Genomic DNA, 57,671 nt, shown 5'->3' with positions numbered 1-57,671 from the left:
CGCCGCTCCCACTCACCGGTGTAGTCCGGGGCCGCCGACTCGATCGAGTACGCCTCGGGCTCGTAGACGACCCGCAGCCCGCCCTCGAGGATGTCGAGGGCCAGCCAGGCGTCGTCGACCGCCGTGTCGGCGGGCAGCGGCCGGAACGCCTGTCGGCGGAAGGCCAGCATCTCGCCGACGACGCCGATCGTCGCGCCGGTCGCCGACTCGCAGCGCTTCAGCCACGACTCGAACTTCCAGTAGAAGCCCTGGGCGCCGTCGGGGTCGTCGACCTGCTTCTCCCCCGCGACCGCGCCGACGGTCTCGTCGGTGAAGTGACGGGCGGCAGCGCGCAGCGCGCCGGGGGCGAGCACCGCGTTCGCGTCGGTGAGCACGACGATCTCGTGGGAGGCGGCGGCGACGCCGCGGTTGACCGCGCGGGCCTTGCCCAGCCGCTCCCCCGAGGACAGCACTCGCACACCCGGCCGGCGCGAGGCCTCCGCCGTCTCCGGATCGTCCGCGACGACGATGACCTCCATCGGCCCGGGATAGTCCGCGCCGGCCAGCTCATCCAGTTTCGTGCCAATAACCGCGGATTCCCGGTACGCGGAGACGACAACACTCAGGCCCGGCCAGATCTCAGGGTCCGGCGGTGTCGTCGGTTCCAGGCCACGGCTGCGNAGTCCGATATAAACCGGATACAGAACGTGACCGTAAACAGTTGCGGCTCCGAGCGCCGCGACGGCGGCTCCTCGACCGATGGTCCGGACACCTGTCATGACAGTAACCGTAGCGTTCCATCGGAACGCCACGGCGAACGGCTCCTGGCCCGTCGAATCACGCGATTGACCTCATGACGCTGCGCGGCCGTGATGCCCGGACCCGACCTGCGCGGCAGTCCGGCGCGGCCGCGATCCGCCGATGAGGGCCACAGGAAACCGCCCGGTTTATTCACCGCTACTCGACACCATCGTGACCACCCGGCCACGCGTCGCATTCCTCGCCCGAGCGACCGGGCGGACCCTCCCCCATGCGGGTGAACCCGAGTCGTTACAGTGGGACCGGTGAGCGACTCCACGCGCTGGATCGTCGTTGTCGAGGAACCGTTTCTCCCGGCGGACGCCGGCGGCCGGGTGGAGACATTCAGCTTCCTCACCGCGGCCTCCGCGGCCGGTATTCGGATGCAGATCCTGGTTCCCTCGCGGGAGGATCTGGACATCGCCGCCTACGAGGAGGCGGTTCCCGGTTCGGCGGTCATCCGACTGCCCCGGGACGACAGCCCGCGCGCCCACCTGACGCCGAAGCCGTTCATGCACGCCTCTCGACCGGTCGGGCCGCTGCGCCGCGCGTTGGAGTCCACGCCCCCGCGCGCCGACGCCGTGATCAGTTACAGCTGCCGATCGTCGCATCTCGGCGAGGAGATCGCCCGGATCTGGAAGCTGCCGCACCTGGTGCGCGCGCACAACGTCGACTCGGAGTTCTTCCGGGTGCTCGCCCGCAGCAGCTCCGGCCCCCGGGCCGTGGCCTACGAGCTGGAGTACCACAAGCTACGCCTGGCCGAACTCGCGATGCACCATTCCCCCCTGGTCACCTGCATCGCCGACATCTCGTTGGAAGACCACGAGTGGCGGCGCACCCGGGCAAGCGTGCCCACGTTCCACCTGCCACCGTTCCTGCCCGTGGGGGCGCTGCGGGCGACCGCNTCCACCGAGCCGGCCGCGGCGGCCGCCGCGGCCGTGGCCGGCGACCAGCGGCTGATCTTCGTCGGTTCGCTGGACACCCCGACGAACATCGAGGCGCTGCGCTGGTTCCTCGGGGGATGCTGGCCGATGATCCGGGTCCGCCATCCGAAGGCCACCTTCCAGGTGGTGGGGCGGCGCCCGGAGGACGGCCTGGCCGCGTGGCTCGCCGGTTTCGAGGGCGTCGAGCTGCACACCGACGTACCGAGCGTCGCCGGCTACCTCACCGCGGCGACGCTGTCGGTGAACCCGATGCGCTCCGGCTCGGGCGTGAACATCAAGGCCATCGAGGCGATGGCGACCGCCACCCCGGTGGTGAGCACCCCGACCGGCAGCCGCGGGTTGGACTGGGCCCCCGGCACCGACCTGCTGGTCGCCGAGGAGCCGGGCGCCTTCGCCGCTGCCGCGTGCGAGCTGCTGGACAACCCGGTGCGGGCGGCCGAGATCGGCCTCGCCGGCCGGGCCTTCGTCCGCCGGGAGCTCGACCACGCGGCGCTGATCGGCCGCATCCAGGAGCACCTGACGCCGTCCTGACCACGCCGGGCGGGGTCGGAACCGGGCGGGGTCGGGACAGAGTGCGGGGCCCCGTTCAGAGCAGGGCGTGATAGCGGTTCTGCGTGGGCTCCAGGCCATCCGTGATGAGCATTTCGACCGAGTCGGCGGCGTGCTCCAGCAGCAGCGGCAGCTCGCGCCGCTCCGCCGCGCCGAAGTCCCGCAGGACGAAGTCGGCCGGGTCCATCCGGCCGGGCGGGCGACCGATGCCGACCCGGACCCGCAGGTAGTCGCGGGTGCCGAGGNCAGAGGAGATCGATCGCAGCCCGTTGTGGCCGTTGTCCCCGCCGCCGCGCTTGAGCCGGACGCTCCCGAACGGGATGTCCAGCTCGTCGTGCACGACGATGACCCGGGCCGGATCGATCTTGTAGAAGGTGCGCACCGCCGAGACGGGCCCACCCGAGAGGTTCATGAAGGACAGCGGGCGGGCCAGGACCGCCCGCGCGCCGGCGAGGCGAACCTCGGCGACATCCGCCCGGGACCGGTGCGACTTCAGCCGCGACCCGGCCCGCTCGGCGAGCAGCTCGACGACCATGAAACCGGCGTTGTGGCGGTTGCCGGCATAGCCCGGACCCGGATTGCCCAGTCCGACGACGAGCCACGGCCCGTCGTCGGTCGGCACGTTCGTCATCGACAGCTCATCCGCAGGTCATCGGCAGGTGACGAGATGACGAGGGGGTCGACGGGGAGAGCCGTTCGCCTAGGCGGACGCGCTCGCCACGCCGGCCTCCTCGGTCGCCTCGGTGGTCTCGCCGAGCTCGGCGTCCTGCTGGGCGACGGTCCGCTTGGCCAGGCACTGCACGACGGCCAGATCGGGATCGGCGTCGAGTTCGGCGCCGTCAGGCAGCGGCAGCTGGCGGGCCAGCACGGCGGTGCCCGGCTCCAGGCCGGTGATGTCCACTTCGATCGCGTTCGGCAGACGCGAGGCGTCGGCCTTCACCGCGATCGAAGTGACCTGCTGGTCGACCAGCGTGTCGGGGTGGGGCTCGCCGACGACCTGCACCGGGATGTCTGCGACGACCTTCTCGCCCCGGTTCACGAGAACCAGGTCGATGTGCTCGAAGCTGCCCTTGATCGGGTGCCGCTGGACGTCCTTCGCGAGCGCGAGCTCGGTGCCGTCGGCAAGCTCGAGCGTCAGCAGGACGTTCGTGCCGGCGTCGGTCTTGAAGGCGTGCAGCAGGTCGTGCGCGGGCAGGGCGATGTGGCGCGGCGGCTTGCCGTGACCGTAGAGAACAGCGGGTACCTTGCCGGCGCGGCGGGTGCGACGAGCACCGCCCTTACCGAACTCGGTGCGCGGCTCCGCGGCGATGCGGACCTCGGACATGGCGGCGCTCATCCTTTCCAAAACAGGGGATTCCATCGCCGGAGGGCGGGAGAACCACCGCGGCGCGGTCCTTCACAGTACCGGACGCTTCGCGAGTGGTGGACGACCACCCCGATCTGTCAAGACCCTGCGGGGATGCGTGCCGTCGTGGGGCACCGGTCACGGCCGGACCGGCGGCATCAGCGGACGCCGGATGGGCGTCGGGCCGCACCGACGGGCCGGATGTTCACCTGAGCTGGCAGATCGGGGCGGCCGAGCGCCCGCCGGGCCCGTCCCAGCACCGGGCCGCAGACCTCCCCGACCACGCCGGACACGTCGGTGCCGCGGGTCACTCGGACCGCGATGTCCAGCGACGGTTCGCGCCTGCCCCGCAGCTCGGCCCACGCGCCCTCGACGCCCGCGATCCCGGCCACGTCGTCCGCGACAGCGTCGGTCAGCGCGGCCGCCGGCAGGTGCACGTCGCCCAGCGCATCGTGGGTCACGTCCAGCCCGGGGGACCTGTCTGTGCGCATCTGCTGGGCCAGCCAGACCAGTGCCAGCAGGGCGACCAGCCCACTGCCGACCCCGATGACCAGCCAGAACCAGCCGTGGTCCGCGGCGAAGTCACGGACGTCCGGATCGAGTACCGACTGGTCCGCCCGGCCGTCCCCGAAGACGCCGACCCCGGTGAGCAGCGCGACCACGCCGGCCGCGGTGAGCAGCACGCCCAGGACGGCGAGGATGACCTGGTTGCGCCGGTCGGTCGACGGCGTGTGCGGCCCGGGGCCGGTCACGGCGCCTCGCCTCCCTGCCGAGTCGCGGCACCCACACGGGCGCCGTCCGGTTCGGGCCCGACCCGCCGGCCGGGCCCGTCCGGACCCTCTGACCCGTCCGGACCCTCTGACCCGACCCGGCCGTCACGCCCGGAGGGGCCGGTATGCCCGCCCGGACCGCCCCGCTCGGCCGGGCCGTCATGCCTAGCCGGCCCATCCCCCCCGGCCAGTTCGTGCCGAGCAGCGGTCGACCGCGCGGTTACCCGGACGACGGGGACGGACGGCTCGGCCAACGCGAAGGCGTCGAGCTCCTCATGCAGCGCGGCCTCCACCTGCTGCGCGACCTCCACCCGATGCGGGGCGCCGCCCGCGATGGGGGGACGCAGGCGCAGCCGGGCATCCGTGCCCCGCCGGTCCACCCGGACCCGGGCCCGCTCCACCCCGTCGACGGCGAGTGCCGTGGCCCGCAGGTCCCGGGCCAGCCCGCGCCGGTCCACGAACACCCCGGTCCGCGGGCTGTCCCAGCGGATACGCAGCCGGGCGGGTGTGCCGCGCCGAAGCGCGGTCCCGATCAGCAGCAACCCGACCAGCGCGACGAATCCGGCGGCCAGCAACGCCGGCCCCTCCGACCAGGCGGTGTCGCTGAGACTGTTCGCCCAGCTCTGCCAGTCGATCACGATATGACCACCGCCCGCGGCGGCAGCGATGATCTCGATGACGGCGATGACACCGGCAGCCGCGATCANCGCGGCCAGCAGCCCGGCGACGATCCGACGTCCCATCCGCACGATGTCCACCCCCCACCGAGTCCACCCGTACTCCACGACTCGTGCCCAGCCGAGCACGAACAGACACCACCCATCCGCCTCCCCACCTTTCCCCCGGGGATGAAACGGGCACCGAACCCATGACGGCAAAACGGACACCGAAGCCCGTGGAACGGCAGCCGGTGGAGGACAGGGGCGGGGTGACCGCGGGCAGCCACCCGGGGATCAGCCGTCCGGTTCGCCGCCGCCGGGGCTCAGGGAGGGCACCTCGATGTCGAGATGGGCGACCCGCACACCGGCGAGCGCCGCGAGCCGTTCCCGCACCTCGCCCCGCACCCGCTCGGCGGTCTCGCCGACGGGGTTCGGGTACCGCACCGAGAACGTCATGGTCAGCCGCGCNGTGCTGCCCTCGAGCCGGGCGTCCACCCGGGGTCGGCGGGCATGCCCGCGCCACCGGGCCCCGCGGCGCCATCGCGCCCCGTCCCGGCGGGCACCTCCCCGGCGCGAGAGCCGTCGCGGCGGCCCGGTCACCCCGGGCACCTCCGCGGCGGCCACTGCGGCGATCTTCTCCACGACCCGGTCGGCGACACGCAGCGAACCTGCCGCCGCACCTCCGCGCCGGGTGCCGGCCGGCTCGGCGGACGCATCGGGCCGAGACGGCGTCGTCACCGCCGGCTCCGGCGCCGGTCCCCGCCCACGTAGCGGGTGATGTCGAGATCACCGTCGACGACCTTGCCGACGACCAGCCCGACCGCCCCGAAGACGAGGACGATCAGGAACTCGCTGAACCCGCCGAAGGCGAGANCGAGCCCGGCGATGAGGCCGGTGATCAGACCGAGTGCTGCAGCTCGCATGGTGACGCCCCTTCCGGTCCACGACCCGTCCAGTCGGGTAGTACGTCCGGCGTGCCCCTCGGACGGGTCAGGCAGGAGCCATGGGCACGATCGTCACATATGGCGAGGGGACAGCTACGTTTCATGCGGGAGTGTCGCGTCAGCGGACCCGAGAGCCACGCTGTGCTCTCGAACCCTCCTTTCGGTGTACCCATCGGACGCCGAGCCGATGGGCCCACCGTTCACCGAGACCCGGCCATCGGCGCCGCGCGGTGCCGCCCCAGTCCCGGCCGCGCTCCGCTATCCAGCCGGCCAGCTGCTCGGCTCCGGTACGTCGGTAGTAGGCCGTAGGCCGCGAGGCGGCACCGGTCGCCGAGCCAGGGGTCGCCGAGCCAGGGGTCGATGCGGCGCGCAGCGCCCGCAGTCCCTCGGCGAAAGCGTGCGGATCTCCGCCGCGGTCCGGGTGATGCGTCCGAACGAACGCCCGGATCTCCGCCCGGCGCCGGGCCGCGTCGGGGTCCGGCCGGGTCTGCGGACGGGCGACGTCATCCCCCGCATGTCGGGAGGTCACGGCGGCCACACCCACGGCTGATCGTCATCCCCCGATCGCGCCAGCCGCGGATCCCCTGCACCCCGACCGAGTGGCCACCCACCGGGCGCGGACCCCTCGGTCGGGCTCCGTCCGCCGATCGGCGTTCGCGGGTCGACCGATGCCGGCCCGTCCGCGGGGTCGAGATCGCGGATGACCACGTCCACCCGGGGACAGTCGGGGGCGNCGCAGCGCACCNCCGCCCGGATCCGGCCGGCGAGATCGGGCAGCGGCTCGCCGTAGCGGCAGTCGACCTGCACGAGGATCCGGTCAGCCCGCACCCGCACCCCCGCGACCCGGCGACCCGGCAGGTACGTCGCCACCTCAGCCCCCCCGAACCGGTCCCGCGCCGCGTCCACCCGCGTGACTTCGGCCGTGGCGTCGTCGGTGCGGGCTGCCGGGTCGGCATTACCGCAGGGCGACGCGCTGGGGCGCGCTGGAATGCTCAGGGCCGCGGGCGTGGGGGCGGCGACGAGCCGCGTCACCCCAGGGCAGGCGGCCACGGCCGCCGCGACCCTGTCGGGATCCCAGCGAAACCAGGCGGCGGCATCCCCCGTCCTGACCGGGCTCACTCGACCCGCCGGGTCTCTTCCTGGCTGTCTTCAGCGATGTAGACGTCGTCGACCGCAACGTTGACCTCGGTGACCTCCAGCCCGGTCATCCCCTCCACGGAGCTGACGACGTTGCGCCGGATCGACTGCGACAGGTCGACGATGGAGACGCCGTAGTCGCAGACCACGTCCAGGTCGACGGCCGCCTGCCGCTGGCCGACCTCGACCACGACGCCCTGCGCGACGCTGGCCGACGCGCCGGGGATGCGGGCCTTCACCGAGGCGACCGCCCGGGCGCCGCCGGTGCCCAGCTTGTGTACGCCCGCGACCTCGCGGGCCGCCACCCCGGCGATCTTGCGGACCACGACGTCCGCGATCGACGTGCGGCCCAGTTCGCTGATGAGCTCCGTTGAGTGCTTGCGGTCCGNCACAGCGGCCCGGCCAGCGACGCCGGTCGCCGGCGAATCCGCATGGCCGGCGCTGGTCGAGGTCCCGGCGCCGGTCGTCGTGGTTCCGGAGCTGGTGGTCGTGGTCATGGTGCTCCCTTTCATGGTTTCGGCGCCCCGGGGTGGGTCGTGATCGCGGGGCACCACCCGGGGTCAGGCCGCCGCCCGCCCTTCGGGGGCGGGTCCGACCGGGCCGCCGCGGGTCAGCTAGGACACGACGGCGACGCATGTGCAGGCCGGACGTCATGGGGAGCTGGGAAAAGGTGTGAAGGGCCAGGTCCAACCGGGCGGGGTGGCGTTCCGAAGCACGTGTGGGCCCTCCCCGACGGGGTCACCCACGCCACGAGCCGCCCGATTTCACCAGCCAGGCATCCCGTTCTCCCATGTACCCCGTGGGCGGACAGTCATACGCTCCGGGCCCGCGGATAGGTTGGATCCGGCCGGTCGCACTGCCCGTATGGGCGGGGCGCCCGCACGAGTAGAGCCGTCCCCTCGAGTGAGCCTGAGTGAGTCCGAGCGAAGGAGCATCCGCTGCCTCGATCCCACCCGGGCCCGCGCCAAGGCGCGGGAGCCGGCACCGCCGCCGTGACCGTCCGGGCCCCGGCCAAGGTCAACCTGCATCTCGGCGTCGGCCCGCTGCGGCCGGACGGCTACCACGATGTGATCACCGTGCTTCAGGCCGTCTCGCTGTTCGACGACCTGACCGCCACCGCGCTTGACCCCACGGAGCTTGACCCCACGACGCTCGACCCCACGGCGCTCGACGGGGTGCCCCCCGGCGACCAGGACGGGGTCGTGGTCACCGTCGAGGTCTCCGGCGAGGGCGCCGACCCGACCGCGCGGGGCCCGGCCACGACCACCCCCGACGTGTCCATCGTTCCCACCGGCCGTGACAACATCGCCGTCCGCGCGGCGCACCTGGTCGCCGAGGCCGCGGGCATCACCTCGGAGCGGGTGCACCTGACCCTGGCCAAGGGCATCCCGGTCGCCGCGGGCATGGCCGGCGGCAGCGCGGACGCGGCGGCGGCGCTCGTCGCCTTCGACGCGCTGTGGCAGGCCGGCCTCGACCGGGTCGCCCTCGCCGGCCTCGCCGCCCGGCTCGGCAGCGACGTCCCGTTCCCGCTGACCGGCGGGACCGCGCTGGGCACCGGCCGGGGCGAGCAGCTCACCGACGTCCTGGCCACCGGCGAGTACCACTGGGTGTTCGCCCTCGCCGACGGCGGACTGTCCACCCCGGCCGTCTACGCCGAGTTCGACAAGCTGTCCGAGGGCCGGCTGCGCACCGGGCCCACCCCCGCCGACGACGTGCTGGCGGCGCTGCGCACCGGCGACCCCGCCCAGCTCGGGGCGGCCCTCGTCAACGACCTGCAGCCAGCGGCGCTGCGGCTGCGGCCGGCGCTGCGCCGGGTCCTGGAGACCGGCCGCGAGCTCGGCGCCGTCGGGGCCATCGTGAGCGGTTCGGGGCCGACCTGCGCCTTCCTCGCCGCCGGGGCGACCGAGAGCGTCGAACTGGCCGCGAGCCTGGCCGGAATGGGCGTCGCCCGGGCCGTGCGCCGAGCCTCCGGGCCGGCGGCCGGCGCCCGGGTGCTGGAGGGACCGGACGACGCGGACGGGTCGGGCGGAGGGCCGTGAGCCCCGTCCTGGTCAGTTTGGAGAACGTCGACGCCGCCTTCGGTACCCGCACCCTGCTTGACCAGGTGAGTCTGGGCATCGGCACGGGCGAGCGGATCGGGGTGGTCGGGCGCAACGGCGCCGGCAAGTCCACCCTGCTGCGGATCATCGCGGGCGAGGCGGAGCCACACGCGGGCCGGGCCGNGCTCGCGGGATCGACCCGGGTGGGCTCGCTGGCCCAGGCGGACGTGCTGCCCGCCGACCGGACGGTCCGCGAGGTCGTGGTCGGCACCGGCGCGGAGCACGAGTGGGCTGCGGACCCGCGCCGCCGCGGCGTGCTCGCCGGCCTCGGCCTGCTGGACCGCCTCGACGACGTGCTCGGCCCGATGTCGGGCGGCGAGCGTCGGCGGGTGGCGCTGGCCCGGCTGCTGGTCCAGGACCTCGACCTGCTGATCCTCGACGAGCCGACGAACCACCTCGACGTCGAGGGGGTCGCCTGGCTCGCCGCCCACCTCGCCGGCTGGCGCGGCGGCCTGCTCGTCGCCACCCACGATCGCTGGTTCCTCGACGAGGTGTGCGGCCGGGTGTGGGAGGTCGTCGACGGGCGCGTCGACGCCTACGAGGGCGGCTACTCCGCCTACGTCCTCGCCCGGGCCGAACGGACCAGGCGGGCGGACGCGTCGGAGGCCCGCCGGCAGAACCTGCTGCGCAAGGAACTCGCCTGGCTACGCCGCGGGCCCCCCGCCCGGACCAGCAAGCCGCGGTTCCGCATCGACGCCGCCAACGCCCTGATCGCCGACGAGCCGCCGCCCCGCGACACGATGGCGCTGCGCAGCTTCGCGGCCTCCCGGCTCGGCAAGGACGTCTACGACGCGGAGAACATCACCGTCCGGATCGGGGAGCGCACCCTGTTCGACGGCATCACCTGGCTGCTGGGTCCGGGGGACCGGATCGGGCTGGTCGGTGTCAACGGCGCCGGCAAGACGACGCTGCTGCGCACCCTGCTCGGNGACGTCGTCCCGGACGGTGGGCGGGTGAAGGTCGGGGCCAGCGTCCGCCCCGCCCTGCTGTCCCAGGAGGTCATCGAACTCCCGGCGTCGCTGCGGGCGCTGGAGGCCGTCGAGCAGGTCGGCCGGTCGCTGGAGGTCGAGCGGGGCCGGGAACGCAGCGCCGGGCAGTTGCTGGAGCAGTTCGGCCTGCCGTCGTCGCGGCAGTGGACCCGGGTCGGTGACCTCTCCGGTGGCGAGCGGCGCCGGCTGNAGCTCCTGCGCCTGCTCATGGCCCGNCCGAACGTGCTGTTCCTGGACGAGCCGACCAACGATCTCGACACGGACACCCTCACCGCGTTGGAGGACCTGCTCGATTCCTGGCCCGGCACCCTGGTCGTGGTCAGCCACGACCGGTACTTCCTCGAGCGCACCTGCGACGTGACGATGGCGCTGCTCGGCGACGGCCACCTGCGGATGCTGCCGGGCGGCATCGAGGAGTACCTGGCCCGCCGCGCCGCCGCCGGGTCGGAGACCGCCACCTCGGCCCCGCCGGCCCCGGGGGCCGCCGTGGGCGGGACAGGTGGCGCGGGTGGCCGGGGTGGCGCGGGTGGCGCCCGGATCGGCGAAACCGCGCCGGGCGTTCCCGCCTCCGCGACGGCGGCCTCCGGCACGGCAGCATCCGCCACCGGCACGGCGACCGGGCCGTCCCGGTCCGGCAGCGAGCTGCGGGCCGCCCGCAAGGAACTGACCCGCCTCGAACGCGCCCTCGATCGGCTGACCCGCCGGGAGCAGGAGCTCCACCATGCCCTCGCCGAGGCGGCGACCGACCACGAACGCCTGTTGGCGCTGGACGCCGAGCTGCGCGCCGTCGTCGCCGACAAGGACGGCACCGAGGAGGCCTGGCTGACGCTCGCCGCCGAGCTGGAGGGCTGAACGGGCCGCCCCGACGCCGCCGGCCGGGCGCAGGCCGATGGCGTCGAGGCTGGACGCGGTGAGGTCGGGGGCTCAGGCGGTCGCGTCGGCGGTGACGCGCTTGGCGGCGAGGCGGGCCGGGTCGGGCCAGCGCACATCCCAGACCAGGTGCAGCGTCTCCATCAGCTTGATGATGTAGAAGCTGGTGTCGATCTGCCAGGGGCGCACGCCGTGGCGGGCCGAGGTCGGCTCGGCGTGGTGCAGGTTGTGCCAGGACTCGCCCATCGACAGCAGCGCCAGCGGCCAGACGTTGGTCGAACGGTCCCGCGACCGGTACGGCCGGGAGCCGAGCACGTGGCAGATGCTGTTCACCGACCAGGTGACGTGGTGGAGCGTGGCGACCCGGACGAGGCCCGCCCAGAAGAACGCCTGCGCGGCCGCCTCGAACGAGCCGCCCCAGAGGCCGCCGATGATCGCCGGCGCGGCGAGGCTGACGAAGGCGCACCCGGCGAACGAACGGCTGACCTTCACGATGTCCGGGTCGTCCAGCAGGTCGGGGGCGAAGCGGCGCTGGTCGGTCTGCTCGACGTCGAACAGCCAGCCGACGTGGGCGTGGTAGAGGCCCTTCATCATCGACCACGTGCCGGGGCCGTAGCGCCACGGCGAGTGCGGGTCGCCCTCGGCGTCGCTGAAGGCGTGGTGGCGCCGGTGGTCGGCCACCCAGCGGATCACCGGACCCTCGATCGCCATGTTGCCGGCGACGGCGAGCGCGATGCGCATCGGCCGGGACGTCTTGAAACCACGGTGGGTGAAGTAACGGTGGAATCCGACCGTCACCCCGTGCCCGCTGATGGCATAGAAGATCAGGGCAAGGACGACGTCATGCCAGGAGATCCACCGGCCCCACAGCGCGGGTATCGCAGCGACCACCGCGGCAAGCGGAACGATGATCGTCGTCACCATGATGATCTGTTCGGCCCGAGCCTTCGCCATCGACCTGGGCCTGGTGGCGTTGCCCCGGCTGTTGGCGGGATCGGCGCGGCCGACAGCCTGCCCCGCAGTCGTTTCCCGGTCGTCATCCGGCGCCCGATTGTCGCTCNGTGTCACCGTGTCGGTAGCGGTCATCGCCTCGTCCCGTCCATCGCGGCAGGTCCACTGCGCCGGCACTCCACCGGTCACGGTAGCCCGCCGATGTGACAACAGTCCCCATTGCCGGCGTCCACCACGCAAACGGGCCACCCAATACGGCGGCCCGACCGCCCGGCCTGCCGGCACCGCCGTCGACCCACCGGCCGGCACCCGCCCGAAAGGTCTACGTCTCGTGGGGGTACCCGCCCCACCGGGGGCCCCACCCGGACCACCCCGGAGGGCGACCGGCCAACCGTGCCTGGAACCTCGCGGGGCGACCGCGGCGACGCCCGACGCCACCTACCCCGGGCGGCATGCCCCGCAGCGGTGCGGCGGTGGTGCGGTGCGCCCCGATCGCCACGGGAGCCCGATGCATCGGGCTGTGCCGGGTCGGCGGGGACCGCGGCGCGGCCCGACCCGCGGGACAGTGGTCCGCGACCCTGCTTTTACCTTCCGAGCCACCCCACGATGGTAGAGTTGGCATGTTTTCCCCGCGGTCCGCCGTAGTGTAATCGGCAGCACAGGAGATTTTGGTTCTCTTAGTCCACGTTCGAGTCGTGGCGGCGGAGCACTACCGGAGCACTACCAGTAATACCATCACAAAGAATCGCCGGGAAGTATCGCCGCGCCGGCCGGACCGCCGTCGCCCCCTTTCTCCGCGATCGACCGAGTGCTTCGGCGGGGTATCGATCGGGTCGTTCCCCGCCGGGCGGCCGCCGTGTTCCCCCGGTGACGGCGCCCGGCGTGTTACCGGCGGCCGTCACCTCCCCAGGCCCGGCCAGCAGGTCGCGGTAGTGTGGTGCCCGTCGCCCCATCGTCGTGCAGGCCGAAGATTCGGGAGATCGCGTGACATCACCACGTCCGGCCGCCGTCATCATCCTGGCAGCGGNCGAGGGTCGACGGATGCGCTCGACGACACCGAAGGTGCTGCACAGCATCGCCGGGCGAACCCTGCTCGGGCACGTGCTGCACGCCGCCGGCACCATGGCCGCGCCCCGCACCGCCGTCGTCGTCGGCCACGGCCGGGAACAGGTCGCGGCGATGCTGGCCGAGCAGGCCCCGGCGGTCATCACCGTCGTGCAGGACCGCCAGCACGGCACCGGCCACGCCGTTCGGGTCGCCCTGGCGGCGCTCGACGGGCTCGCCGCCGACGACACGGTCGTCGTGCTCCCCGGCGACACCCCGCTGCTCACCGGGGAGACGCTGGCCGCCCTCACCGCCCATCACCATGCCCAGCGCGCCGCCGCGACCGTGCTGACCGCCGTCCTCGACGACGCCACCGGCTACGGCCGGGTCGTGCGCGACACCGCGGGCGGGGTCCGGGCGATCATCGAGCACCGCGACGCCGACGCGGCCACGGCCGCCATCCGGGAGATCAACACCGGCGTCTACGCCTTCCGCGCTGGCCCGCTCCAGGCGGCGCTGGCCCGGTTGACCAGGCAGAACGCCCAGGGCGAGGAGTACCTGACCGACGTCGTCGGGCTACTGGTCGGCGACGGCAGTCCGGTGGCGGCGAGGGTCGTCGCCGACCCGGTCGAGGCCGCCGGGGTCAACGACCGGGTCCAGCTCGCCGCCGCCGGTCGGGCGCTGCGCGACCGGATCGTCATCGCGGCGATGAAGGCCGGCACCACCGTCGTGGATCCGCCCACCACCTGGATCGACGCGGACGTCACCCTGGAGCCGGACACGACGATCGCCCCCCACACCTTCCTGCACGGGCGCACCCACCTCGCGCGTGGCGCCACCGTCGGCCCCGAGTGCACCCTCACGGACACGATCGTCGGCGCGGAGGCGAGCGTCGTGCGGACCACGGCCGACCGGGCCGAGATCGGCGCCGGCGCCGCCGTCGGCCCCTACAGCCACCTGCGCCCCGGCACGCGGCTCGGCCGGGAGGGCAAGATCGGATCCTTCGTCGAGACGAAGTCCGCCGAGTTCGGCGACCATACGAAGGTCCCCCACCTCGCCTACGTCGGCGATGCGGTCGTCGGCGAGCGAAGCAACATCGGCTGCACGACCGTCTTCGTGAACTACGACGGCGTCGCGAAGCACCGCACCGTCATCGGCTCCGACGTCCGCATCGGCAGCGACACGATGCTCGTCGCCCCGGTCACCGTCGGGGACGGCGCCTACACGGGCGCCGGTTCCGTCATCCGGGAGGACGTGCCGCCGGGCGCGCTGGCCATCCGCGAGGGGCGGCAGCGGATCATCGAGGGCTGGACGGAGCGGCGCCGGCCCGGCAGCCCCGCCGCGCTGGCCGCGGCCGCCGCCGCTGCCTCGCCGGTTCCCGCCGTCCCCGACACCGCGACGCCGGTCGACTCCCGCGCAGTCGACTCCCGCGCAGTCGACTCCCGCGCAGTCGACTCCCGCGCAGCGCAGGCGCCCGAGGTCGGCACGCCCGACGCCGGCCCGCACGGTCGGGGTGACTTGGCGCACACCAGCGGAGGCGAGGCCGGCATCGCTGGCGTTCCCGGAGCGGGAAGCAGAACGTAGAGGCGTCGGTCCCAACCTTCTGACCAGCGGGGGGATGCACACCGCCCCATCGGTCCGGACACCTCGGCGGGCCGCGCGGAGCAGCACCCCCCGCGCGAAGGCACGTCGCCAACAGCCCCACGCCGCCGACAGCCCCACGGCGGCAGCGGACCCGCGACCAGCCGCGTCCCGCTTACGGGCGCCGGACCGGGTAAGCCCCAGACATACCTGCCCACCATCCATCCCAGCCCGCCCGTACCGCCCCTTAGCCCGTACCGCCAGAGCTCCTACCGCCAGAGCTCCTACCGCCAGAGCTCCTACCGCCAGAGCTCCTACCGCCAGCCTCCCGACCGATGCAGCCCGACCGCCCGCCGCCCGACCGACGCCGCGACTGCCCGCCCACGGCTCGCCGGTCGAACGCGCCGACGCCCCGACCCGGCCCCGGCGGTCTGCGTCGGGNGGCTCGCCGGGCCGGCACGTCGCGCACCCCAATCTGATCATCCGTCACGTCCGAGGAGAACGCGGTGGCCTACCAGACCGAGAACCGGCGCAACCTGATGCTCTTCGCGGGACGCTCGCACCCCGGCCTCGCAGCGGAGGTGGCGGCCGCACTCGACGTCGAACCCGTGCCGACGAACGCCTACGAGTTCGCCAGCGGCGAGATCTTCGTTCGCTTCTCCGAATCGGTCCGCGGCTGCGACGCCTTCGTCCTGCAGTGCCATTCGGCGCCGGTCAACACCTGGCTGATGGAGCAACTGATCATGGTGGACGCCCTGAAGCGGGCGAGCGCCAAGCGGATCACGGTGGTCGCGCCGTTCTACCCCTACGCCCGCCAGGACAAGAAGCACCGCGGCCGCGAGCCGATCTCCGCCCGGCTCGTCGCCGACCTGTTCAAGACCGCCGGTGCGCACCGGCTCATGTCGGTCGACCTGCACACCGCGCAGATCCAGGGCTTCTTCGACGNCCCGGTGGACCACCTGTTCGCGCTGCCGCTGCTCGCCGACTACATCGAGAACAAGCTGGACACCTCGGAAGTCACCGTCGTCGCCCCCGACTCGGGCCGGGTACGGGTGGCCGAGCGCTGGACCGACCGGCTGGGCTGCCCGCTGGCCATCATCCACAAGCGGCGGGACCCCGACGTGCCCAACCAGGTGAAGATGTTCGACGTGGTCGGTGAGGTCCGCGGCCGCACCTGCGTCATCGTCGACGACATGATCGACACGGCCGGCACGATCACGAAGGCGGCGGAGTCGCTCAAGGAGCATGGGGCGANCCACGTCATCGCGGCGGCGACACACGGCGTGCTGTCCGGGCCGGCGGCCGACCGGCTGAAGAACTCCGAGATCGGCGAGGTCGTCCTCACCAACACCCTGCCGCTGCCCAGCGAGGCGCGGATCGACAAGATCACCGAACTGTCGATCGCCCCGCTGCTGGCCGCCGCGATCAAGGCGGTCTTCGAGGACGGCTCCGTGACCGGCCTGTTCGGCGGGGACGCCTGACGGCAGCGGGTGGCGCGTCCCGGGCCCGACCCCGGGACGCCGCCAGCCCGCTACGCCGCCAGCTCGCCACACTGCCAGCCCGCCACGACGCCAGCCCGCCACGACGCCGGCGAATCGCCGGCACGGTTCGCCTCCGTAGACTGCCCAGCCATGGCAGCGCAACAGCCGAAGGTCTCGCTGACCGGCATCAAGCCGACGGGCGAGCCGCATCTCGGGAACTACATCGGAGCGATCCGGCCCTCGCTGGAGCTCACCTCGACCTACGAGTCGATCTACTTCATCGCCGACTACCATGCCCTCACGTCGATTCGCGACCGCAGGGAGCTGGCGAGCTACACCCGGTCGGTGGCGGCCACCTGGATCACGCTCGGCCTCGACCCGGCGCGCACGGTCTTCTACCNCCAGTCCGACGTCCCCGAGATCTTCGAGCTGTCCTGGGTGCTGTCCTGCGTCACCGGCAAGGGCCTGATGAACCGGGCGCACGCCTACAAGGCCGCCCGCGACCGCAACGCCGAGTCCGGCGTGGCGGATCTGGACGCCGGGATCAACATGGGCCTGTTCAACTACCCGATTCTGATGGCCGTCGACATTCTCATCATGAACACCGACGTGGTGCCCGTCGGGCAGGACCAGTCGCAGCACGTCGAATATGCCGCCGACATCGCCGGCTCGTTCAACCATCTCTTCGGCGACGTCTTCAGCCTGAGGATTCCGGAGGGAATCTATCCGGCCGGCATCTCGGCGCGGGCGCTGCCCGGAACCGACGGCCGCAAGATGAGCAAGTCCTACAAGAACACGATTCCCCTGTTCGCCCCCGAGAAGCAGCTACGGAAGCTCATCCGCGGCATCGTGAGCGACAGCACACCGGTGGAGCAGCCGAAGGACCCGGACACCTCGGCGGCGTTCGCACTGTTCGAGAACTTCGCCACCCCCGAGGCGATCAAGGAGATGCGGACCCGCCTGGAGCAGGGCGGCACGGGCTGGGGCGAGCTGAAGAACGCCCTGTTCGAGACCGTCAACGCCTGGCTGTCGCCGCTGCGTGAGCAGTACGAGGCGCTCGTCGCCCCCGGCAGCGAGCTCGACGCCATCCTCGCCGCCGGCGCCGAGCAGGCCCGCGACCGCGCCCGCCCCGTCCTCCAGGGCGTCCGCCGCGCCGTCGGCATCGCCTCCCTCTGACCGAGNCTCTCCGGCGACGTTAGTCCGCGGGCGCGCGCTCGGCGGCGACGCGGGCGGCGGCGAGGCGGCAGTAGGCCTCGACGTCGAGGGTCTCGCCGCGGGCGCCGGGATCCACCCCGGCCGCCTCCGCCAGGGTCGTCGCGGCGGCGCGCGAGCCGGCCCAGGGGGCCAGAGCGGTGCGCAGCGTCTTGCGGCGCTGGGCGAACGCGGCGTCGACGGCGGCGAACACCTCGGCGCGTAGCTCCGCCGGCGCCGGCGGGGTCCGGCGGGTGAAGGCGACCAGCCCGGAGTCGACGTTCGGCTGCGGCCAGAAGACCGGGCGGGGCACGCCGCCGGCCGGGCGGCTGCGCGCGTACCAGGCCAGTTTCACACTGGGCGCGCCGTACACCCGGCTGCCGGGCGGCGCCGTCAGCCGGTCGGCGACCTCCGCCTGCACCATCACCAGGCCGCGGCGCAGCGACGGCAGCCGTTCGAGCACGCCCAGCAGCAGCGGCACCGCGATGTTGTAGGGCAGGTTCGCGGCGAGCACGTCCGGGGCGGGCACGCCCGCGGGCAGGTCCGCCGGTCCCAGCCGCAGCCCGTCGGCGAGCACCACGTGCAGCCGCGCCGCGGCCTCGGCGGGCAGCCGGGCGGCGACGGTCACCGGCAGGGCGGCGGCCAGCGGCGCGTCCACCTCGACGGCCACGACTGCGCCGGCGGTGCCGAGCAGCCCCAGGGTCATCGAGCCGAGACCCGGACCGATCTCCAGGACCGTGTCGCGTGGACCGACGTCGGCCAGGCGCACCAGGCGGCGCACGGTGTTCGCGTCGACCAGGAAGTTCTGCCCACGGCGCTTCGTCGGCCGCAGGTCCAGCGCGTGCGCCAGCGCCCGCAGCTCGGCCGGTGCGAGCAGCGCGTCGGTGCCTACCAGGGCCCGAACACCCGCTCGGCGTTGGCGGCGATCGACGCGCCGAGCTCGGCGACGCCCACCCCACGGGTCTCGGCGAGCACCCGCAGCGTCAGCGGGATCAGGTAGGGACCGCCGGGCCGGCCCCGCCAGGGCACCGGGGTGAGGAACGGCGCGTCGGTCTCGACGAGCAGCAGCTCGGCCGGGGCGANGGCGGCCGCCTCGCGCAGGTTTGCCGCGTTCTTGAAGGTCACGTTGCCGGCGAAGGACATCACGTAGCCGGCGTCGGCGCAGACCTTCGCCATCTCGGCGTCGCCGGAGAAGGCGTGGAAGACGACCGTGTCCGGAGCACCCTCCTCGGCGAGGATGCGCAGCGTGTCCTCGTGCGCATCCCGGTCGTGGATCATCAGGGCGCGGCCGGTCTCCTTGGCGATCGCGATGTGCCGGCGGAAACTCTCCTGCTGGACGGCGTGCGCCTCCGGCGGGGTGCGGAAGTAGTCCAGCCCGGTCTCGCCGATGGCCCGGACCTTGTCCCGGCGAGCAAGCTCGGTGATGGCCGCGAACGTCTCCTCGCTCACACCGTGGGCGGCCTCGTTGGGGTGGATGGCCACGGCCGCGTAGAGCTCCGGGTGGGCGTCGGCGACGTCGGCCTGCCACCGGCTCGTCGGCAGGTCCACCCCGACGGTGACGGCCCGGGTGACGCCGACGGCGACGGCGGCCGCGATCGCGGCGTCCACCTCGGTGTCCATGAGGTCGAGGTGGCAGTGGCTGTCGACGACGGCCACCGGCAGGGGATCGGGCGGCGGCGGTGGTTCGCCCGCCCGGTCAGAGTTTCGCGCCACCTCACCCATCCTTCCGCATCCGGTGAAGTCTACGGCCGCTGCCGGGCGCGCCGAGGAATGCGCCTATCAAGCATGGGACGCTTATCTCGTGAGCGACTGCGAGGATTCCTGCCGATGACGACGCCGTTGACCGTGGCCCTCGTCACCCCGCTGACCGGGCCGGACGCCGCCCAGGGCCTGGCCGGTCTGCGCGGCGTCACCCTGTGGGCGCGCGACGAGCGGCTCCCCGCCCCCTGGGACGAGGTGAGCCTCACCGCGTACGACGCCTACCCCGACCCGGCGGCCGCGATGCGAGCCGCCGTCGCCGGCCGTCCGGACGCCCTGCTCGGGCCCTACGGCCACCGGGCGGCCCTGGCGGCCTGCGCGGCGACCGACCGGGTGGTGTTCAACACGGGGGCGCCGTCGACCAGGTTCGTCCGGCAGGCGTTCCCCAACGTCGTCAACATCGCCGCGGCCACCTCGACCTGGCCACGGGGGGTCCTCGCGGCGGTGCGGGCGGCCGACCGGCGGGCCCGCAAGGTCGTCCTGCTCGCCTCGGGCGACACCGCGGTCGAGATCACCTCGGTGGCCAGGGCAGCCGCCACCGCCCAGGCGTTCGAGGTCGCCTCGCACGTCTTCGCGCCGGGGAAGGCCACACTCGCCGCGACCCGGCTACCCCCGGGCGACGTCCTCATCGTGCACGCGAGCCCCGACGACGAGCTGGCCGCGGCGAACATCCTGCTGCGCCGGCCGTGGCGGGCGGCGGCATTCTCCACCGCCGTCAGCGCCCAGGCCACCGCCAGCCTTGGCGACCTGCGCGAGCAACTGCTCGCCCCGGGAAGCTGGATGCCGGAGAGCACCCAGCCGACCGCCACCGGCCCGACGGCGCGCGAGTTCACCGCCGACTACACCGCCCTGCACGGCGTCGCGCCGACGGAGACGGCCGCCTGGGCCTACGTCACCGGCCTGATCCTGGGGCGGGCGATCCGGTTCTGCGGGGGCGTGCAGGACGCCTCGGTGCTCGCCGCCGCCCGCGGTATCGACACGACGACGCTGCTCGGCCGGTTTCGGCTGGACGAGGCGACCGGGCTGCAGGTCGGCCACCAGATCCCGATCGTGCAGTGGCAGGACGGCGCGTCACGCACCGTGTGGCCAAGGGAGGCCGCCCGGGCCACGTTCGCCCATCCCCGCCGGATCACCAGCCGGCCGGCCTCGGCACCGCCGACCTCCACCTCCCCGTCGGCGTAGGGCGGCGTCGGCGTAGGGCGGCGTCGGCGTAGGGCGGCGTCGGCGTAGGGCGGCAGGGAGACGGGCCGCCCGTCGGCGCCGCATCTCGGTGTTGTCCGGGGCGGCGGGTTGCGGCGGGTGAGCCCACCCGGAGCTGGTGAGCCGTGGTTGGCTCGGGTCCACGCGGTGGAACGAGGCTCCACGATGGCCACGGCGGCGCCGAGCCGCCCTGAAGGGAGGTCCATGGCGGCGGGTCCGCTCGAGCGCGCGCCGGCCGGCACGTCGCGCCGCCGGGCCATCGCCATCGCCCTGGTCGGCGCCCTGGCGGTCGCGTTCACTGCGGCCACCGCACGGCTGTTCGTCTTCCCCCAGCGCGAACAGCCGGCGCCGGTCGACGCCATCGTCATGTTCGCCGGCAGTGCTGGCCGGCTCGAACGGGCGGTCGCCCTCGCCCGCGCCGGTTACGCCCCGGTTCTCGCCGTCTCGACGCCGACCGCCGACGACCCCTGCCCCGACGCCATCCCCGGCGTGGAGGTGATCTGCTTCGCGCCCAGCCCCCTGACGACCCAGGGNGAGTCCCGCTGGGTGGGTGCCGCGGCGGCACGGCGCGGCTGGCACTCCCTGATCGTGATCACCTCGACGTCGCAGAGCACCCGGGCCCGGCTACGGCTTGGCCGCTGCTACCCCGGCGAGGTCCGGATGATCGGGGTGCCGCCGCCCCGCCGCCTGTGGCCCTACATGATCATCTACGAATGGGCCGCGATGGGCAAGGCCCTGCTGCTCCAGCGGGGCTGCTGACCCACGCCGCGAGCCCCACTCCCGACTCCAGCCCCCACCTCGGCGATCTTGGGGTTCCGCGGAACCGTGCCCGCGCCTCCCGGAAGCCCCGCCCCCGACGTGCGGGCGTGGCCAGCCGTCCGACGCCGGTGGTTGCAGAGGCAACTGCAGGAGGTTATTCGCGGTAGCAGGCAGGCGAACCGCGAACGACCTCCTGCAACTGCTGACCGTCGGCTGGTCGGGACCGGCGCGGCCGTTCGGGTCGGTCCTGACGGGAACGGCCGACCTGACGGGAACGGCCGACCTAGCGGGGACGGTCGGGCGGGGCGGGGCGGGGCGCACGGACGGCGAGTTCGGCGGCGTAGACATCGTTGCGGGACACGCCGTGGTCGGCGGCGACCGCCCGGCGGGCCTCCTTGCGCGGCATGCCGGCGGCGGTGCGGCGGGCGACGTCGGCGGCGAGGACCCGAGCATCGACCGAGTCGACGGAGCCCGCAACGTCGGCAGGGGCGTCGAGCTCCTCCGATCCGCCGCTAGGCGAACCGCCGAGGGGCGAACCGACGGCAGGCCCACCGACGGCGGACGAGCCGGCAGCGGGCAGGAGGACGGCGGACGAACCCGCGGCGGACAGGCCGGCGGCGGACGAGCCGGCAGCAGCCGGCCGGGCGGCGGGCGAGCTGGCGGCGGGTGGAGGGGACTGGACGGGCCTGGCCGCCTCCGCGGCGGCGAAATCGACGGTCACCGGTCCGCGCCTGGCGCCGCCGGCGATCACCAGGGTGAACTCCCCGCGGATCACGCGGCCGTCGGTGGCCCAGGCGAGCAGGGCCGCGAGATCGCCGCGGACGATCTCCTCGAAGGTCTTGGTCAGCTCCCGGCACAGCACCGCGGCGCGGTCGGCACCGAAGGCGGCGATCAGGTCGCCCAGGCCCGCCGGGAGCCGGTGCGGGGACTCCAGGAACACCATCGTGCGGGTCTCGTTGCCGAGTTCGCGCAGCCGGGAACGCCGGTCGGCGCCCTTGCGCGGCAGGAAGCCCTCGAAGGTCCACCGGTCGGTGGGCAGGCCGCTGACGGCCAGGGCGGCGGTCACCGCGGACGGGCCGGGCACGACGGTGACGGTCATGCCGGCGGCAGCGGCCGCGGCGACCACGCGGAAGCCGGGGTCGGACACCGCCGGCATTCCGGCGTCGGTGACCAGGGCGACCGTGGCCCCCTCACGCAGGTAGTCGGTCAGGAGCGCGGCGCGGGCGCCCTCCACCGCGTCGTAGCAGGACACGATCCGGCCGGAGATGGTGACGCCGAGGGCGTGCGCCAGCCGGAGCACCCGCCGGGTGTCCTCGGCCGCGATCACATCCGCCGTGGCGAGGATCTCACCGAGGCGTGGGCTCGCGTCCCGGACATCACCGATCGGAGCGCCGCACAGCACCAGGGTCCCGGACACCCGCCCAGTGTGTCAGGAGCCAGGACCTACCCTGATCGGTGTGACGGCGACGACGGCCCACGTGCCCTGGAGTGCGAGCGGAGGAGGCGACACGCCGCCCGTGACCGGTCCGGACCCGCTCGGTCCGCGGCGGACGCGGGCCGAGGCGCTGCGTGAGCGGCTGTGCCCGCCGATGCCGGGTTCACCGCTGGCCGGGTGGCTGGCGACCCTGTCGGTCGCGGTGCTGGCCGGCCTGCTGCGGTTCTGGAACATCACCCAGCCACGCGGGGTGTACTTCGACGAGGTCTACTACACCAAGGACGCCTGGGGCCTGCTCACCGCCGGTTACGAGATCGACTCGAGGTCCTGTTCCGGGCCGGCGTACGTCGTCCATCCGCCGTTCGGCAAGTGGCTGATGGCCGCCTCCGAGGGCCTGTTCGGGTACACGAACTGCGGGGGGGTCCCGCACGGCGACCCGGAGCTCGGCTGGCGGTTCTCCTCGGCGTTGTTCGGCACGCTGGCCGTGCTCGTCCTCGCCCGAGCCGCCCGGCGGATGTTCCGCTCGACCCTGCTGGGCTGCTTCGCCGGCCTGCTGCTCGCCATGGACGGCCTGGAGTTCGTGCAGAGCCGGATCGGGATCCTCGACATCTTCCTGATGACCGGGGTCGTCGTGGCGCTGGCGTGCCTGCTGCTCGACCGCGACGACGGACGGGCCCGGCTCGCCGACCGCCTGAGCGCGGCCCTGGCCCGAGGCTCCGGTCCGCCACCCGCACCNCCCCCGCCGGTCGCCGGCTCGCCAGGCGCGGACGGCGCGGGCATGGACTCGGCAGGCTCCGCCACCACAGCAGACTCGACGGCCGCGGCGAACTCCGTAGCTACGGCGAAATCGGCGGCGACAGCCGACTCAGGCGCCGCGGCCGGCCGTCAGGATCGGCTGCGCGAGCTGTACGGGCCCCGGCTGGGATTCCGCCGGTGGCGACTGGCCTGCGGGGTGGCGCTCGGCCTGTCGATGGGCGTGAAGTGGAGCGCGCTGTACACGATCATCGGCTTCGCGGCGCTCGCGATCGCCTGGGACATCGGCGCCCGGCGCACCGGCGGTGCGCAGCGGCCCGTGCTGGGGGCGCTGCGACGGGACCTGCCCGCCTGGGCCGCGATGTTCGTGATCGTCCCGATCGTGACGTTCCTGGCCACCTGGACGGGCTGGTTCGTCACCGACGGCGGCTACTACCGGCACTTCTACGGCGACGGGTTCGGCGCGGCGTGGCACGGCTGGTGGAAGTACCAGATGGCGGTGCTGAAGTTCCACGAGGGCCTCGACCAGGGGCATGCCTTCGCCTCGCACCCGATGAGCTGGCTGGTGATGGCCCGGCCGGTGGCGTACTACTACTCGTCGCCCGCCTACGGGACGTCCGGCTGCCACGACCCGGCCGGCTGCTCCCGGGAGGTCCTGGCGCTGGGCAACCCGGCGGTGTGGTGGGTGGGCACCGCCTGCCTGGTGGGGATGCTCGCCTGGTGGGTGACCCGGCGGGACTGGCGGGCGGCCCTGGTGCTGGTCGGTTTCGGCTCGGCCTTCCTGCCGTGGCTGCTGTTCCCGAACCGCACGATGTTCTTCTTCTACGCGCTGCCGTGCCTGCCGTTCCTCGTCCTCGGGATCACGGCGCTGGCGGGGCTCGCGCTCGGCCCGCGGGAGGCCTCCGACGCCCGCCGGCTCACCGGCGCGTTGACGGTCGGCGTCTACACGATCGTCGTCGTCCTGCTGTTCGCGTACTTCTACCCGATCCTCGCCGCGCAGGTGATCCCCTACTCCTCGTGGCGGGCCAGGATGTGGTTCCCCGGCTGGATCTGAACCGGGGAACCCCCACACGGCGCGCCGACCCGGCGGCGTGGGCTCGATGTGAGCTCTCTCACTCGATCCGCCCCGATGCCCCACGCGACCACCGAAAGCGATGCCATCCTCACAAAAGGACACTCCCGTCCGGGTTGGCGCGCAGACACGGGGGCTATCGCAGTTGACTGATCACCCAGAGTCGAAGCAACACGCCGCTAGCAGTCTCATCGGTGGGGGCGACAGGGGGGGTCACGTACGGCGTGAGATCCCCATCGGGGATGGTGGGGCGGTCACCATGCCCCGAGGCCGCACGGCAGGTAGCGCCCGTGCGGGTCTCCCTCCGACCTCCAACCACCGGAGCCGGGTGTCGGGCGGACCGAGACTGGGAGGAACCACCATGGCCGATGTGTCGGTGCGCTTCGCGATGACCGATGACAGCGAGATCGTGCTGAACCTGTCCCTCACGCAGGCGATCCGACTCACCGAGGCGATCGCGTCGAAGGTGANCCAGGCGATGACCGAGCAGCCGCGGGCCGGGATGAACGGCAACGCCTACGGCCCGGGCGGAGTGCGCCCCGGGCCGTACTCGACGTCCTGACCGCGGACATCGCGACGGCGGACATCGCGACGGCGGCGGCCGGGGCGCCCCGCCCGGCCGCGGGTACCCATCGGCACCCAGCATCCGCCGGCCACTCGGCACCCGCGGGCACCCAGCACCTGTAGGCACTCGTCAGCGGGGCTCGGGCGCGCCCCCGGTGAGCTGTGCGATCAAGGCCCGCAGCAGGTCGAGGTCCCGCCGACGCAGCTCGGCCGCGGAGGCGGGATCCGGCCGCGCCGGAGTCAGCGCCGCCCGCACCCGCCGCAGCTTGTCGCGCAGCGACTCCACGACCGCGGGCGAGACCAGGCCGTCGCGCAGCACCAGCACGACGTGCCCGCCGTGCTGCACCACATCCACCGGCTCGTCCATCGGCAGGGTGACGACCCGCATGCCGACGGGGGCCTCCTGGTCGTAGACGAGGCAGAGCTGATCCTCGGCCAGCACCTCGGCGCTGCCGTCGTCCCAGAGGACCGTCGCCCGCGCGGTGACCGGTGCCGCGCTGCGGGTCGACTCGACGCGTACCGGCCCGGGCTGCTCGGCCGGCTCGCGGCGCCCGGCCGCGTGCACGGCCAGCACGGTGCCGCGCCGCGACCAGATCCCGCCACCGAGGTCGTCGACCGGGAAGACCCGGTCGCCCCGAGCGAACATCACCAGCGCGGCACGACCGTCCTCGGCAGTCGGAGGGTGGGCGGCCATGGCGTGATCGTAGGTGGCGACCTCGGACGCCCGCGCGGCGAGACCCCCCACCGGGGTGCGAACGCCGCCCCCGCCACCGCCCGCGACCGCCCCGGACCGCCAGTAGCGACGAGGGTTCCACCGACCCGGTGACCTCCACAGACGCGGCGCGGACCCGGCGCCGACGCATCGCCGACACCGCGATTTCACACGGCGGGTTGGGCCCGTTTTTCGGCTTGTCGGCAGTGATGGGCGTGGACCGTCCCGGCGGGTTACCTTCGCCTGGTTGCCATCGCTCGGGTGGCGACCGGCGGCGGCCGGGAGGACGCGAGCGGCTCGGCGTCGGGTTGTGCTCGCGCGGTGGCGTCCTCCCTCTCCGTCCCCCGCAGAATCCCTGGTCGGATCCTCGGCCAATCACGCCTCGCGGAGCCTACGAATGCCCGACACCGACTACCCGCCCATCGAGGAGCACGCGGTCATCGGCGACCTGCGTACCGTGGCCCTGGTCGCCACGGATGGCACGATCGACTGGTACTGCCCGCAACGCTTCGATGCGCCGTCGGTCTTCGCGAGCCTGCTCGACGCCGATCGCGGCGGATCGTTCCGCATCCACTGTCCGGACTCGCGGGCGAAGCAGCTTTACCTGCCCGACTCGAACATCCTGATGACCCGTTTCCTCACCCCACGGGCGGTCGGCGAGGTCGTCGACTTCATGGTCCCGGTGGACAGCGACGTCGCGGAGACGCCGCACGTCGTCGTCCGCCAGGCCCGCGCCGTGCGCGGGACGGCGACGTTCCGGCTGCGCTGCGACCCGCGGTTCGACTACGGGCGCGCCGCGCACACGGTGACGCTGGTCCCCGGCTCGGGGGCGGTGTTCGAATCGGTGAAGGGCACCCTCGTGCTGCGCACCGCGCTGCCGCTGCGGGTCGACGGCACCGCCGTGTTCGCGGAGTTCGACCTGCCCATGGGTGAGACCGCCGACATCGTGCTCGAATGGAACTCGACGATCCGTCCGCTGATCACCGGCGAGGCGGACACGCTGTTCACCCGGACGCTGAACTACTGGCAGGCGTGGCTGCGGCGCAGTCGTTACCACGGCCGCTGGCGAGAAATGGTCCTACGCAGCGCACTGGTGCTGAAGCTGCTGGTCTACCGGCCCACCGGCGCGCTGGTGGCGGCGCCGACCACCTCGCTGCCGGAGGAGCTCGGCGGCGTGCGCAACTGGGACTACCGCTACACCTGGATCCGGGACGCGGCGTTCACCACCTACGCCTTGATGGCCCTGGGTTTCACCGACGAGGCCGCCGCGTTCATGGACTGGCTGGAGCAGCGCTGCCACGAGGCACCGAAGGATTCCGGGCTGTACGTGCTGTACAGCGTCGACGGCAACGCCCACCTGGACGAGATCGTCCTGGACCATCTCGCCGGCTACCGCGGTTCGAAGCCGGTGCGCATCGGCAACGCCGCCGCCGAGCAGCTCCAGCTCGACATCTACGGCGAGCTGATGGACTCGGTCTACCTGTACAACAAGAAGGTTCCGATCTCCTTCCAGCTCTGGGAGGCCCTCGGCCGCCAGCTCGACTGGCTGGCCAAGCACTGGGACACCCCGGACGAGGGGATCTGGGAGACCCGCGGCGGGCGCCAGCGCTTCACCTACTCGGCGCTGATGACCTGGGTCGCCTTCGAGCGGGCCTGCCGCATCTCGCGCCAGCGGGGCCTGCCCGGCCCGACGAACGACTGGAAGGACTACGCCGGTCAGGCGTACCGGTTCGTGCAGAACGAGGCGTGGAATCCCACCCGCGGCGCCTACATGGAGTTCCCCGGCTCACCGCGGCTGGACGCGTCCCTGCTGTGCATGCCGCTGGTGAAGTTCTCCGGACCCACCGATCCGCGGTTCCTCTCGACGCTGGACCGGTTCGGCGAGGACCTCGTCAGCGACAGCCTGGTGCGCCGTTACGCCGCCGACGGCAGCGACGGGCTGACCGGCGACGAGGGCACGTTCAACCTGTGCTCGTTCTGGTACGTGGAGGCGCTGACCCGGGCCGGCCGGGTGAGCGAGGCCCGGATGGTCTTCGAGAAGATGCTCACCTACGCCAACCATGTGGGCCTCTACGCCGAGGAGATCGGCTCCTCCGGCGAGGCGCTCGGCAACTTCCCGCAGGCGTTCACCCACCTGGCGCTGATCAGCGCGGCGATCAACCTGGACCGGGCCCTGGGGTAACCGCCGCCCCGCCCTCGACCACCCGGCGGGCGGGTGACGCGCCCGCGGCGCGCGCTCGCCTGTCGGGCCCCGGACATCACCGGCCGCGGTGACGGTAAGGCGGTACCAGCCGACCCGTGGGCACGGCAGGATAGGACCGTACCGGACGGGCCGCACCGAGCGGCGAGGATGTGCCACGAGGCTGCCGGCGGTGATGACCGGCGCGGCGCGGGGTGTGGGGACGAGGGGCGAGGTCATGGCGGGACTGGACCATTTCCGGGTGGTCGTGGAGTCCGGGCACCCGGATCGGACCGGGGTGGTCGTCCGGCTGCCCGGCGCGCTCATCGTCGCCCGGGCCGGCCGGCCCGAGACCGCCGAGATCACCAGCAGGCTGCTCGGGCTGTGCGCCGAGGTGGCCGCGGAGGTGGGCACGACCGCGTCGACCATGGGTCGCCGGCTCGTGCGCCGGGTCGCCGGGGTCCTCGCCGACGCCGACCCGGACCGGGTGCCCGACTTCAGCCTGCTGACCACCGTCAACGACCGCGTCGCGGCGCTCGTCCACGGGGCGATGGACGTCGTGGCGTCCGGGACGTCCGGGGTGACGCTGTCCGGCGTGGACTCGGCCACCTGGGTCGACCGGCTGCTGCCGACGGAGATCGCCCGGATCGACGTCGGGCCGACCGGCATCGTCGGCCCGACCGGCTTCCCCGGCGGCCTCGGCGACCTCGGCTTCCCCCTCGACCTGCGGATCGGCGCGGTGCCCGGGATCGGCGTGAGCCTGCTGCTCAGCGACGCGCCCGCGCTGCCCGCCCCCAAGGCGTCGGCCGACCAGTTGCTCGCCGGCTTCGATCCGCTGCGCGACCCGATGACCGGCGCCGCGGCGATCCCCACGCCCGGCTCGCGCGCCCCGGACCCGATGTCGACCACCCCGCCGGCGCTGGCCCCGCTGCTCAGCGAGGAGGAGGAGGCCCACCGTCGCCGGGCGGCGGCGGAGCCCACCCAGGCCGCCGACCTCGACGAACTCGACGAACTCGACGAGGACCCGCCGACCGAGCTCGCCGGGCGCGAGGTGATCGGCCACGCCGCTGTCGACTCCGGCCCCGGCGGCCAGCTCGGCCAGCTCGGCCGCCTCGGCCAGCTCGGCGGCCATGCCGAGCCCCTGTCGGACGGCCTCGACGACGGGCTCGGCGACGACCTCACCGACGACGAGCACGACGCCATGACCCAGTTGCCCGGGCAGACCTTCACCGTCTCCGACCTCATCGAGGACGACGAGGCCCCGACGATGCTGCCCAGCGGCTCCGAGCCCCAGGTCGAGGGGGTGCTGTGCGCNAACGGGCACTTCAACCACCCGCAGGCGCCGTACTGCGCCGAGTGCGGCCTGTCGCTGGCCCAGCAGGGCTCCCGCACGGTGTGGGGCCCGCGGCCGACCGTCGGGGTGCTCGTGTTCGACGACGGGCAGACGATGGACGTCGACATGGATCTGGTCATCGGCCGCCAGCCCGACCGGGACGACGCCGTCCGGGCCGGCAAGGCGCGGGCGCTGCCAGTCGAGGACGGCGAGAGCGCCGTCTCCCGGGTACACGCCGTGATCACCCTGGCCGGCTGGGACGCGGTGATCACCGACCAGGGTTCGGCCAACGGCACCTACATCGCGCCGCCCGAGGCGACCGTGTGGACCCCCCTCAACCCGCACCAGCCCGCCCCGTTGGTGCCCGGCACCCGCGTCCAGGTCGGCAAGCGGACCTTCGTCTTCAACTCACACCTGCACGTCTGACCCCACCGCCCGCGGCCGACCCCACCGCCCGCGGCTGACCCTGGTCCCCGCGGCCGAAACGGGGAGGCTCGCGGGGGGTGGCGCGCGAAACGTCGGCACCTACGTCAGACTTGACGGACGATGAGCGATTCAGAGCTGCGCGCCGGGGGCGGCCTGCCCGCCTCCCCCACCGCGCCCGCAGACGCCCCAGCCGAGCCGCGCAGGCAGGACGACCGGCCCGCGCGAGACGAGCCCGGCACCGCCAGAGCCCGGCCGGGCGAGGCCGGTGCCCCGCGTCGCCGTCGCCGGGGCCGGGCGGCCCTGTGGTGGACCCCGGTCGTCGTGGTGCTGGTGGCCGGGCTGCTGGCCGCCGGCGCGGCGCTGGGCGACCTGCTCGACCGCCCGCCCGGCGAGAGCTCCGTCGACGTCGGCTTCGCCCGCGACATGTCCGAGCACCACGCGCAGGCCGTGCAGATGGCGATGATCGAGTTCGACCGCGGCGGCGACACGTCGACCCGCAGCGTCGCGCAGGACATCGCGCTGACCCAGCAGCGGGAGATCGGCATCATGTCGGCGTGGCTGTCGGGCTGGGGGCGGACCCAGACCGCCGCCGGCGCGCCGATGCGCTGGATGGGCGGCACGGGCGCGGCGGCCGGCACCGGGCACGAGGGGCACGGCGACACCGGCTCGGCGACCATGACCGACATGCCGGGTATGAACGGCACCGCCGGCGGCGCCGCGTCGGCCGGCGACACCGCCCGGATGCCGGGCATGGCGACCCCGAACGAGCTGCGGCGGCTCGCGACAATCCACGGCCGCGACCTCGACGTCCTGTTCCTCACCCTGATGGTGCACCACCATCGTGGGGGGCTGGCGATGGCGCAGTACGCGGCGCAGCACGCCGATGCGGACCGCACGCGCAGCCTGGCCAGGGCGATGGTGCTCAACCAGTCGATCGANGTCGACCAGATGCAGGAGGCCCTCGCCCGGCTCGGGGCACCCCGGGCATGACCGGCCGAACCCGGCCGTCGCCTCACCGAAGCTGACTTTGTATCGTCAGATCCGTCTAACCGGACCGTACCGCCGGTCGTGCACCCGAGGCGTGGGGAACGCTGCCCCGCAGTCGTTCCCAGGGCGATGATGCCGCCACGCTGCGCTCTCCCGGGGATCCGTCGCGTCTCCCCACGGGGCGCCGTCCCCCGATCCATGCGTCGCCGTCTGATCGATGCGTCGCGTGGTGGCGACAGGCGGCGGGCGAGTAGGGGTCCGGTCCCGCCACGGCGGCTTCGGCGCTGCGCCGACGCCGCCGTCGATCCTCGAGGTCCGCTTCCATGACAGGTGTTTCCGCCCGCGAGGCCGCCGGCGTGGCGGCCGGGAGCCGTCGTGCGGTCGTCGGGGGACTGCGCCTGCCCGTGCTGGCCCGACACTGGCCCGGCGCGCGCCACGTCCGGGTGGAGCTGCTCGCGGGCCTGGTGACGGCGCTCGCGCTGATCCCGGAGACGATCTCGTTCTCGGTGGTGGCCGGGGTCGACCCGAAGGTCGGCCTGTTCGCGTCGTTCACCATCTCGGTGATCATCGCGTTCACCGGCGGCCGGCCGGCGATGATCTCCGCCGCCGCGGGCTCGATGGCCCTCGTGGCCGCGCCGCTGGTCCGCGAGCACGGGCTGAACTACCTGCTCGCGACCACCGTCGGGGTCGGGTTGCTGATGGGTGTCCTCGGCGTGCTCGGGGTCGCGCGGCTGATGCGCTTCGTGCCGCGCACCGTGATGATCGGCTTCGTCAACGCGCTGGCCATCCTGATCTTCACCGCCCAGATGCCGCACGTCATCGGCGAGTCGTGGAAGGTCTACGTTCTGGTCGCGGGGGGCCTGGCGATCCTGCTGACGGTCCCCCGGGTCACGACGGCGATCCCGGCGCCGCTCGTCGCGGTGGCGATCCTGACGCTGGTCACGTGCGGTTTCCACGTCTCGGTGCCGACGGTCGGGGACGAGGGCCGGCTGNCCAGCTCCCTGCCGGTGCCCGGCCTCCCCGACGTCCCGCTCACCTGGCAGACCCTGCAGATCATCGCCCCGTACGTGGTCGCGCTGACCGCGGTGGGCCTGCTGGAGACGCTGCTGACCGCCCAGATCGTCGACCGGATGACCGACTCCACCCACGACCCGAACCGCGAGGCCTGGGGCCTGGGCATCGCCAACGTCGTCAACGGCTTCTTCGGCGGGATGGGTGGCTGCGCGATGATCGGCCAGACCATCGTCAACGTCAACTCCGGCGGTCNCGGCCGGCTGTCGACCTTCGCCGCCGGCGGCTTCCTGCTGATGCTTGTCGTGCCGCTGCGCGACCTCGTCCGACACATCCCCATGTCCGCGCTGGTCGCGGTGATGATCCTGGTCTCGGTGATGACCTTCGAGTGGCGCAGCGTCGCGCCGTCCACCCTGCGCCGGATGCCCCGCGGCGAGACCGCGGTCATGGTCGTGACGGTCGCCGTCGTGGTGCCCACCCACAACCTTGCGTACGGGGTGGCCGTCGGCGTCGTCCTGGCCGCCCTGCTGTTCACCCGCCAGGTCGCCCGCCTGGCCCTGGTGACCAGCGTGCTCGACCCGGAGGGCGGCGAACGGATCTACGCCGTCCAGGGCACGTTGTTCTTCGCCTCGACGGGGGACCTGGTCGACGCCTTCGCCTACGGCCGCGACCCGGCCCGCGTCGTCATCGACCTGTCCAAGGCCGACGTCCTCGACTCCGCCGCGGTCGCCGCCCTCGACGACGTCCGCACGAAGTACCGCGAACGTGGCACGGAGGTGACCATCGTCGGGCTGAATCCGCGCAGCGCCGCCCTGCTGCGGGGGCTGTCTGTCGAGCCGCCCCCCGAGACGACCACCGAGCCGCCCCCCGAGACGACCGCCGAGCCGCCCCTCGAGCCGCCCCTNAAGACAACCACCGAGACAACTACTGAAACAACCACCGAGGCGACAGGGAGTGTCCGACGAGTCGATTGACGCCCAACTTCACCCCACCGTGAATACACTCCGCCATCAGATACTCACAATGAGGATGGTGGCGGCATGGGCGAGAAGGGCCTTACCGGTGGTCTGGTCGACTTCGNCCGACGCCAGCCGGCCGTGGTCGTCATCGTNATCGTCATCGCCGGGTTGTACCTGTCCAAGGCGAGCTCGGGCGCCTCGACCCGGGCCATCCTCGTCCCCGGCGTCGACTTCCCGGCGCCGTCCCTGCTGACCCGCAACCGGACGACCTACGCCGTCGGCGTGGACCCGCGTACCCCCGGCACGATCAGCCTGCTCTCCAGCCGGGACCGCCGGAGCTGGACCACCCAGCCCGACGCCCTGAAGGCGCCACCGGACTGGGCCGACCCGGGCGGCGGGCTGGGGCCGGCGGCGATCGGCGCGTTCGACGGCTCGTACGTCCTCTATTACACGACGATCTGGCACGAGCTCGGCATTCGCTGCATCTCGGCGGCGACCTCGGAGCACCTCGACGAGCCGTTCGTGGACACCTCGCAGGCCCCGTTCGTCTGCCAGACCGCGGACGGCGGCAGCACCGACCCGAGCCCCTTCGTGGACGACGCCGGGCGCGCCTACCTGGCCTGGAGCAGCCCGGGACGGCCCGGCGGCGCGGGCCCGACGCTGTGGGCCCAGCGGCTGCGCTCGGACGGGCTGGTGCTCACCGGCGAGCCGGCGGTACTGCTGCGCCCCAGCCTGCCCTGGCAGCAGAAGCGGGTCGCGAGCCCCTCGATGATCGTCGAACAGGGGCGCGACCACCTGGTGTACTCGGCCGCACCGGAGCTCAACGGGCNCCAGGTGGTGGCCAGCGCGTCGTGCACCGGCCCGCTCGGGCCCTGCCGCCCGGCACCGAAGCCGATGCTGACGGGTGGGAAGGTCGGCTTCGGCCCCGGAGGCGCCCACGCCTTCACCGACTCCCGTCATCGCTGGTGGCTGGGCCTGCACGGCTGGGACTCACCGCCGGCGGGCGCCTACCTGCCGACCGGGCGGTTCGTCGTGGTCCCCCTGCGGGTGCGCGACGACGGGCTGTCCGTACAGGTCAAGTCGCTCACCCAGGGCCGAGTCCGCCCGCCCGAGCAGCACGGCTCCCACCCGCGCGACCACGAGACCCGTCGCCACGAGACCCGTGACCACGAGACCCGCCGCCACGAGACCCGTGACCGTGGCGACCACGCCCGCGAGCAGGACGCCGCCGACAGCGGCGCTCACGCCGGCCCGGGGACGGCCGCCGGCGGGTGACAGGCACAATGACCCTCTCAACATCGTTGTCTGGACAACTAACAGCAACGAACCTCGGCGACGCCCGTCTCCGAGCCCCCACGTCGAGAGGGACGATCTTCCGATGACCGAACCCGAGGCACCGGGCCCGCGGCCCCGACGTCGGCGGCCGCGGCTGCTCGTCGTCCTGATCGGCGCCGTCGTGGTGCTGGCGATCCTGGTCGTCGGCGGCACCGCCCTCTACATCAACGTGATCAAGAAAGACGCCCCGGAGGAGTTCTCCCTGGCCCAGCCGGGCGGCAGCGAGACGGTGGCGCCGACCGGCTCGCTGGCCGGCTCCTGGGCGATCGCGCCGGGCTCGGAGGTCGGCTACCGAGTGAAGGAGAACCTGTTCGGCCAGGACACGACGGCGGCGGGGCGGACGAAGCAGGTGTCCGGCTCGCTCACCATCGACGGCTCGCGGGCCTCGAAGGCGTCCTTCACCGTGCAGATGGCCACGGTGACCAGCGACGAGAGCCNCCGGGACAGCCAGTTCCGCGGCCGGATCATGGACACGGACACCTTCCCGACCGCCACCTTCACCCTCGCCGAACCGGTCGACATCGGCGCCGTCCCCACCGACTCGAAGACCACCCGGGCCGTCACGGCGAAGGGTGACCTGACCCTGCGGGGCAAGACCAGGCGGGTCACGATGACGCTNCAGTCCCGCTGGGACGGCACNTCGATCCGTACCGTCGGCCAGCTCCCGATCGTCTTCGCCGACTACGACGTCCCGAACCCGAGCTTCCCCGGCGTCTCCACGGAGGATCACGGGATCATGGAGGTCTCCCTGATCTTCACCCGCTCCGCCGCGGCCCCCGCCACCACCGCCAGCCCCTGACCGCCCCTCCCCTGCCCTTCCCCTGCCCTTCCAGAGAGACGAAACGGACACGAAGCGCTTCGGAAGGGCAAAGTTGCGTAATGCAACCAGGCCGCCACACGTCGACCGGACCGTACGGCATGCGCGTCACCGGTCACGAACGAGAACCGCGCCGCCGGTCGGGGTGGGTGACCGGCGGCGCGGCGAAGGCTGCGCCTCGGGCGGCGTGGCGAAGATCCGCCCCTCGCTGAGGCGACCGGTCAGACGGTTCCGGCGCCCGCAGGTGCCGAGGTCGTCGGCTTGGGGCCGGTCGCCGAGGTGCTGGCCGGGGTGTCCGGGGCCGAGACCGGGTCCGCGACGGGCGGGCGGGCGGCGTCGGCGGCCGGCGAGGCCTCGTCGGGAGTGCTCCGCCGCGTCTGCGACGGGATGCCGTGCTCCCGCTCCAGCGCGATCTCCTCGGCGTCCGGTACCCGCGGTGCGGGCCTGGTCAGCGCCCAGGCCACGCAGACCAGCGTGAGGAACAGGTACCCCAGGGCAACCTGGCCGCCGCCCGCGTCCCACTCGACCTTCTCCGCGTGGATCAGCCCCACGAAGGACAACACCGCACCGGCGGCCGAGGCGATCGCGGCCGAGATGAACCGTTTGTCGATGATGAACGCGACGATGGAGCCGAGCACCAGGCCGGCCAACACCGCGCCGTCCCCGAGCAGGTGCAGGCCATGCAGCAGCACGCTGTTGCCCTCGAGGTCGGCGTCGGTGACGTTCAGGTTGACCGCCGGGTTCAGCTTCGACGCCACGCCGACGGCTGTCGTCACCGTGTTGTCGATCTGCCCGGCCGCCCAGGAGGCGATGTTCGGGATGATCGCGGCGATGACGGCGGCGCCGTGCGCCTTCGGCGAGGCCTGGAAGGCCTGGGCGCCGATGAGCAGCCCGATGTAGAGCAGGATCGGCACGATCGCCGGCAGCGGTAGCACGGCGTTGAGCAGGCCGAACAGGCCGAGGAAGCACAGGACCGCGATGACGATGCCGGTGGCCAGGGAGTAGCCGGTGCGACCACCGGCGGCCTTCCAGCCCGGGTGGCCGATGTAGACGGCGGGCGGGAACGGCGAGCCGAGCGCCGAGCCGATGATGGCGCCGAAGCCGTCGGCGAGCAGGATCGGCCGCAGGTTGTAGTTGTCCCCGGCGGACGCGGCGCTCTCCACGTTGGACATGCCCTCGGTGAAGTTGTAGACGCCGAGCGGGATGGCCGTGGCCAGCAGCGGCGAGATGTCGGACAGGCCGTGGAACAGCTTGTCGAAGTGGAAGGTCGGCAGCGACACCGCGATGTCCTTGGCCGCCTCCGACACCGCCGGGGTGTCCATGAACCCGCCGATCCAGCCGATGGCGGTGCCCAGCGCCAGCGCGACCGCGCCGATCGGCAGGTTCCACGGCAGCTTCAGGTCGGTGAGCAGGCCGACGAGCAGCAGGCCGAAGACGGGCAGCGCGATCCAGGCGGCGTCCCACATCTGCGCGGCGGGCCGCATGGAGATGAACGCGATCGAGATGCCGGCCAGCGTGCCGAGCATGGCCGCCCGCGGCGCGTACTTGCGGATCATCGGCCCGACGAACGCACCGATCACGACGATGATGCCGATGATGAATGCCCAGGCGAGGCCGGCCTGNCACGCCTCGACCGGGTTCTTCGTCTTCAGGTAGATCGGCAGCATGATGACGAACACGACGATGAACATGTGCGGGACGCTCGGCCCGTACGGCATCGCCGTGACGTCGTCACGGCCCTCCTTCGCCGCCAGCCGGCGACCCAGGTAGGCGTAGAACAGGTTGCCGAGCAGCATCGCGATCCCGAGCGCGGGCAGGATCGCGCCGAAGACGTCGGCGGAGGGGATGTTGACGACGAACAGGCACAGCGAGCTCAGGACGATGACGTTGACCAGCACGTTGACGCCCAGGCCGAAGAAGGCGTTGGTGTCGCCCTTCGTCCAGTAGGGCAGGGCCGGCGCGGACGACGCAGGCCGATTCCCGATCTTGACCATGGTGGGACCCGTCCTCTTTCAGGAGGCCGTGACGGCGGGTGCGGGCACGGTGGAGTCGGCCGCGGGGGCCGAGGAGGCGAGCGCGGCGAGGAAGTCGGCGGAGGGGGCGACCCAGCCGAAGATCCCGCCCTGGGCGGCGACCATCTCCAGCGCCATCCGCTGGAACTCGGGGAAGTAGGAGCCCACGCAGTCACTGAGCACCAGGCACTCGAAGCCGCGGTCGTTGGCCTCGCGGACGGTCGTGTGCACGCAGACCTCGGTCGTCACCCCGGCGACGACGAGGCTGGTGATCCCCTTCTCGGCGAGGACGTCGCCGAAGGCGGTGGCGTAGAAGGCACCCTTGCCGGGCTTGTCGATGACGTACTCGCCGTCGACCGGCGCGAGCTCGTCGATGATGTCNTGCCCGTACTCACCCCGGATGAGGATGCGGCCCTTGGGACCGAGGTCGCCGATGCGCAGCGCGGCGTCGCCGCGGTGCAGCTTCGCCGGCGGGAGGTCGGACAGGTCGGGCAGGTGGCCCTCGCGGGTGTGGATGACGGTCAGCCCCGCGGCCCGCACGGCCGCCAGCACGGCCTGCAGCGGTTCGATCGTGCTGCGCAGTTGGCTGACATCGTTGCCGAGGCTCTCCCCGAAGCCACCCGGTTCGAGGAAGTCGNGCTGCATGTCGATGACGACGAGTGCGGTGGTTGCGGGGTCGAAGGTGAAGTCGTACGGTCGGGCGCTCACGGTCAGGGGCGCGGTCGGGGTCGTTGCGGTTTCGCTCATGCCAGCTCTCGCCATCGGAGTCCACGGGTTTCGGGTCCGCGCAGGTCGGATCCGCGCGTCTGGAGTGCGTCGAGGGAGCTCGCCACGCCCGGCCCGGTCGTCCGGTGCCTCCCCCGTCGGGTCTGGAGACGAGGGTCAGGGGGTGTCGTTTCAGATCACCGCCCGGCACGTAACGCGTCGATAAACTCTGTATCCCGTCCCGTATCCGAATTCGTATACAGATCATGAGAACGGTCGATCTGGCGTTTAGCGGCTTTTGTGCTGGTCGGCGGTTCGTGGGGACGTGGCGTACGCCACTGCGAGCCACTCACAGCGCCGAACGGGTCGATATTGGCCCGCGAGGCTCCGCGCCGGGCGGAGTCGTGATCCACGCGCGACGGACCGTCGGCAGGCGCGGCGACCGGTCACCTGCCCGCGCCGAGCCGCGGCGCGCAGCGATCGCGTCCCTCGCGNCACCGGCCGTCGGCCGTCGCGAGAGAAGGGGTGCGATGTGGGTGGACGGTCCGTGGAGACCATCGATCCCCAGCGGGACGGTTCGGAATCCGCACGGCCCAAGTCGCTGGTACCGGTCAACGCCCCGGCGCCTGGCAGGCTTACGCTGAGCGACCTGCTGGCGGTGCTGGACCTGGGCGGGGACGTCCCTCCGGTGCCGGCCCGATGTCTGGTGAGCGCGCACGGCGGGATCCTCGGTGCGCAGTTGCTCGGTCAGCAGATCGTCCTCGCGGAACGCATGGCGCCGGGCAAGACGGTGCACTCGCTGCACACGATCTTCTCCCGCCCCGGGGACTGCCGGCAGCCGCTCTGGGTCGACGTCGAACGTCTCGCGCACGGCGGTTCGATCGACGCGCTGGCGCTGTCCTTCCGGCAGGGCTCGCTGCACATCTGCCGGGCGGACGTGATGCTGCGGGCCGCGGAGGCCGACTTCCTCAGCGTGCAGACGAGCCGAGTGGACCTGCCGGGGCCGGAGGCGGGGCTGCCGCGCCCGGATCGGCCGATGATGCCGTGGGAGGTCAGGGTGCTGCCGCGGGCGGAGCCGCACCGGCTCGACCAGTGGCAGCGGATCCCCGACGCGGGCGAGGACCCGACGATCTGGCGGGCCCTGCTGGCACATTCCTGCGAGTTGCTACCTCTGGCTGATCTGCTCGCGGCCGCGGGGATCCCGCCCCTGCCCGGAGAACGGCCGCAGGTCGCCGCAGCGGTGCTGTCCCAGACCGTCACGTTCCTCGATGACCTGGACGTCCGGGACTGGCACCTGTTCCAGGTCCGCACGGTGCACGCCGGTCACGGCCGCGCGGTCGGCCGCATCGAGATCTTCGGCCCGGACGGGGTGCAGCGGGCCGCCGCCGAGGTCGTCGGACTGCTGCGCTCGGCCCGCCCCTGACGTCACGTCCCGCCGGCTCCGACGCCCCGCCGCGGCGGGGCGTCGGAGTTCCTGGTCTTTCCAGAGGGTTCCGTGTCCGGTCCATCCCTCTGGAAAGACCAGGCAGCTCGACCCGAGGTCAGATCTCGGCGGTGTGGGCGACTGCCTGCTCGTCGGCGTCGGCGAGCTGGGCGTCGGCGAGCTGGGCCGGTGCCGGCGGCCCGGCGGCAGCCGGCTCGGGCCGGCGCAGCCGCGGCAGCAGGAACGCCACAGGGACTCCCACGGCGAAGACGCAGCCGCTGATGAACAGGCCGAGCGAGTACCCGGAGGTCAGCGCCTCGGGCGGCGCGATCCCATGGCGGAGCCGACTGTCGGTGTGATGCGTGGCGATCGTCGTCACGGCGGCGAGACCGACGGCCGCCCCGATCTGCCGCCCGGTGTTGATAAGCCCGGAGGCGAGCCCGGCGAGCCGCATCGGCACACCCGCGGTGGCCGCGGAGACCATCGAGACCATCGTGGTTCCCATGCCGAAGCCCATTACCGCGAGCGGGCCGAACACATGCGTCCAGTACGAGCCGCCCACCGTGATCGCCGACAGCCACAGCAGGCCCGACGAGCCCACGGCGGNGCCGAAGATGATGATCGGCCGTGGGCCGAGCCGACCGATCGTCCGCGTGACGAGCTGCGACGCCAAAATGATCATCAGTGGCATCGGCAGCATCGACAGCCCCGCCCGCAGCGGGCTGTAGTCCTCGACCCGCTGCAGGAACAGGGTGAGGAAGAAGAACACCGCGAACATCGCCGCGCCGAGGAGCGCCGCGACCACGTTGGCGACCGCGATCCCCGGATAGCGGAAGATGTTCAGCGGCACCAGCGGATTGGCCGTGGTGGCCTCGATCGCGACGAAGGCACCGAGGAGCACGACCGCACCGACCAGCAACCCGATCGTCACCGGCGAGCCCCAGGAGGAGGTCTCCGTGCGGACGATCGCGTAGACCAGCAGAACCAGGCCGCCCGTCACGGTCAGCGTGNCCGGCGCGTCGAGGTCGCGCAGGCGGCTGACCTGCCCCCGCGACTCCACGAGCACCACGCGGGCTGCGGCCACGAGCGCCACCCCGATCGGCACGTTGACGAACAGCACCCACCGCCAGTCGGCGACGTCGGTGAGGATCCCGCCGACGACCGTTCCGAAGGCACCGCCGCTGGCCGCCGTGGCACCCCAGGCGCCGAGCGCCCTGGTCCGCTCCCGGCCCTCCGCGAACGAGGTCATCAGCAGGCTCAACGTCGCCGGGGCCAGCACGGCGCCGCCGAGACCCTGCACCGCCCGGGCGATGATGAGCTGCGTCTCGGACTGGGCGAGGCCACCGGCGAGGCTCGCCAGCGTGAACAGCCCCAGCCCGAACACGAAGACCCGGCGCCGACCGAACAAGTCCGCCGCCCGGCCGCCGAACAGCAGCAGCCCGGCGAAGGCGAGGGTGTAGGCGTTCACCACCCACTGCAGACCGCCGGCCGACATGCCGAGATCGGTCTGCATCGCCGGCAGCGCGACGTTCACGATCGAGATGTCGAGCACCACCATGAACTGGGCCAGGCAGCACACCGCCAGCACGGCCCACTTCGCCCGGGGGGCCGGCGGCGCCGAACCGGCCGCGCCCCGACCACCCCCGACGGAGGCCTCGACGGACGCGGTGCCCCCGGGCACCCCCGCCGCCACCTGATCGGGACCGCCGACGCCGCTTGCGCCTGTTCCCTCCGAATGTGCCATTCCCAACATCCCCTCCTAGCAGCCGTCGTACACCGTACGAGGACTAGGGGCCACCCTACGCCGTACGATGTACCAACGGCAAAAACTGCTGTTCGGCTGCGTGTTCGGAGGTGACGAGGTCATGGCCGCGCCGACGGAACCGGCCGTCGGGCCGGGCGGGAGGCGCCGGGCGGGACAGGGTCCCCCACCGGGGTGNCGGTCCAGCCTGAGCCCCGAGCGGCTCGCGCTGGCGGCCATCGAGCTCGCCGACGCCGAGGGGTTGGCGGCCGTGTCGATGCGCCGGCTCGCCGCGAGCCTGGGCGTCGGGACGATGACGCTCTACTACCACGTGCGCGACAAGGACGAGCTCCTCGACCTGATGTGGAACGAGTTTCTCGGCGGGCACCTGCTCGACGACATCCCCGCCGACTGGCGCACGGCGCTGACCGAGATCGCCCGGCGGATCAGGCAGTCCTTCCAGCGCCACCCGTGGGCGCTGGGCGTCGCGGTCCGCCCCGCGCTCGGCCCCAACAAGCTGCGCTACCTCGAGCAGTACCTCACCGTCGCGTCGCGCATCACCGACGATCCGGACGAGCAGTTGCGGATCATCCACTCCGTCAGCGATCTGGTCGTCGGCTGCACGCTGCGGGAGCTCAGCGGCCAGGCGTACCGCGACCCGGACGAACCCGCGGGCGACCATAACGATGATCCTGCGCCGATGCTGGAACCGCAACCGGGTTTCGACGCGATCGTCGCCGCCGAGGAGCTGCCCCGGCTGCAGTCGCTGCGGACGGCCGGCTGCCGGCTGTTGACGCCCCGCTTCGAGCAGGCCCTGGGCTGGCTGCTCGACGGGATCGAGGCCGCTCATCCGGGCGCCCGGCCGGCGCCCCCGCGCCCCGTCGAGGCGGCCACGCCGACCCCGGACCTCGTGGGCACGGCGGCCACGACCCGGATGCATCCGAAGAAGGGGGCGTAGCGGCCTTCACGGACACGACCTGAGTAGCTACCGTCGGAGAGGTCGCACGCCGCCGGCCATCCGCGAGTCGCATTCGGGGCACCCACCATGACCGCTCGACTACCTCGCCACGTCGCACCGCTCGCCGCCGGCGAATCCTCGGCGCTCGGGCCTTATCCGCTGCTCGGCCGCCTCGACGCGGGCATCACGGGCATCGTCTACCTGGGCCGGGCGCCGGGCGGCGGCCAGGTGGCGATCCGTGCGCTGCATCCGGGCGACGCCCTGCGCGCCGACATGCGGGCCCGTTTCGCGGCGGCCGTCGACCGGGCCAGCGTGCTGTCCGGTCCGCACACCTGCGGCGTGCTCGACGCCGCGCCCGACGCGGACCGCCCATACGTGGTCACCGAGTTCGTCGGCGGGCCGACCCTGGCGCGCGAGCTCACCGAGCGGGGACCGCTGTCCGCCGACGAGATCGACCGGCTCGCCCGCACCCTGCTCGAAACCATCGACGCGGCCCACCACACGGTCGGCGCCCTGGGCGACCTGACGGCCACGGACGTCGTCCTGTCCGTCGTCGGTCCTCGCCTGGTCGACCTGGGGATCGCCGCCGCCCTGCGCCCGCTGCTACTGTCCACGGCCGCCGCCGGGCAGGGGGCCGCGACCGTGCCTGCGGCCGGCGGCGGCTACGTGCCCGGGTACGGCTACGGGCCGGCGGCGGGCGGCTGGGACGGGCCGGCCGCCGACATCGTGGCCTGGGCCGGCATCGTCGACCTGGCCGCCACGGGCAAGGCGTCCGGTTCGGTGGAGCCGGCGGGCCGCGGCGGCTGGCGGCGCGCGCAACGGCCCGAGCAGGACAGCCCGACCAGCCCCGGGGTGGCCCGCGCGCTGGCCCGGGTGCGACAGGCCGACGGTGCCTCGTTGCCCGACGTCTCCGAACTACTGGCCCTGCTTGCCGGTCCACGCCCTCGTTCGGGTCGCGCCGGGCGCGACCGCTCCCGCGCGATCTCCCGCCAGCAGGCCGTCACCGCGCGACTCACTCCGCCGCCGTCCCGCTCCGACGGTGGGAGTGGGGAGGTCAGGCCGGCCAGCGGTGGTCGCCACAGCACCGCCCGCGCGACCAGCCACGGGGGCACGCAGACTCGTAGCGGCACGCAGACCAGTAGCGACACGCAGACCAGTGGCGGGGACGGTCGCGGCGCCGGGAACGGCCTCGGCCGGGCGATCAGGCGGGCCGACCCGTTCGGACGAGCCCGCTCCGCCGAGCGGCGAGGGGATGCCGGACGGCGGGAGGATGCCGGACGGCGGGAGGATGCCGGACGGCGGGGAGACGCGGCCGGGGGCGGCCTACCGGACCTGCCCCACCTACCCGAGGTCAGCCTCACGCTGCCCCCGTTGCCGACCCTGCCACCGCCGCCGGTGCTCCCCCCGCCGCCGACGCCGTCGCAGCGGCCGGCGGGGCCCGGCCCCCGCCGGTCCGCCGCGGCAGACCGCTCGGAGCAGAGTGCCAGCCGCACGCACCCGACGCTGATCCTCCCGCCCGGCCAGGGCGCCACGGTGGGCGGCCAGTCCACCCCGTCCGAACGTTCGGCGGCCGCGGCGGGGGTGCGGCGGTTGCCACCGAACTCGCCGGACCCGGAGGAGGAGCGTCGGCGCCGTCCCCGGGCCCGCCCGGTCGCCGTGCTCGCGGTGGCGGCGGCGGCCGCGGTCGCGGCGGCCGCGACCGCCGCGGGGCTGGGTGGCTCCAGCGACGACGTGACCACCGGCGCGCAGGCCCCCCTGCACGAGAATCGCGCCGGGGACGGCACGGCCGGGAGCCGGTCCGCAGACCGGGTCGCGCCGGCGCCGGCGCACCCGTCCGCGGCGCCCGCGCCGGCGGGCTCCGCCGACTCCACGGACTCCACCGATCCCGCCGCCCCGACCGATCCCGGCGACGCGGCCACCGGCGCCCCGACCAGCCCCGGCGGCGGGGCGGCGCTCGCCCCGACCGAGTACGAGCAGCAGGAGGATCTCGCCGCCGAGGATTTCGCGCTGCACACGTTGCGGCTCGCCGCGGCCAGCCGTGCCGGGGACGCCGGTGCGGCTGGCGCGCCACTGGTCTCGGCCGATCGTCATCCCGCGCAAGGCGCCGGGCAGGCCCCGGTGAGCGCCCCGAACCCGGCCGTCCAGGCGCCCCAGGGGCTCCTCGTCACCCCCCTCACGCCGACCGAACGGCCCGCCGCGCAGCCTCCGGCGTCCCGGGTCACCGCACCGACGGGGCAGCCCGGCACGATCACGCCGGGCACGGCCGGCACGGACCGCGTTCCGGCGGCGCCCGTGGCCGCCGCGGCGGGGCTGCCGGCCGCGAGCGGCGGTGCGGCCCCGGCTGCCCGGCCGGCCCAGGCCCAGCAAGCACCCCCCCGAACCCAGGCCCAGAGCCAGCCGCAGAGTCAGAGCCAACCGCAGAGTCAGAGCCAGGCGCCGGCGCGCACCCAGACCCAGACCCAGGCGCAGGCTCCAGCCCAGGCACAGGCCCCAGCCCAGGCGCAGCCTCCGGCCGCGGGGACCGCCGGCACCTCGGCCGCGCCCAAGAGCGGTCTCACCCCGGTCCAGGTGGGCATCGTCCCGCTCACTCCCCGCTGACGGTCCGGCCGCCGGCTGGCCGGCGCTGTCAGTCCTCGGCGTCGGGTCTCGCCGAGCGACGCACGGCACCAGCCGGCCAGATGATCTCTACGGGCCGGCGCCGTAGCCGGGCGTAATCGACGACGTCAGCCGTACCCCCGTAGCCGCGGGCCGGCAGACCGTCCCAGACCGCGATGATCCGGTCTGAGGCGTCGACGAGAACCCGGCTCGCCGCCATCAGGCTGGCCAGGTCCGGGGTCGGGCGGTCCTGCCGACGAACCTCGGCGGAGCAGCGCAGCAGGCGGTCGAAGTCCCGGCGATGCGCGGCGGGTTGGAAGTCGCGGTACCCGTCCGCCGGGATCACGGAGATCAGCCGGCCGCCGAGAGCGAGCACGACGTCGGCGACGATGGTGTCCGCGCCCTCGGCGAGGCAGGTCATCCCGGCGAAACCGGCGTCGGCGAGGGGCGTGAGCAGCCGGCGCGCCTGCGCGGCCACGTAGCGGGCCTGATCCCCGGTGAGCCCCCGGTGGCCCGTCACGCCGACGACGACCACACCGTCACCCCTCCCGGCGACGGCCGCGTGAGCAGTCCGCGAACCGGTTCGCGCCGGTCGGCATCGGCATCGGCATCGGCATCGAGGGCCACTCTTGCAAAGTAGCGGCGCCGGCCGCGCTCCCAAGGCCGCGCGGCCAAAGCCACGCTGCCAAAGCCGTGATCCCAAAGCCGTGATCCCAAAGGCGCGCTGCCAAAGCCGCCGGGTGGACCGGCGCGCTCAGCCGGCCGCGCCGAGGGCCGCGACCGCTCGGGTCAGTGCGGGGGCCAACGTCCCGTTCGCGACGACCTCGATACGGTCGAGGCCCAGCCAGCCGGCGAGCGCGGCGAGTTCGGCGGCGAGCTCGCCGGCGACCGTCGCCGGACTGCCCGGATCCGGACCGTCCGACGCTGAGCCGGCCGGATCCGAACCGCCCAGATCCCGACCGGCCAGATCCCGACCGGCCAGATCCCGACCGGCCAGATCCCGACCGGCCGCGACGACCGACGGCTGACCTGCCCGACCTGGCCGAACCGAACGGCGCGGGGCCGGGATGTCCGAGCCGGGATCGGGTTCGTGCCAGGCCGCCGCGACCCGCAGGACCCTCGCCGCCCGGTCTGCCTTGAGGTCGACCCGGGCCGCGAGTCGATCCCCGAGCAGGAAAGGCAGTACGTAGTAGCCGTACCGCCGCTTCGGCGCGGGTGTGTAGAGCTCCAGGACCAGATCCATCCCGAACAGGCGACGGGTGCGGGCACGTTCCCAGACCAGCGGGTCGAAGGGGGACAGCAGGGCACGAGCGGCGGCCCGGCGGGCGACGGTGAGCTCCGGGCGGGCGTACGCCCGCCCGGACCAGCCGGCCACCCCCACCTCCACCAGCTCCCCGTTCTCCACCACCTCGGCGAGGCGGGGCCTCGCCACCGCGGCGGGCAGCCGGAAGTAGTCGGCGAGGTCACCTGCGGTCGCCACCCCGAGGCGGTCGGCGGCGTGGCCGAGCAGGATCCGGACGGCCTCGTGCGGGTCGGGGGTCGGCAGGCCGAGAACGGCCGGTGGGATCACTCGCTCCGGCAGGTCGTAGAGCCGTTCGAAGGATGCGCGGCGGCCGGCGACGCAGAGTTGGCCCGTCCACATGAGGTACTCCAGGGCCCGCTTGCCGTCCGCCCATCCCCACCAGCCCCCACCGCCGCGGCCGGGTTCGGCCAGGTCGGCGGCGGCGAGCGGGCCGCGGTCACGGACCTGGGCCAGCGCGTCGGCCACGTAGTCGGCGCGCTCCCGGCCGAACGCGGCGACCCCCCGCCACAGGCCCTCGCCGGCCAGCGCCGCCGCCGCCCGCCAGCGGAACAGCGGCTCCCAGGCGACCGGGACGAGCGAGGCCTCGTGCGCCCAGTACTCGTAGGCGTACCGCTCGACCTGGACGAGCCGGTCGAACATCTCCCGAGAGTACGGTCCCAACCGCGACCAGCCGGGAAGGTAGTGCGCCCGGGCCAGCACGTTCACCGAGTCGATCTGCACGACCCCGACCTGGGCGAACAGGGCCCGCAGGTGCCGACGATCGAGCCGGCCGGTCGGCCGTGGACGAGCCAGCCCCTGAGCCGCGAGGGCCGCCCGGCGCGCCTGGGATCCGGTCAGCAGCACCAGCGCGTCGCCCGTCCCTCGAACCGCNACCACCGCAACACTACGATCCCCGCCCGCTCCGCCCGGGGCTCAGGGGGGCTCGGTGGGGATCAGGGGATCAGGACGACCTTGCCGGTCGTCGCGCGGGTTTCCAGGGCGGCATGGGNGGCCGCCGCCTCGGCCAGCGGGAAGGTCTGCACGGCTGGTACCAGGGTGCCGGCGGCCGCGGCGGCGAGCGCGGCCTCCTCCAGCGCCGCCAGCCCACCGGGCCGGCGGAACATCCGCGGGCCGAGGACGGAGGCGACCAGCAGGCCACGTTCCGTCACGTCCTCGGTGGTGATGGCGGTGGGCGACCCGGCCGACCAGCCGAACGTGTAGTAACGGCCGGCCGGTCCGATCAGCTCCAGGGCGGCGCGGCCGGCGGCGCCACCCACCCCGTCCAGCGTCACGGTCACGGTGCGGCCGTCGAGGGCGGCCCGGACGGCGTCCGGCCAGTCGGGGAGGGTGTAGTCGACGGCGATGTCGGCGCCGAGGCGGCGCGCCGCGGCGACCTTCGCGGCTCCCCCGGCGATGGCGACGGCGGTCGCCCCGACGCCGCGGGCCGCCTGGACGAGCAGGCTGCCGATGCCGCCGGCCGCGGCGGTGATCAGGACGACGTCCTCGGCGGTCAGCTCGGCGACGTCGAGGATGCCGATCGTGGTGCGACCGGTGCCGATCATCGCCACGGCGGCGGGGGCGTCGAGGCCGGGCGGGATGGGATGGATGCTGTCCACCTCGCGGACGGCAAGCTGGGCGTATCCCTGGCCGGTCAGGCCGAGATGGGCGACGACACGCCGGCCGAGCCACCCCTCGTCGACGCCCGGCCCGACGGCGTCGACCGTGCCGGCGACCTCCCGCCCTGGGATGGTCGGCAGCTCGGGGCGCTGGAACGGGCCACCGGCCGAGCCCTGCCGCAGGATGGTGTCGACCAGGTGAACGCCGGCCGCGGCCACCGCGACGCGCACCTGGCCGGCCGCCGGCACCGGATCGTCGACCTGCTCGTAGCGGAGATTGCCCGCCGGGCCGAACTCGTGCAGCCGGACTGCGTACATGATCCGTCCTCCAGGTCGCGGTCGGGGCCGGGTGGCCACGGGCCGCGCCGATGTGCCCACGAGGCGGCGCCGGCCCGTGACCGAACGCTAGAACCTGAAGTCGGATTGAGGTCAACCACGCCGCGAGGTCACCTACTCGGTGAGACCGACCACGCCTTGCGGTCAACCACGCCGTGATGCCGGCCACGCCTTGCGGTCGGCCATGCCTCGGCGGTCGGCCACGCCTCGGCGGTCAGCGGCCGCTCGCCCCGTACCAGGCCGGTCGGGCGTGCAGCAGCCACTCGGGGATGAGCTGGCGCAGGGTGGCGGGGCGCAGATCCAGGTCGGGGAGGCTCACGAGGGACGCCGAGACGATGTCCAGGTCGTCGAGCCTGGTGCCGAACTCGCCGGCCCAGGACCGGTCGACCGCGAAGACGACGTCAAGCACCCGGACCCGCTCTCCGCGCTCGATCGCAGTTCCCTCGAGGCAGCCGGCGAACGTGAGATGGTCGAGTTCGATGCCGGCCTGCTCATCGAGCAGGCGGCGCAACGCCCCCTGCACCGTCTCCCCGGCCTCGACCCGGCCACCGAGCAGGTGGAACCACGTCTGGCCGCGTTCGTTGGCGAGCAGGATCCGGTCACCCTCGACCAGCAGCGCGCGGACGTTGATCCGCACCGGCGCCGCGACCGGATCCGTGGGGTCGACGGCCGGGCCGTCGGCGGTGCTGGCGGTGGCGGTGGCTAACGGGCGAGCGGACGGTGTCACGGGCGCTCCAGGGACGGGGATCGGCGGACGGGGCAACATCCGCATGGTGCCCCGTCGGGGCGGATGCTTGGGCGCCAACCGGTCATCCCGCCGGGGACGGGCCGGCCGAGGCCACGAACGGGCCGACCCCGCCGCACCGGAGGAGCTCCGCGTAAGCGGAAGAAACGCCGCCAAAATCACCGCAAATTCGGGTTATGCGCGTCGAACTCGCCGAAGCTACCGGGCTACCATCACAAGCATGCCGAGATTCCGGATCAGTGAGGCGGCAGCGCTGCTCGGTGTCAGCGACGACACCATCCGCCGATGGGCGGACAGCGGCCGACTGCCTACCGTCCTGGACGACGCCGGTCGCCGAGCGATCGAGGGCGCCAACCTGGCCGAGTTCGCCAAGGATATGGCAGGAGACCAGACCAGTACAGCGACGCCCGTCGTCGCCGAGTCCGCCCGCAACCGATTCCCCGGGATCATCACCCGGGTCACCCGGGACACGGTGATGGCCCAGGTCGAGATCCAGGCCGGCCCGCACCGGCTGGTCTCCCTGATGAGCCGGGAGGCCGCCGACGAGCTCGGGCTCGAACCCGGCGTCCTCGCGGTCGGCGCGGTGAAGTCGACCAACGTCGTCATCGAGATGCCCGACCGCCGCTGACCGTCCGGCGGCCCGGGTCCCGCGGGTGGCCCGCTCTGCAACGGATCACTCACCTGCTCCGCAACGGATCACCTGTGCTGCAACGGATCACCAGAGTCACCAGGGAGAGGGGCCCCGCCGGCGATGACGAGTCCAGGCGATGCCTCGCTCCCGTGGGCCGCTCCGGCGCAGCGGGCCGTGACCGGTTGGCGGCTAGCACTGCGCGCGCGAAACCGGTCGAGGGGCGGCTCCGCGGGCGCACCGGAGAGCCTGGTAGCCGGTCCGGATCGCGGCCTGGATCGCGATCCGGACCGGCGACCCCGCCCGCGGGCGATGGGCCGTACCGCCCGCCGGGAGACCCGCCGCCGGGCGCCGTGGGCGCTGTGGGTGCCCGGGGCGGTCGCCGCGTTGTTCCTGCTCCTGCCGCTCGTCGGCCTGCTCGTCCGGGCCCCCTGGTCCGGGCTACCCGATCTGATCACCAAGCACAGCGTCCGCGAGGCACTGTTGCTGTCGTTGGAGACCGCCACCGCGGCGACGGCGTTGTCGCTGGTGTTCGGCATTCCGCTCGCCTGGCTGCTGGCCCGGACCAGGTTCCCGGGTCGCTCCCTGCTACGGGCGCTGGTCACGCTGCCGCTGGTGCTGCCGCCCGTCGTCGGCGGCGTGGCGCTGCTGCTGGCCCTGGGCCGGCGCGGCATTGTCGGGCAGCGCCTGGACGACTGGTTCGGGATCACCCTGCCCTTCACCACCGCCGGAGTGGTGATCGCGCAGACCTTCGTGGCGATGCCCTTCCTCGTCGTCTCGGTCGAGGGCGCGCTGAACAGCGCCGATCGCCGCTTCGAGGACGCCGCCGCCACCCTCGGCGCGGGCCCCTGGACCACGTTCCGCCGGGTGACCGTCCCGCTGGTCGCGCCCGCCGTCGCCGCCGGGGCCGCGTTGTGCTGGGCCCGCGCCCTCGGCGAGTTCGGCGCGACGATCACCTTCGCCGGCAACTTCCCCGGCACCACCACGACGATGCCACTGGCCGTCTACCTGGCGCTGGAGACGGACACCGACGCCGCCATCGCGCTGTCCCTCGTCCTGCTCGCCGTCTGCGTCGCGGTGCTGGTGGCGCTGCGCGCGCGGTGGTTCCCGGGCGCCCGGCGGCTGCTACGGGGCCGGGCATCCCGCCCGACACCGGTGGCCGTCGGCCCTGAGGGAGGACTCGGGTGAGCGCCGGCACGCCGGGGAGCACGCAGTCCGACCCGTCCAAGCCCGGGCCCGAACCGGCGTCGGAGACGGGCGGCCTCGATGCCCGCGTGACGGTGCGCCGCGGCCAGTTCGTCCTCGCCGTCGACGTCCAGGTCGCCCGGGGGGAGACGGTCGCCGTTCTCGGCCGCAGCGGTGCCGGCAAGAGCACCCTGCTGCGCACGCTGGCCGGGCTGCTCCCGCTCGACGAGGGACGGATCACGCTGGCCGGACAGGTCCTCGACGACCCCACGCAACACCGCTTCGTCCCGTCCGAGCGCCGCCCGGTGGGCGTCGTGTTCCAGGACTACCTGCTGTTCCCGCACCTGCGCGCCCGCGACAACGTGGCGTTCGGGGTGCGGGCCCGCCTCGGCCAGGGCCGCCGGCACGCGCGCGAACGGGCGGATTCGTGGCTGGAGCGGTTCGGGATCGGCGAGCTCGGCGACCGCCGCCCCGGGGCTCTGTCCGGCGGCCAGAGCCAACGGGTGGCGCTCGCCCGCGCGCTGGCCACGGAGCCTCGCCTGCTGCTGCTCGACGAGCCGCTGGCCGCACTGGACACCACCACCCGGGGGGAGGTCCGGGCGTTCCTGCGCACGGTCCTGCCGACGCTGTCCGCACCCGTACTGATCGTCACGCACGACCCGACCGACGCCGAGGTCCTCGCCGACCGCACGATCGCCTTCGAGGGCGGCCACGTGGTGGACACCGCGGCCTGACCCCGCGGCGGGTGCCGGTCGGCGAGCTCGTGACCCTAGCGGGTGCTGTCCGCGACCGCCCGCTCGCCGCCACGGCGGATCTCCGCGTCCGGGCCGGGGTACACGAAGCTGACATGCCCGGTGTCTGACCAGCGCACAGCGAACGGCGGGTCACCCGCGTCCGTCCGGGCCTCGAAGATCTCCCCGAGCCGGTCCGGTGCCCTGGGTACGTGGCTGTGAACCACCAGGGTGTCTCCGGGGTGCNCGTGCAGCGCGGTCCGTCGACGGGCGGGCGCGGCGAAATCGGCCATGCGGACGGCCGCCGTGGTGGTCGTGGTCGTGGTCGTCACTCGTTCCGTCACGACCGGCGCCGCCGCCTCGCGGTGCGGGGCGAACGTCTCCTCGCACAGCGGATGCACCAGGTCCGCGATCTCCCGCTCGCTGCGGATCAGCAGATCGTCGACGGAGACCAGGCCGACGATGCGCCGGCCGTCCAGCACCGGCAGCCGCCGAATCGCGTGATCCCGGAAGATCTCGTAGGCCCGTTCGACGCCCATGCCGGCGGGCACGGTGATGACCTCGGTCGTCATCAGCGCGTCGATCCGGCCGTCCGGCCCGATCCCCCGCGCCACCCCGCGCAGGACGATGTCACGGTCGGTCACGATGCCGACCAGTCGATCCCCGACCTGCCGCTCCCCCGCCTGCCGGTCATCGACCTGCCGCTCCGCCGCCTGCCGGTCATCGTCGACGACGAGCAGCGCGCCGACGCCCGTTCGCCCCATCTTCCGGGCCGCCTCGCTGATCGTGGTGGCTCTCGCCACGGTCACCGGCGGCCCGCTGACCACCGAACCGATGTAGGCCATGCCTAGCCCCTCTCCGCCCGACGCCCCGCCCGGGTGGGCCATGCGCTCCCCTTGACGTCGTTCCCCCATTTCGGGGAGCACGCACACGATTACGCAAAGGTGCTTGACGAACGAGGTCGGTCAGACCTGGTGTGCGTGGCCCAGCAGGGTGAGGTGGTCGACGAACCAGTCCCGGGCGAGCGCGGCCACCCGCTCCAGCGCGCCCGGCTCGCTGAAGAGATGCGTCGCGCCCGGCACGATCTCCAGGCGACTCGCGCAGCCGGTGAGCCGCTCCCGCGCCCGCCGGTTCAGCTCGAGGACCTGTTCATCGAGCCCGCCGACGACGAGCAGGGTCGGCGCCCGCACCGCCGGCAGCGCATCCCAGGCCAGGTCCGGCCGCCCGCCCCGGGAGACGACGGCGGCGACGTCGAAGGCGGGTTGCTGGGCGGCCTCGGCCGCGGCGGACAGCGCCGCCGCGGCGCCGGTGCTCGCGCCGAAGTAGCCCAGCGGTAGGGCGGCGGTCGCGGACACCTCCCGCAGCCAGGCGGTCGCGGCAAGCAGGCGCCGGGCGAGCAGCCCGATGTCGAACACGTTCCCGACGTCGCGCTCCTCGTCCGGGGTCAGCAGATCGAACAGCAGCGTGGCGAGCCCCGCGGACGCCAGGGTGTCGGCGACGAAGCGGTTACGCGGGCTGATGCGGCTGCTGCCGCTGCCGTGCGCGAAGACGACCACCCCGCCCGGCTGCGGGGGCACGCTCAGCCGCCCGGCGAGCCGCACCAGATCCGCCGGAATCGACACCTCCACGACCCGGCCCGTCCCGGGCCCCCCACCGTCACAGGCACCCTCCGCTGGGGCACCCTCCGCTCGGGCGGTCTCTCCGCAGGCGGTCTCCGCTCGGGCGGTCTCCCCGCGGGCACCCTCCGCTCGGGCGGCCTCCCCGCAGGCGTTCTCCGCTCGGGCACCCTCCACGCGGGCGGCCTCCGCACGGGCGTCCTCCACCGGATCGGCATCGCGATTTCCGGTCGCGCCCCCCGGACGGCGGGCAGCGGCCCGGCGCAGCAGATCGGTGACCTCTTCGTCCGGTGTCTGATCGAAGTCGGCGTAGAACTCGCCGATGCCGAAGAAGCTCGCCGGCTCCTGGACGCAGATCACCTCGTCGGCCTGCCGGCGCAGCCAGTCGACGCGGTCACGGGCGGCGACGGGGGTGGCGAGCACGACCCGCTCCGCCCCCTGGGCCCGGACGACCCGGCAGGCGGCCAGCGCCGTCGAACCGGTCGCGATCCCGTCGTCGACGATGACCACCGTGCGGCCGGCGAGGGGGATCCGCGGCCGGCCGTCCCGGAAGCGCCGGGNGCGCCGCTCCAACTCGGCCGCCTCCCGCGCCTCGACCTCGGCGAACGCGCCCGGACCGACGTTGGCCAGCCGCAGGGTCTCCTCGTTGACGACCCGCACCCCGCCCTCGGCGATCGCGCCCATGGCGAGCTCGGGCTGGAACGGCACACCGATCTTGCGGACAAGGATCACGTCCAGTGGCGCATCCAGGGCCCGCGCCACCTCGTACCCGACCGGGACCCCGCCGCGGGGCAGCCCCACGACGACGACATCCTGGCCGCGCAGGTGGGCCAGCCGTGNGCCGAGCTGCCGGCCCGCCTCCACCCGAGTGTTGAAGATCACGACCGTCTCACCGTCCCTCGTTCCGACTGGACGTCTGTNCCGTCGTGATTCCCGGGAAGGCCAGGTTCGATCCGCCCTGGGCCACATCCGCACCGCCCGATCGGGCCCCACCGAGCCCGATGCCCGCGGAGCACCGCTACCAACCCGGTATCCCCTGGTCGGACCATCCGGCCGACCGGTCCCGGGGTCTCGGTCCGGTCCCGGCCTCGGTCCGGCCCCGGGGTCTCGGTCCCGCCGAGCGCGGTGGCCGCCGGACAGGCGCCAAACGCCGGCCGCCTTGCCAGGCTGGCATGGGGGAACCCCCTCGCGTGGGTCGACCGTGCGATCGGCCGTGCCCGATCCACCGCGGCCAGCGACCAGGCCCGGTCCGCCCTGGCCGCCCTGGCCGGCCGCCGCAGCCGGCCGCCGACCGCTGACCGCCGGCCGCGGCTGGTCGCCGGATCGCGGGGACGCGGCACGCGCCGGAACTGCGCGGACAGGCGTGCGCCCGCGCCGCCCCCACCGCCTGGCCTGAACTCGCCGGGCCGACGGGATGCCTCACGGGAGCTGTTACGGGAGGACCACTGGGAGACGCCCGGCACGGCCGCCGGACCATCGCGGCCGGCCTCGTCCCGGTCAGCCCCGAACCGCCCGCCGGGTGTCTGCGCGTCGGCACCCGAATCGGCCCCCATGCATAATGGAGAGGTGACGCTCCGTTTGCAGCACGGCGCCGCCCCTCACCGGGGGTGGCGAGTGGTCTGTCGTCCCGGGAGCTGTCCGTGTTGTCCCAGCCCTCGCGCCCACTGAGGCTCGCCGCCAGCGTGACGAGCCGGTCGGCCCGATAGTTTCGGGGCCGGCCCGGGTGCGAGGGGCCTCGGAGTTCGGTGCATCGAACCTGGGCGCAAGACCATCCTGACCGGCGGGCCGACCCCCGCTGATCGTCCGTCGTCCCGGTCACCGGCCCCGCAACGAGCCGGCAGCGCCCACGGACCGCCACCTCCGGTCGCAGTGGCGAGAGGCACCGCTCCGTCATCTCCCGCCGAACGCGGGCATCCGGCGTTTGCCGACGTCTGCCGAGGATTCGCGACATGCCGCAGGCCACGGCGACCGATCCGGCTTCGGATCGGCTCGCCGGTGGCCTGCCGCGCGCGATGTCCCGGCCCCAGGTCCGGCCGGCAGTTCGCCGATCCTCCGGTGGGAGTCCCCCGACGTGCGTATCGATCAGGAAGGCAGCATCCGCCGTGTCCTTCAAGGCGTGGATGGCCCGTCTGCGGGACGAGGGATACCTCGTCTGCCCGGGCAGCTCCGCGGTGCCGGTCGAGATACGAGGCGTCCGCCCGGACGGAGTCGGCCTGCACTTCCGTTGCCGGGGCACGTCCGTCCGGCTCGCCNTGTACCGGCCCGGTCGGGCGGCGTGGCAGGTAGCCGTCCGGGACGAGGGATGGTGCCCCGAGGAGGCCCTGCAACTGTGGGCCCACCGCCCCCTCGACGGCCCACCGCCGACCGCCGACGCGCGACTGGCCTTCCCCGGGGACGCCGGGCCGGACCAGGAACTCGTCGTCGACGGCGCCCGCGCGTGGGGCTGGTCCCGCCACGAGGCGGGCCTGCTGCGACCGACCGCCGCCGCCTACCTGTTCGACCACCTCCTCGCGACCCTCGTCGGCTCCGGAGCGCAGGAGGCCCTCGGCATCCGGGGCCAGGGCGGCTGGGCCACCACCCCCGATCGTCCCGTCGGCGCCGGCGTGGCGCCTGCCCGCACAGGCTCCCCGGCCCGGCGCCCAAGCACCCCGNGCCGGGCCGGCACCGCCGTCACAGTCGGCGCCGCGGAACACCCCGGCCGCCGCGCGGACCTCACCGAGGTGGCCCTCCCCGCCGCCCGCTCCGAGAGGCGCGACGAGGCCCGCTCCGAGGCCCACAGCGACCGCACGGTCCGGATCGGCTGACCTCGCCCCGCGAGCTGGCGGACGGATGGCGATGCACTCCGGACGGGGGTGGTCGTCACACAGCCCCCNCCATCCTGTAAGCTTCGGTTACTTCCAGGGGGTGTAGCTCAGCCTGGTAGAGCGCCTCCCTCGCACGGAGGAGGCCAGGGGTTCGAGTCCCCTCACCTCCACAAGAGTGGTGAAGTTCGAAACATGATCTTCCCCTCTCTTGAGCTGATAGGGCGTTGCGCCGTTCGGATAGATGCCGAGCGGCGCTTTCGCATGCCCGCTACGGGGTCTGGTGTCATCGTGGACAACCGTAGGTGCGCCCTTGGTGGGGATATGTAGGTCTGGGCTTTCCGGCTGGTCTGTGGCGTTCTGAGCCTTGATCAGATCTTGGATCTCCTGACTCAGCAGTGCGGCAAGATCATCACCGAGGAGTTGGGCCAGCGGCGGGAACAGGTCCGCCCCGTGGATTCCCTTGTCGATGATCCAGAAGCGTTTGAAAACCGCTTGGTTGAGTTGGCGTTTCACGAGTGCCGGGGCAGTGGTGTAAAGGGCGTGGCTGTCCTCGCACAGACTCAACAGTCGGTCGAGAACCGCGCCGATCGACTGCCATTCGCTTTCGCAGGCGCGGAGCATGGCGCGCCTTACCAAGGTCGCGGTCGATCCGCTGCTGCTCCTCCTTCAGGAGTTCCTCGCCGATGGCGCCGTTGTAGTAGGCGCGCATGCATGAGCGCCGTTCGTCTTCGAGTTCGCCGATGCGGCGTTTCTGCCGATCGGCCTGTTCGCTGCCGTTCGTCACGAGGGATTGCGCACCGTCGAGCACGATGTCACGAATCCGCGCCTTCTGCCGTGACGTGATCTCGACGCGGCGCCACCAGTCCGCCACGAGCTGTTCCACCACATCGATCATCACGTAGGGCTGTCGGCACTTTCCGGGTTTCCGGCCGAGGCAGTAGAAGTACGGGTAGGTTCCGCCGTGNCGGCCGGTCGCGTTCGTGATCCCGAACTTCGACCCGCAGTAGCCACAGAACAGGCTTCCCTTCAATGGATGAAAGTGCTTCTGTGGCTTGTCGCCAGCAGTCGCACGGGATTTCAGGAGCCCCTGCACTCTGATGAACGTTCTTTCGGCGACGAAGGTGGGATGNCGGCCGTTCGGATATTCGACCCCGTCGAAGGTGACAACGCCGACGTAGTACCGGTTCGTCAGGATCTTGTGAACGTGGGAGGAATGTAGCGGTCGTTCCGGGNGTTTCCCTGCGGCGCGGTTGGTCAGACCACGATGGTTGAGTTCCTCGGTCAGGCTGTCCACCGTCCATGCGCCCGTGGCGAACTGCTCGAAGGCCCATTGCACGAGTCGCCACCGGTCGTCGTCCAGGATGACATCGGCGATGTTCCGTCCCTCACTGCGGATCCGCACGTTGAGATAGCCGATCGGAGCAAGTCCCGGGGTGCCCCCGTTCGCGGCTTTCTGCCGCATCTTGTAGCTGATGTCTTTCCCACTGGCGGCAGACTGATACTGGTTGATCACGGCGAGCATGCCGTGGAGGAGTTCACCGGCCGGTGTCTCGTCGATGTTCTCCGTCGCGGACACGAGAACAACCCCGAGATTCCGCAGCCGCAGCGTGAAAGCGGCATCCTCGTACCGGTCCCGCGCAAACCGGCTGAGCTGGTAGACNATCACGATATCGACGTCTCGGTCCCGCTCGATCCGGGCGATCATGTCGCGGAACGCTTCGCGTCGTTCGAGATTCTTGTGCGCCGAGGCGCCCGGCTCGACATATTCGCCCACCATGTCGGCATTCAACGTCTCGGCTTTCGCCCCGCAGGCGACGCGTTGCGCCGGAATCGAGATGCCTTCCGGATCGTAGTCGGTGCGAACCTGCGACTTCGTCGACACCCGAAGATAAAAGATCGCCCGCAGTCGTCGGGAAGACGATGCGGACAGCGGCACATTGGATTCCGGGATGAGTTTCGGGGGCATGGGCACACCCTTTCTCGTGGTGATCGTCGCGGGCATGATAGCACGACGTGACCCTACGAAAACCGGCTCTCCGAGTCGTTACCAAGCCTCTCGGATTCTCCTGTACGGGCCGATGGAATTCCCCCGGCACCGTTCTCCGACCCTTCGNGGACAAGGATGTCCGCCCAGGCGACTATCGCGGCGGCAAAGTCATCGCAGTTGATTTCCGGCTGATATTCGGCGAGGATCTGAACCTTGTCACGGCGTGCCGCNTCCAACGAGCCGATACCCGTTTCTCTCGCGTGATCCGGATCATCCGAGGAATGCCGATGTCCGCACGGGCAGCGGTAGCCGCGCCACGGCACGTCGCCCCCGCTCCACGCGGGCACGCGCCCGACAGCGACCCCACGGCCGCTACGGCTACCCCGACCCGTCCGCCCAGCTCAGACCGGCGGACAGGCCGTCGCACCCGTCAGCGACGCCGCTACCCCGTAGCGGACATCCCGCTACCGTCACACAGAGTGAATAGCCCGCCGGCTAAGGTGATCCACCGCGCCATGTGTACCCGGGTTTCCGCCCGACCCTCGTGGATTCTCCAGGGACGGACACGACCACGAGAAGACGACGCACGCCGGTCGCCGAGGAGAGGCGCGTGCCACGACCTGCCGCGCCCGCCCGACGCACCGAACGGCCAACGAAGATCCACAACGATGTCATA

At 73.2% G+C, this 57,671-nt stretch carries 30 protein-coding genes, 1 tRNA gene and 42 pseudogenes (1 of these 73 running past the window's edge); 36 read left to right on the top strand and 37 right to left on the bottom strand.

The window, feature by feature from the left end:
- Positions 1–659, bottom strand: a pseudogene (locus tag FF86_RS03945) (glycosyltransferase family 2 protein); its annotated part reaches 475 nt to the left of the window's first position; the annotation flags it as partial.
- Positions 660–1,043: 384 nt separating this feature from the next.
- Here FF86_RS03945 and FF86_RS39805 point away from each other — a divergent pair.
- Both FF86_RS39805 and FF86_RS39800 read left to right on the top strand, forming a co-directional pair.
- Positions 1,044–1,681, top strand: a pseudogene (locus FF86_RS39805) (glycosyl transferase family 1); the annotation flags it as partial.
- A 1-nt stretch (position 1,682) separates the two neighbouring features.
- Positions 1,683–2,252, top strand: a 570-nt coding sequence (locus FF86_RS39800) for a glycosyltransferase family 4 protein (RefSeq protein ID WP_242418137.1), incomplete at its 5' end; no start/stop codon positions are given.
- A gap of 55 nt (positions 2,253–2,307) precedes the next feature.
- On the opposite strand, the pseudogene FF86_RS39795 reads toward FF86_RS39800, so the two are convergent.
- The 8 genes and pseudogenes from FF86_RS39795 to FF86_RS39770 form a co-directional block, all read right to left on the bottom strand.
- Positions 2,308–2,515 (bottom strand): annotated as a pseudogene (locus FF86_RS39795) (aminoacyl-tRNA hydrolase); the annotation flags it as partial.
- 1 nt (position 2,516) lies between these two features.
- The coding region (gene pth, locus FF86_RS39790) for an aminoacyl-tRNA hydrolase (protein ID WP_242418136.1) at positions 2,517–2,901 on the bottom strand (385 nt) is incomplete at its 3' end.
- 69 nt (positions 2,902–2,970) lie between these two features.
- Positions 2,971–3,594 (bottom strand): 50S ribosomal protein L25/general stress protein Ctc, encoded by a 624-nt coding sequence (locus FF86_RS03930; protein WP_044883493.1) that lies wholly within the window; start codon positions 3,592–3,594, stop codon positions 2,971–2,973.
- 179 nt (positions 3,595–3,773) lie between these two features.
- Positions 3,774–4,367, bottom strand: coding sequence for a hypothetical protein (locus tag FF86_RS03925; RefSeq protein ID WP_044883374.1), 594 nt, complete (start codon positions 4,365–4,367; stop codon positions 3,774–3,776).
- Positions 4,364–5,023 carry a DUF6286 domain-containing protein gene (locus FF86_RS39785; protein WP_242418177.1) on the bottom strand — a complete coding sequence of 220 codons (660 nt, stop codon included), beginning with the start codon at positions 5,021–5,023 and terminating at the stop codon, positions 4,364–4,366. The genes FF86_RS03925 and FF86_RS39785 overlap by 4 nt, the downstream gene beginning before the upstream one ends.
- Before the next feature lie 315 nt (positions 5,024–5,338).
- Positions 5,339–5,512 (bottom strand): annotated as a pseudogene (locus FF86_RS39780) (hypothetical protein); the annotation flags it as partial.
- A gap of 1 nt (position 5,513) precedes the next feature.
- Positions 5,514–5,782, bottom strand: a pseudogene (locus FF86_RS61840) (Asp23/Gls24 family envelope stress response protein); the annotation flags it as partial.
- Between the two features lie 1,321 nt (positions 5,783–7,103).
- A pseudogene (locus FF86_RS39770) lies at positions 7,104–7,513 on the bottom strand (Asp23/Gls24 family envelope stress response protein); the annotation flags it as partial.
- Between the two features lie 604 nt (positions 7,514–8,117).
- Here FF86_RS39770 and FF86_RS03895 point away from each other — a divergent pair.
- The 5 genes and pseudogenes from FF86_RS03895 to FF86_RS39750 form a co-directional block, all read left to right on the top strand.
- A complete protein-coding gene (locus FF86_RS03895; RefSeq protein WP_044883369.1) occupies positions 8,118–9,164 on the top strand; it encodes a 4-(cytidine 5'-diphospho)-2-C-methyl-D-erythritol kinase in 1,047 nt (348 codons plus the stop codon).
- Positions 9,161–9,347 (top strand): annotated as a pseudogene (locus FF86_RS39765) (ATP-binding cassette domain-containing protein); the annotation flags it as partial. The gene FF86_RS03895 and the pseudogene FF86_RS39765, both read left to right, overlap by 4 nt.
- Position 9,348: 1 nt before the next feature.
- Positions 9,349–10,152, top strand: a pseudogene (locus FF86_RS39760) (ABC-F family ATP-binding cassette domain-containing protein); the annotation flags it as partial.
- Position 10,153: 1 nt separating this feature from the next.
- Positions 10,154–10,402: pseudogene (locus tag FF86_RS39755) on the top strand (ABC transporter ATP-binding protein); the annotation flags it as partial.
- Positions 10,403–10,429: 27 nt separating this feature from the next.
- Positions 10,430–11,065, top strand: a pseudogene (locus tag FF86_RS39750) (ABC transporter ATP-binding protein); the annotation flags it as partial.
- Positions 11,066–11,137: 72 nt separating this feature from the next.
- Here the strand turns inward: FF86_RS39750 and FF86_RS03885 are convergent.
- The gene (locus FF86_RS03885; protein ID WP_082121647.1) at positions 11,138–12,037 is read right to left on the bottom strand and encodes an acyl-CoA desaturase; all 900 of its coding nucleotides are present in this window, start codon (positions 12,035–12,037) and stop codon (positions 11,138–11,140) included.
- Between the two features lie 1,025 nt (positions 12,038–13,062).
- Between FF86_RS03885 and glmU the strand changes: the two genes are divergently transcribed.
- The 6 genes and pseudogenes from glmU to trpS form a co-directional block, all read left to right on the top strand.
- Positions 13,063–14,662, top strand: a 1,600-nt coding sequence (gene glmU / locus FF86_RS03875) for a bifunctional UDP-N-acetylglucosamine diphosphorylase/glucosamine-1-phosphate N-acetyltransferase GlmU (protein ID WP_255355697.1), incomplete at its 5' end; no start/stop codon positions are given.
- A 503-nt stretch (positions 14,663–15,165) separates the two neighbouring features.
- A pseudogene (prs, locus tag FF86_RS39745) lies at positions 15,166–15,604 on the top strand (ribose-phosphate diphosphokinase); the annotation flags it as partial.
- A gap of 1 nt (position 15,605) precedes the next feature.
- Positions 15,606–15,913, top strand: a pseudogene (locus tag FF86_RS39740) (phosphoribosyltransferase family protein); the annotation flags it as partial.
- Position 15,914: 1 nt separating this feature from the next.
- Positions 15,915–16,140: pseudogene (locus FF86_RS39735) on the top strand (ribose-phosphate diphosphokinase); the annotation flags it as partial.
- A 150-nt stretch (positions 16,141–16,290) separates the two neighbouring features.
- Positions 16,291–16,540 (top strand): annotated as a pseudogene (locus FF86_RS39730) (tryptophan--tRNA ligase); the annotation flags it as partial.
- A gap of 1 nt (position 16,541) precedes the next feature.
- A partial coding sequence (gene trpS / locus FF86_RS03865; RefSeq protein WP_242418135.1) for a tryptophan--tRNA ligase occupies positions 16,542–17,316 on the top strand: 775 nt, incomplete at its 5' end.
- Between the two features lie 19 nt (positions 17,317–17,335).
- Here the strand turns inward: trpS and rsmA are convergent.
- From rsmA to FF86_RS03855, 3 genes and pseudogenes are all read right to left on the bottom strand, one after another.
- A complete protein-coding gene (gene rsmA / locus FF86_RS03860) occupies positions 17,336–18,112 on the bottom strand; it encodes a 16S rRNA (adenine(1518)-N(6)/adenine(1519)-N(6))-dimethyltransferase RsmA (protein WP_242418134.1) in 777 nt (258 codons plus the stop codon).
- 107 nt (positions 18,113–18,219) lie between these two features.
- Positions 18,220–18,413 (bottom strand): annotated as a pseudogene (locus FF86_RS39725) (TatD family hydrolase); the annotation flags it as partial.
- Position 18,414: 1 nt separating this feature from the next.
- A partial coding sequence (locus FF86_RS03855) for a TatD family hydrolase (RefSeq protein ID WP_242418133.1) occupies positions 18,415–19,044 on the bottom strand: 630 nt, incomplete at its 3' end.
- Positions 19,045–19,158: 114 nt separating this feature from the next.
- Here FF86_RS03855 and FF86_RS03850 point away from each other — a divergent pair.
- Both FF86_RS03850 and FF86_RS39715 read left to right on the top strand, forming a co-directional pair.
- Positions 19,159–20,271, top strand: a complete 1,113-nt coding sequence (locus FF86_RS03850; RefSeq protein ID WP_044883362.1) for an ABC transporter substrate-binding protein — start codon at positions 19,159–19,161, stop codon at positions 20,269–20,271.
- Positions 20,272–20,823: 552 nt separating this feature from the next.
- Positions 20,824–21,048 (top strand): annotated as a pseudogene (locus tag FF86_RS39715) (YdcF family protein); the annotation flags it as partial.
- Between the two features lie 283 nt (positions 21,049–21,331).
- Here the strand turns inward: FF86_RS39715 and rsmI are convergent.
- Positions 21,332–22,465: a 16S rRNA (cytidine(1402)-2'-O)-methyltransferase gene (gene rsmI / locus FF86_RS03840; protein ID WP_044883360.1), complete on the bottom strand. Its 1,134-nt coding sequence runs from the start codon at positions 22,463–22,465 to the stop codon at positions 21,332–21,334.
- 40 nt (positions 22,466–22,505) lie between these two features.
- Between rsmI and FF86_RS39710 the strand changes: the two are divergent.
- Together FF86_RS39710 and FF86_RS39705 are read left to right on the top strand one after the other, a co-directional pair.
- A pseudogene (locus FF86_RS39710) lies at positions 22,506–23,218 on the top strand (phospholipid carrier-dependent glycosyltransferase); the annotation flags it as partial.
- A 1-nt stretch (position 23,219) separates the two neighbouring features.
- Positions 23,220–24,290 (top strand): dolichyl-phosphate-mannose--protein mannosyltransferase (locus tag FF86_RS39705; protein ID WP_396229755.1); only part of this gene is annotated, 1,071 nt, incomplete at its 5' end.
- 712 nt (positions 24,291–25,002) lie between these two features.
- Here the strand turns inward: FF86_RS39705 and FF86_RS03825 are convergent.
- Entirely contained in the window at positions 25,003–25,566 is a 564-nt protein-coding gene (locus FF86_RS03825; protein ID WP_044883490.1) for a hypothetical protein, read from the bottom strand.
- Positions 25,567–25,981: 415 nt separating this feature from the next.
- Between FF86_RS03825 and FF86_RS03820 the strand changes: the two genes are divergently transcribed.
- The 12 genes and pseudogenes from FF86_RS03820 to FF86_RS61830 all read left to right on the top strand — a co-directional run.
- Positions 25,982–27,766, top strand: a complete 1,785-nt coding sequence (locus FF86_RS03820; RefSeq protein ID WP_044883358.1) for a glycoside hydrolase family 15 protein — start codon at positions 25,982–25,984, stop codon at positions 27,764–27,766.
- A 235-nt stretch (positions 27,767–28,001) separates the two neighbouring features.
- Positions 28,002–29,077, top strand: a pseudogene (locus FF86_RS03815) (FHA domain-containing protein); the annotation flags it as partial.
- Position 29,078: 1 nt separating this feature from the next.
- The coding region (locus FF86_RS39700; protein ID WP_242418132.1) for an FHA domain-containing protein at positions 29,079–29,522 on the top strand (444 nt) is incomplete at its 5' end.
- A gap of 120 nt (positions 29,523–29,642) precedes the next feature.
- Positions 29,643–30,460 (top strand): annotated as a pseudogene (locus FF86_RS03810) (DUF305 domain-containing protein); the annotation flags it as partial.
- A 372-nt stretch (positions 30,461–30,832) separates the two neighbouring features.
- Positions 30,833–31,501, top strand: a pseudogene (locus tag FF86_RS39695) (SulP family inorganic anion transporter); the annotation flags it as partial.
- A 1-nt stretch (position 31,502) separates the two neighbouring features.
- Positions 31,503–31,775: pseudogene (locus tag FF86_RS39690) on the top strand (SulP family inorganic anion transporter); the annotation flags it as partial.
- A 1-nt stretch (position 31,776) separates the two neighbouring features.
- A pseudogene (locus tag FF86_RS39685) lies at positions 31,777–32,424 on the top strand (STAS domain-containing protein); the annotation flags it as partial.
- Positions 32,425–32,761: 337 nt separating this feature from the next.
- Positions 32,762–33,308: pseudogene (locus tag FF86_RS39680) on the top strand (family 43 glycosylhydrolase); the annotation flags it as partial.
- 1 nt (position 33,309) lies between these two features.
- Positions 33,310–33,754, top strand: a pseudogene (locus FF86_RS39675) (glycoside hydrolase); the annotation flags it as partial.
- A 103-nt stretch (positions 33,755–33,857) separates the two neighbouring features.
- Positions 33,858–34,251, top strand: a pseudogene (locus FF86_RS39670) (YceI family protein); the annotation flags it as partial.
- A 1-nt stretch (position 34,252) separates the two neighbouring features.
- Positions 34,253–34,432 (top strand): annotated as a pseudogene (locus tag FF86_RS39665) (YceI family protein); the annotation flags it as partial.
- A gap of 22 nt (positions 34,433–34,454) precedes the next feature.
- Positions 34,455–34,613, top strand: a pseudogene (locus FF86_RS61830) (YceI family protein); the annotation flags it as partial.
- A 239-nt stretch (positions 34,614–34,852) separates the two neighbouring features.
- Here the strand turns inward: FF86_RS61830 and FF86_RS64985 are convergent.
- The 5 pseudogenes from FF86_RS64985 to FF86_RS39645 form a co-directional block, all read right to left on the bottom strand.
- A pseudogene (locus FF86_RS64985) lies at positions 34,853–36,253 on the bottom strand (regulator); the annotation flags it as partial.
- A gap of 1 nt (position 36,254) precedes the next feature.
- Positions 36,255–36,625, bottom strand: a pseudogene (locus FF86_RS64980) (regulator); the annotation flags it as partial.
- 18 nt (positions 36,626–36,643) lie between these two features.
- Positions 36,644–37,024 (bottom strand): annotated as a pseudogene (locus FF86_RS39655) (cysteine hydrolase family protein); the annotation flags it as partial.
- A 1-nt stretch (position 37,025) separates the two neighbouring features.
- Positions 37,026–37,280 (bottom strand): annotated as a pseudogene (locus FF86_RS39650) (cysteine hydrolase); the annotation flags it as partial.
- Position 37,281: 1 nt separating this feature from the next.
- Positions 37,282–37,390: pseudogene (locus FF86_RS39645) on the bottom strand (cysteine hydrolase); the annotation flags it as partial.
- A 505-nt stretch (positions 37,391–37,895) separates the two neighbouring features.
- Here FF86_RS39645 and FF86_RS03780 point away from each other — a divergent pair.
- The gene (locus tag FF86_RS03780) at positions 37,896–38,771 is read left to right on the top strand and encodes an acyl-CoA thioesterase II (RefSeq protein ID WP_242418131.1); all 876 of its coding nucleotides are present in this window, start codon (positions 37,896–37,898) and stop codon (positions 38,769–38,771) included.
- A 118-nt stretch (positions 38,772–38,889) separates the two neighbouring features.
- On the opposite strand, the pseudogene FF86_RS39640 reads toward FF86_RS03780, so the two are convergent.
- The 3 genes and pseudogenes from FF86_RS39640 to FF86_RS39630 form a co-directional block, all read right to left on the bottom strand.
- A pseudogene (locus tag FF86_RS39640) lies at positions 38,890–39,377 on the bottom strand (MFS transporter); the annotation flags it as partial.
- Position 39,378: 1 nt separating this feature from the next.
- A pseudogene (locus tag FF86_RS39635) lies at positions 39,379–39,781 on the bottom strand (MFS transporter); the annotation flags it as partial.
- Position 39,782: 1 nt separating this feature from the next.
- Positions 39,783–40,524: MFS transporter (locus tag FF86_RS39630; protein WP_242418130.1), on the bottom strand; the 742-nt coding region annotated here is incomplete at its 3' end.
- A 187-nt stretch (positions 40,525–40,711) separates the two neighbouring features.
- On the opposite strand from FF86_RS39630, the gene FF86_RS03770 reads away from it, so the two are divergent.
- On the top strand, positions 40,712–41,470 hold a 759-nt coding region (locus FF86_RS03770; protein ID WP_242418129.1), incomplete at its 5' end, for a TetR/AcrR family transcriptional regulator.
- A gap of 87 nt (positions 41,471–41,557) precedes the next feature.
- Complete coding sequence (locus FF86_RS03765; protein WP_052680918.1) at positions 41,558–44,068, top strand: hypothetical protein; 2,511 nt, start codon at positions 41,558–41,560, stop codon at positions 44,066–44,068.
- A gap of 28 nt (positions 44,069–44,096) precedes the next feature.
- On the opposite strand, the gene FF86_RS03760 is transcribed toward FF86_RS03765, so the two are convergent.
- The 5 genes and pseudogenes from FF86_RS03760 to FF86_RS03745 form a co-directional block, all read right to left on the bottom strand.
- Positions 44,097–44,600, bottom strand: a complete 504-nt coding sequence (locus FF86_RS03760; protein ID WP_044883348.1) for a hypothetical protein — start codon at positions 44,598–44,600, stop codon at positions 44,097–44,099.
- Positions 44,601–44,819: 219 nt separating this feature from the next.
- Complete coding sequence (locus FF86_RS03755; RefSeq protein WP_242418175.1) at positions 44,820–46,067, bottom strand: winged helix-turn-helix domain-containing protein; 1,248 nt, start codon at positions 46,065–46,067, stop codon at positions 44,820–44,822.
- 233 nt (positions 46,068–46,300) lie between these two features.
- Positions 46,301–46,356 (bottom strand): annotated as a pseudogene (locus tag FF86_RS61825) (hypothetical protein); the annotation flags it as partial.
- Position 46,357: 1 nt separating this feature from the next.
- Positions 46,358–47,281: zinc-binding dehydrogenase (locus FF86_RS03750; protein ID WP_242418128.1), on the bottom strand; the 924-nt coding region annotated here is incomplete at its 3' end.
- Positions 47,282–47,513: 232 nt separating this feature from the next.
- Positions 47,514–48,026: an NUDIX hydrolase gene (locus FF86_RS03745; protein WP_044883346.1), complete on the bottom strand. Its 513-nt coding sequence runs from the start codon at positions 48,024–48,026 to the stop codon at positions 47,514–47,516.
- Between the two features lie 238 nt (positions 48,027–48,264).
- Here FF86_RS03745 and FF86_RS03740 point away from each other — a divergent pair, with 238 nt between their 5' ends.
- The 3 genes from FF86_RS03740 (at position 48,265) to FF86_RS03730 (ending at position 50,591) form a co-directional block, all read left to right on the top strand.
- Complete coding sequence (locus FF86_RS03740; RefSeq protein WP_044883345.1) at positions 48,265–48,672, top strand: molybdopterin-binding protein; 408 nt, start codon at positions 48,265–48,267, stop codon at positions 48,670–48,672.
- Positions 48,673–48,984: 312 nt separating this feature from the next.
- A complete protein-coding gene (locus FF86_RS03735; protein WP_044883344.1) occupies positions 48,985–49,860 on the top strand; it encodes an ABC transporter permease in 876 nt (291 codons plus the stop codon).
- Positions 49,857–50,591, top strand: coding sequence for an ABC transporter ATP-binding protein (locus tag FF86_RS03730; RefSeq protein ID WP_044883343.1), 735 nt, complete (start codon positions 49,857–49,859; stop codon positions 50,589–50,591). Before FF86_RS03735 ends, FF86_RS03730 begins: the two co-directional genes overlap by 4 nt.
- Before the next feature lie 35 nt (positions 50,592–50,626).
- Here FF86_RS03730 and FF86_RS39625 read toward each other — a convergent pair.
- The 4 genes and pseudogenes from FF86_RS39625 to FF86_RS39620 form a co-directional block, all read right to left on the bottom strand.
- Positions 50,627–50,834, bottom strand: a pseudogene (locus tag FF86_RS39625) (DUF1918 domain-containing protein); the annotation flags it as partial.
- Position 50,835: 1 nt separating this feature from the next.
- Positions 50,836–51,433, bottom strand: a 598-nt coding sequence (locus FF86_RS03725) for a CBS domain-containing protein (protein ID WP_242418127.1), incomplete at its 3' end; no start/stop codon positions are given.
- Positions 51,434–51,553: 120 nt separating this feature from the next.
- A pseudogene (locus FF86_RS03720) lies at positions 51,554–52,764 on the bottom strand (phosphoribosyltransferase family protein); the annotation flags it as partial.
- 1 nt (position 52,765) lies between these two features.
- Positions 52,766–53,043 (bottom strand): annotated as a pseudogene (locus tag FF86_RS39620) (phosphoribosyltransferase family protein); the annotation flags it as partial.
- A gap of 2,061 nt (positions 53,044–55,104) precedes the next feature.
- On the opposite strand from FF86_RS39620, the gene FF86_RS03710 reads away from it, so the two are divergent.
- Positions 55,105–55,178 (top strand) — tRNA-Ala (locus FF86_RS03710).
- Positions 55,179–55,417: 239 nt separating this feature from the next.
- Here FF86_RS03710 and FF86_RS64975 read toward each other — a convergent pair.
- The 5 genes and pseudogenes from FF86_RS64975 to FF86_RS64955 form a co-directional block, all read right to left on the bottom strand.
- Positions 55,418–55,972: pseudogene (locus FF86_RS64975) on the bottom strand (hypothetical protein); the annotation flags it as partial.
- A 1-nt stretch (position 55,973) separates the two neighbouring features.
- Positions 55,974–56,137 (bottom strand): annotated as a pseudogene (locus FF86_RS64970) (zinc ribbon domain-containing protein); the annotation flags it as partial.
- Position 56,138: 1 nt separating this feature from the next.
- A pseudogene (locus FF86_RS64965) lies at positions 56,139–56,240 on the bottom strand (hypothetical protein); the annotation flags it as partial.
- 1 nt (position 56,241) lies between these two features.
- A pseudogene (locus FF86_RS64960) lies at positions 56,242–56,668 on the bottom strand (recombinase family protein); the annotation flags it as partial.
- Position 56,669: 1 nt separating this feature from the next.
- The coding region (locus FF86_RS64955; RefSeq protein WP_396229760.1) for a recombinase family protein at positions 56,670–56,974 on the bottom strand (305 nt) is incomplete at its 3' end.
- Positions 56,975–57,671 lie beyond the last annotated feature (697 nt).

The sequence above is a fragment of the Frankia sp. CpI1-P genome (assembly GCF_001421075.1).
Classification (GTDB): domain Bacteria; phylum Actinomycetota; class Actinomycetes; order Frankiales; family Frankiaceae; genus Frankia; species Frankia torreyi.
Note: the sequence above shows the minus strand (reverse complement) of the source record. Positions and strands in the feature narration are given on the sequence as shown.

Excerpts from the sequence above, each read along its gene's own strand:
- FF86_RS03765 (WP_052680918.1), top strand. The coding sequence starts at position 41,558 with ATGACCGCTCGACTACCTCGCCACGTCGCACCGCTCGCCGCCGGCGAA.
- FF86_RS03885 (WP_082121647.1), bottom strand. The coding sequence starts at position 12,037 with ATGGCGAAGGCTCGGGCCGAACAGATCATCATGGTGACGACGATCATC.
- FF86_RS03825 (WP_044883490.1), bottom strand. The coding sequence starts at position 25,566 with ATGGCCGCCCACCCTCCGACTGCCGAGGACGGTCGTGCCGCGCTGGTG.
- FF86_RS03740 (WP_044883345.1), top strand. The coding sequence starts at position 48,265 with ATGCCGAGATTCCGGATCAGTGAGGCGGCAGCGCTGCTCGGTGTCAGC.
- FF86_RS03735 (WP_044883344.1), top strand. The coding sequence starts at position 48,985 with ATGGGCCGTACCGCCCGCCGGGAGACCCGCCGCCGGGCGCCGTGGGCG.
- FF86_RS03820 (WP_044883358.1), top strand. The coding sequence starts at position 25,982 with ATGCCCGACACCGACTACCCGCCCATCGAGGAGCACGCGGTCATCGGC.
- FF86_RS03930 (WP_044883493.1), bottom strand. The coding sequence starts at position 3,594 with ATGTCCGAGGTCCGCATCGCCGCGGAGCCGCGCACCGAGTTCGGTAAG.
- FF86_RS03850 (WP_044883362.1), top strand. The coding sequence starts at position 19,159 with ATGACGACGCCGTTGACCGTGGCCCTCGTCACCCCGCTGACCGGGCCG.